49 protein-coding genes are annotated in these 53,768 nt (G+C 73.1%); 33 read left to right on the plus strand and 16 right to left on the minus strand.

Annotated features, from left to right (window positions below; genetic code table 11):
* The first annotated feature begins 85 nt into the window (after window positions 1-85).
* Together ACWGIF_RS21450 and ACWGIF_RS21455 are read left to right on the plus strand one after the other, a co-directional pair.
* Window positions 86-2,926, plus strand: a complete 2,841-nt coding sequence (locus ACWGIF_RS21450) for a DEAD/DEAH box helicase (protein WP_453499638.1) — start codon at window positions 86-88, stop codon at window positions 2,924-2,926.
* Between the two features lie 91 nt (window positions 2,927-3,017).
* Window positions 3,018-3,680 carry a helix-turn-helix domain-containing protein gene (locus ACWGIF_RS21455; protein WP_453499640.1) on the plus strand — a complete coding sequence of 221 codons (663 nt, stop codon included), beginning with the start codon at window positions 3,018-3,020 and terminating at the stop codon, window positions 3,678-3,680.
* Here the strand turns inward: ACWGIF_RS21455 and ACWGIF_RS21460 are convergent.
* From ACWGIF_RS21460 to ACWGIF_RS21475, 4 genes are all read right to left on the minus strand, one after another.
* Window positions 3,677-4,648 carry an RluA family pseudouridine synthase gene (locus ACWGIF_RS21460; RefSeq protein ID WP_453499642.1) on the minus strand — a complete coding sequence of 324 codons (972 nt, stop codon included), beginning with the start codon at window positions 4,646-4,648 and terminating at the stop codon, window positions 3,677-3,679. The genes ACWGIF_RS21455 and ACWGIF_RS21460 overlap by 4 nt on opposite strands.
* Before the next feature lie 19 nt (window positions 4,649-4,667).
* Window positions 4,668-6,239: a serine hydrolase gene (locus tag ACWGIF_RS21465; protein WP_453499644.1), complete on the minus strand. Its 1,572-nt coding sequence runs from the start codon at window positions 6,237-6,239 to the stop codon at window positions 4,668-4,670.
* Between the two features lie 232 nt (window positions 6,240-6,471).
* Entirely contained in the window at window positions 6,472-7,320 is an 849-nt protein-coding gene (locus ACWGIF_RS21470; protein WP_453499646.1) for a siderophore-interacting protein, read from the minus strand.
* Between the two features lie 49 nt (window positions 7,321-7,369).
* The gene (locus ACWGIF_RS21475) at window positions 7,370-8,275 is read right to left on the minus strand and encodes a 5'-3' exonuclease (protein ID WP_453499719.1); all 906 of its coding nucleotides are present in this window, start codon (window positions 8,273-8,275) and stop codon (window positions 7,370-7,372) included.
* 330 nt (window positions 8,276-8,605) lie between these two features.
* On the opposite strand from ACWGIF_RS21475, the gene ACWGIF_RS21480 reads away from it, so the two are divergent.
* The gene (locus ACWGIF_RS21480; RefSeq protein ID WP_453499721.1) at window positions 8,606-9,154 is read left to right on the plus strand and encodes a helix-turn-helix domain-containing protein; all 549 of its coding nucleotides are present in this window, start codon (window positions 8,606-8,608) and stop codon (window positions 9,152-9,154) included.
* 5 nt (window positions 9,155-9,159) lie between these two features.
* Window positions 9,160-9,879 (plus strand): helical backbone metal receptor, encoded by a 720-nt coding sequence (locus ACWGIF_RS21485; protein WP_453499648.1) that lies wholly within the window; start codon window positions 9,160-9,162, stop codon window positions 9,877-9,879.
* 89 nt (window positions 9,880-9,968) lie between these two features.
* Here ACWGIF_RS21485 and ACWGIF_RS21490 read toward each other — a convergent pair whose 3' ends face one another.
* Entirely contained in the window at window positions 9,969-11,087 is a 1,119-nt protein-coding gene (locus ACWGIF_RS21490) for a TDT family transporter (protein WP_453499650.1), read from the minus strand.
* 70 nt (window positions 11,088-11,157) lie between these two features.
* On the opposite strand from ACWGIF_RS21490, the gene ACWGIF_RS21495 reads away from it, so the two are divergent.
* The gene (locus ACWGIF_RS21495; protein ID WP_453499652.1) at window positions 11,158-12,078 is read left to right on the plus strand and encodes a LysR family transcriptional regulator; all 921 of its coding nucleotides are present in this window, start codon (window positions 11,158-11,160) and stop codon (window positions 12,076-12,078) included.
* Window positions 12,079-12,327: 249 nt separating this feature from the next.
* Here the strand turns inward: ACWGIF_RS21495 and ACWGIF_RS21500 are convergent, their stop codons facing one another.
* From ACWGIF_RS21500 to ACWGIF_RS21510, 3 genes are all read right to left on the minus strand, one after another.
* Complete coding sequence (locus tag ACWGIF_RS21500; RefSeq protein ID WP_453499654.1) at window positions 12,328-13,041, minus strand: gamma-glutamyl-gamma-aminobutyrate hydrolase family protein; 714 nt, start codon at window positions 13,039-13,041, stop codon at window positions 12,328-12,330.
* A gap of 46 nt (window positions 13,042-13,087) precedes the next feature.
* A complete protein-coding gene (gene eat, locus ACWGIF_RS21505; protein ID WP_453499656.1) occupies window positions 13,088-14,566 on the minus strand; it encodes an ethanolamine permease in 1,479 nt (492 codons plus the stop codon).
* Window positions 14,567-14,688: 122 nt separating this feature from the next.
* Window positions 14,689-15,435 (minus strand): FadR/GntR family transcriptional regulator, encoded by a 747-nt coding sequence (locus ACWGIF_RS21510; protein ID WP_453499658.1) that lies wholly within the window; start codon window positions 15,433-15,435, stop codon window positions 14,689-14,691.
* Window positions 15,436-15,512: 77 nt separating this feature from the next.
* Between ACWGIF_RS21510 and ACWGIF_RS21515 the strand changes: the two genes are divergently transcribed.
* The 3 genes from ACWGIF_RS21515 to ACWGIF_RS21525 are packed head-to-tail and all read left to right on the plus strand — an operon-like array spanning window position 15,513 to window position 19,079.
* Window positions 15,513-16,877, plus strand: coding sequence for a glutamine synthetase family protein (locus ACWGIF_RS21515; RefSeq protein ID WP_453499660.1), 1,365 nt, complete (start codon window positions 15,513-15,515; stop codon window positions 16,875-16,877).
* 33 nt (window positions 16,878-16,910) lie between these two features.
* Window positions 16,911-18,290: an aldehyde dehydrogenase family protein gene (locus ACWGIF_RS21520; protein ID WP_453499662.1), complete on the plus strand. Its 1,380-nt coding sequence runs from the start codon at window positions 16,911-16,913 to the stop codon at window positions 18,288-18,290.
* Between the two features lie 3 nt (window positions 18,291-18,293).
* Complete coding sequence (locus ACWGIF_RS21525; protein ID WP_453499664.1) at window positions 18,294-19,079, plus strand: 3-oxoacyl-ACP reductase; 786 nt, start codon at window positions 18,294-18,296, stop codon at window positions 19,077-19,079.
* 231 nt (window positions 19,080-19,310) lie between these two features.
* On the opposite strand, the gene ACWGIF_RS21530 is transcribed toward ACWGIF_RS21525, so the two are convergent.
* On the minus strand, window positions 19,311-20,513 hold the full coding sequence (locus tag ACWGIF_RS21530; protein WP_453499666.1) for an amino acid deaminase/aldolase: 1,203 nt from the start codon (window positions 20,511-20,513) through the stop codon (window positions 19,311-19,313).
* A gap of 176 nt (window positions 20,514-20,689) precedes the next feature.
* Here ACWGIF_RS21530 and ACWGIF_RS21535 point away from each other — a divergent pair, with 176 nt between their 5' ends.
* Genes ACWGIF_RS21535 through ACWGIF_RS21545 form a run of 3 tightly spaced genes read left to right on the plus strand, consistent with a single transcriptional unit; the run spans window position 20,690 to window position 23,487 of the window.
* Entirely contained in the window at window positions 20,690-21,490 is an 801-nt protein-coding gene (locus ACWGIF_RS21535; RefSeq protein WP_453499668.1) for a hypothetical protein, read from the plus strand.
* Window positions 21,487-22,725, plus strand: coding sequence for a type VII secretion-associated serine protease mycosin (gene mycP, locus ACWGIF_RS21540; RefSeq protein WP_453499670.1), 1,239 nt, complete (start codon window positions 21,487-21,489; stop codon window positions 22,723-22,725). Before ACWGIF_RS21535 ends, mycP begins: the two co-directional genes overlap by 4 nt.
* A 21-nt stretch (window positions 22,726-22,746) precedes the next feature.
* Window positions 22,747-23,487: an SseB family protein gene (locus ACWGIF_RS21545; RefSeq protein ID WP_453499672.1), complete on the plus strand. Its 741-nt coding sequence runs from the start codon at window positions 22,747-22,749 to the stop codon at window positions 23,485-23,487.
* A gap of 124 nt (window positions 23,488-23,611) precedes the next feature.
* Here ACWGIF_RS21545 and ACWGIF_RS21550 read toward each other — a convergent pair whose 3' ends face one another.
* Window positions 23,612-23,989, minus strand: coding sequence for a DUF1844 domain-containing protein (locus ACWGIF_RS21550; RefSeq protein ID WP_351303530.1), 378 nt, complete (start codon window positions 23,987-23,989; stop codon window positions 23,612-23,614).
* A gap of 325 nt (window positions 23,990-24,314) precedes the next feature.
* On the opposite strand from ACWGIF_RS21550, the gene infC reads away from it, so the two are divergent.
* The 10 genes from infC (at window position 24,315) to ACWGIF_RS21600 (ending at window position 35,724) form a co-directional block, all read left to right on the plus strand.
* Entirely contained in the window at window positions 24,315-25,049 is a 735-nt protein-coding gene (gene infC, locus ACWGIF_RS21555) for a translation initiation factor IF-3 (RefSeq protein WP_453499675.1), read from the plus strand.
* A 104-nt stretch (window positions 25,050-25,153) separates the two neighbouring features.
* Entirely contained in the window at window positions 25,154-25,348 is a 195-nt protein-coding gene (gene rpmI / locus ACWGIF_RS21560) for a 50S ribosomal protein L35 (protein ID WP_030387121.1), read from the plus strand.
* A gap of 101 nt (window positions 25,349-25,449) precedes the next feature.
* A complete protein-coding gene (gene rplT, locus ACWGIF_RS21565) occupies window positions 25,450-25,836 on the plus strand; it encodes a 50S ribosomal protein L20 (protein ID WP_007263143.1) in 387 nt (128 codons plus the stop codon).
* A gap of 238 nt (window positions 25,837-26,074) precedes the next feature.
* Window positions 26,075-26,935: a TrmH family RNA methyltransferase gene (locus tag ACWGIF_RS21570; protein ID WP_453499723.1), complete on the plus strand. Its 861-nt coding sequence runs from the start codon at window positions 26,075-26,077 to the stop codon at window positions 26,933-26,935.
* 55 nt (window positions 26,936-26,990) lie between these two features.
* Window positions 26,991-28,325, plus strand: a complete 1,335-nt coding sequence (locus ACWGIF_RS21575; RefSeq protein ID WP_453499677.1) for a sensor histidine kinase — start codon at window positions 26,991-26,993, stop codon at window positions 28,323-28,325.
* Window positions 28,326-28,476: 151 nt separating this feature from the next.
* Window positions 28,477-29,604, plus strand: a complete 1,128-nt coding sequence (gene pheS / locus ACWGIF_RS21580) for a phenylalanine--tRNA ligase subunit alpha (protein WP_326592039.1) — start codon at window positions 28,477-28,479, stop codon at window positions 29,602-29,604.
* Window positions 29,604-32,132, plus strand: a complete 2,529-nt coding sequence (gene pheT / locus ACWGIF_RS21585) for a phenylalanine--tRNA ligase subunit beta (protein ID WP_453499679.1) — start codon at window positions 29,604-29,606, stop codon at window positions 32,130-32,132. Before pheS ends, pheT begins: the two co-directional genes overlap by 1 nt.
* A 187-nt stretch (window positions 32,133-32,319) precedes the next feature.
* Window positions 32,320-33,456, plus strand: a complete 1,137-nt coding sequence (locus tag ACWGIF_RS21590) for a PP2C family protein-serine/threonine phosphatase (protein ID WP_453499681.1) — start codon at window positions 32,320-32,322, stop codon at window positions 33,454-33,456.
* A 337-nt stretch (window positions 33,457-33,793) separates the two neighbouring features.
* Window positions 33,794-35,134, plus strand: coding sequence for a transcriptional regulator (locus tag ACWGIF_RS21595; protein WP_453499683.1), 1,341 nt, complete (start codon window positions 33,794-33,796; stop codon window positions 35,132-35,134).
* A 53-nt stretch (window positions 35,135-35,187) separates the two neighbouring features.
* On the plus strand, window positions 35,188-35,724 hold the full coding sequence (locus ACWGIF_RS21600) for an NUDIX hydrolase (RefSeq protein ID WP_453499685.1): 537 nt from the start codon (window positions 35,188-35,190) through the stop codon (window positions 35,722-35,724).
* 28 nt (window positions 35,725-35,752) lie between these two features.
* Here the strand turns inward: ACWGIF_RS21600 and ACWGIF_RS21605 are convergent, their stop codons facing one another.
* Entirely contained in the window at window positions 35,753-36,646 is an 894-nt protein-coding gene (locus ACWGIF_RS21605) for a 3-hydroxybutyryl-CoA dehydrogenase (protein ID WP_453499687.1), read from the minus strand.
* A 139-nt stretch (window positions 36,647-36,785) separates the two neighbouring features.
* On the opposite strand from ACWGIF_RS21605, the gene ACWGIF_RS21610 reads away from it, so the two are divergent.
* Window positions 36,786-38,057: a glycoside hydrolase family 10 protein gene (locus tag ACWGIF_RS21610; protein WP_453499689.1), complete on the plus strand. Its 1,272-nt coding sequence runs from the start codon at window positions 36,786-36,788 to the stop codon at window positions 38,055-38,057.
* A gap of 1 nt (window position 38,058) precedes the next feature.
* Here ACWGIF_RS21610 and ACWGIF_RS21615 read toward each other — a convergent pair whose 3' ends face one another.
* Together ACWGIF_RS21615 and ACWGIF_RS21620 are read right to left on the minus strand one after the other, a co-directional pair.
* Window positions 38,059-38,256 carry a DUF1918 domain-containing protein gene (locus ACWGIF_RS21615; RefSeq protein ID WP_319723247.1) on the minus strand — a complete coding sequence of 66 codons (198 nt, stop codon included), beginning with the start codon at window positions 38,254-38,256 and terminating at the stop codon, window positions 38,059-38,061.
* Between the two features lie 56 nt (window positions 38,257-38,312).
* Window positions 38,313-39,233 carry a DMT family transporter gene (locus tag ACWGIF_RS21620; protein ID WP_453499691.1) on the minus strand — a complete coding sequence of 307 codons (921 nt, stop codon included), beginning with the start codon at window positions 39,231-39,233 and terminating at the stop codon, window positions 38,313-38,315.
* On the opposite strand from ACWGIF_RS21620, the gene ACWGIF_RS21625 reads away from it, so the two are divergent.
* The 9 genes from ACWGIF_RS21625 to ACWGIF_RS21665 all read left to right on the plus strand — a co-directional run bounded on the left by ACWGIF_RS21625 (window position 39,232) and on the right by ACWGIF_RS21665 (window position 47,828).
* Entirely contained in the window at window positions 39,232-40,773 is a 1,542-nt protein-coding gene (locus ACWGIF_RS21625; RefSeq protein ID WP_453499693.1) for an aminotransferase-like domain-containing protein, read from the plus strand. The genes ACWGIF_RS21620 and ACWGIF_RS21625 overlap by 2 nt on opposite strands.
* Before the next feature lie 31 nt (window positions 40,774-40,804).
* The gene (locus ACWGIF_RS21630) at window positions 40,805-41,380 is read left to right on the plus strand and encodes a histidine phosphatase family protein (protein ID WP_453499695.1); all 576 of its coding nucleotides are present in this window, start codon (window positions 40,805-40,807) and stop codon (window positions 41,378-41,380) included.
* Window positions 41,381-41,420: 40 nt separating this feature from the next.
* Window positions 41,421-42,179, plus strand: coding sequence for an N-acetyltransferase (locus ACWGIF_RS21635; RefSeq protein ID WP_453499697.1), 759 nt, complete (start codon window positions 41,421-41,423; stop codon window positions 42,177-42,179).
* 192 nt (window positions 42,180-42,371) lie between these two features.
* Window positions 42,372-43,400 (plus strand): N-acetyl-gamma-glutamyl-phosphate reductase, encoded by a 1,029-nt coding sequence (gene argC, locus ACWGIF_RS21640; protein ID WP_453499699.1) that lies wholly within the window; start codon window positions 42,372-42,374, stop codon window positions 43,398-43,400.
* Window positions 43,397-44,569, plus strand: coding sequence for a bifunctional glutamate N-acetyltransferase/amino-acid acetyltransferase ArgJ (gene argJ, locus ACWGIF_RS21645; RefSeq protein WP_453499701.1), 1,173 nt, complete (start codon window positions 43,397-43,399; stop codon window positions 44,567-44,569). The genes argC and argJ overlap by 4 nt, the downstream gene beginning before the upstream one ends.
* The gene (argB, locus tag ACWGIF_RS21650) at window positions 44,566-45,510 is read left to right on the plus strand and encodes an acetylglutamate kinase (RefSeq protein ID WP_453499703.1); all 945 of its coding nucleotides are present in this window, start codon (window positions 44,566-44,568) and stop codon (window positions 45,508-45,510) included. The genes argJ and argB overlap by 4 nt, the downstream gene beginning before the upstream one ends.
* On the plus strand, window positions 45,507-46,712 hold the full coding sequence (locus ACWGIF_RS21655) for an acetylornithine transaminase (protein ID WP_453499705.1): 1,206 nt from the start codon (window positions 45,507-45,509) through the stop codon (window positions 46,710-46,712). The genes argB and ACWGIF_RS21655 overlap by 4 nt, the downstream gene beginning before the upstream one ends.
* Before the next feature lie 7 nt (window positions 46,713-46,719).
* Entirely contained in the window at window positions 46,720-47,256 is a 537-nt protein-coding gene (locus tag ACWGIF_RS21660) for an arginine repressor (RefSeq protein ID WP_453499707.1), read from the plus strand.
* A 305-nt stretch (window positions 47,257-47,561) separates the two neighbouring features.
* Window positions 47,562-47,828: a hypothetical protein gene (locus ACWGIF_RS21665; RefSeq protein WP_453499709.1), complete on the plus strand. Its 267-nt coding sequence runs from the start codon at window positions 47,562-47,564 to the stop codon at window positions 47,826-47,828.
* On the opposite strand, the gene ACWGIF_RS21670 is transcribed toward ACWGIF_RS21665, so the two are convergent.
* Genes ACWGIF_RS21670 through ACWGIF_RS21680 form a run of 3 tightly spaced genes read right to left on the minus strand, consistent with a single transcriptional unit; the run spans window position 47,825 to window position 50,627 of the window.
* On the minus strand, window positions 47,825-48,511 hold the full coding sequence (locus ACWGIF_RS21670; RefSeq protein ID WP_453499725.1) for a L,D-transpeptidase family protein: 687 nt from the start codon (window positions 48,509-48,511) through the stop codon (window positions 47,825-47,827). The two genes, ACWGIF_RS21665 and ACWGIF_RS21670, sit on opposite strands and share 4 nt — an antisense overlap.
* Before the next feature lie 6 nt (window positions 48,512-48,517).
* Window positions 48,518-49,099 carry a pyridoxamine 5'-phosphate oxidase family protein gene (locus ACWGIF_RS21675; protein WP_453499711.1) on the minus strand — a complete coding sequence of 194 codons (582 nt, stop codon included), beginning with the start codon at window positions 49,097-49,099 and terminating at the stop codon, window positions 48,518-48,520.
* A gap of 43 nt (window positions 49,100-49,142) precedes the next feature.
* Complete coding sequence (locus ACWGIF_RS21680) at window positions 49,143-50,627, minus strand: hypothetical protein (protein ID WP_453499713.1); 1,485 nt, start codon at window positions 50,625-50,627, stop codon at window positions 49,143-49,145.
* A gap of 186 nt (window positions 50,628-50,813) precedes the next feature.
* Between ACWGIF_RS21680 and ACWGIF_RS21685 the strand changes: the two genes are divergently transcribed.
* Window positions 50,814-52,007: an argininosuccinate synthase gene (locus ACWGIF_RS21685; protein WP_453499715.1), complete on the plus strand. Its 1,194-nt coding sequence runs from the start codon at window positions 50,814-50,816 to the stop codon at window positions 52,005-52,007.
* Window positions 52,008-52,135: 128 nt separating this feature from the next.
* Window positions 52,136-53,563, plus strand: coding sequence for an argininosuccinate lyase (gene argH, locus ACWGIF_RS21690; protein WP_453499717.1), 1,428 nt, complete (start codon window positions 52,136-52,138; stop codon window positions 53,561-53,563).
* Window positions 53,564-53,768: the final 205 nt, after the last annotated feature.

Consider the following 53,768-nt stretch of genomic DNA (forward strand, 5'->3'; position numbering starts at 1 on the left):
GGCCGCTTCCGCCGTGTGGCGGTCCGGCTGCCCGCTTAAATGATCGGGACTGTTGTCAGGGGTGGCGGGTAGGCTCGACAGCAAGATGACCGAAGAACTCTCCCCCGCCGAGCGCTACGCCGCCGCCCGGCTCCGCGCCGCCGAAGAGGCCACCGCCCTGGCCCCCTTCCGCGAGATGTACGAATTCGATCTGGACCCGTACCAGGTCGACGCCTGCAAGGCACTGGAGGCCGGCAAGGGCGTCCTCGTCGCCGCCCCGACCGGCTCGGGCAAGACCATCGTCGGCGAGTTCGCCGTCCACCTGGCCCTCCAGCAGGGCCGCAAGTGCTTCTACACGACGCCGATCAAGGCGCTGTCGAACCAGAAGTACGCCGACCTCGTCAAGCGCTACGGCGCCGGCAAGGTGGGTCTGCTGACCGGCGACAACAGCGTCAACTCCGAGGCGCCGGTGGTCGTGATGACCACCGAGGTGCTCCGCAACATGCTGTATGCGGGCTCGCAGTCGCTGCTCGGCCTCGGCTACGTCGTGATGGACGAGGTCCACTACCTCTCCGACCGGTTCCGCGGGGCCGTCTGGGAGGAAGTGATCATCCACCTCCCCGAGTCGGTGACCCTGGTGTCCCTGTCGGCCACCGTGTCCAACGCCGAGGAGTTCGGCGACTGGCTGGACACCGTGCGCGGGGACACCGAGGTGATCGTCTCCGAGGAGCGGCCCGTACCGCTGTGGCAGCACGTGATGGCCGGCCGGCGGATCTACGATCTCTTCGAGGAGGAGTCCGACCACGGAGGCCGCGGCTCCGCGCGCCGGGAGGTCAATCCCGACCTGCTGCGCATGGCGCGCGAGGAGAACAGCCGGACCTACAGCCCGAAGGACCGGCGGCGCGGCAAGATGGTCCGCGAGGCCGACCGCGAGCGTGAGCGGCGCTCCCGCGGCCGGATCTGGACCCCCTCACGCCCCGAGGTCATCGCCCGCCTCGACGGTGACGGGCTGCTGCCCGCCATCAACTTCATCTTCAGCCGGGCCGGCTGCGAGGCCGCGGTCCAGCAGTGCCTGTACGCGGGCCTGCGGCTCAACGACGAAGCCGCGCGGCTCAGGGTGCGCGAGCTCGTAGAGGCGCGGACCGCCTCCATCCCCACCGAGGACCTGCACGTCCTGGGGTACTACGAGTGGCTCGAAGGCCTGGAGCGGGGTATCGCCGCGCACCACGCGGGCATGCTGCCCACCTTCAAGGAAGTCGTGGAGGAGCTGTTCGTCCGCGGTCTGGTCAAGGCCGTCTTCGCCACAGAGACCCTGGCACTGGGCATCAACATGCCCGCGCGCACGGTGATCCTGGAGAAGCTGGTCAAGTGGAACGGCGAGCAGCACGCCGACATCACCCCCGGCGAGTACACGCAGCTCACCGGCCGGGCCGGGCGGCGCGGCATCGACGTCGAGGGCCACGCGGTGGTGCTCTGGCAGAGGGGCATGGACCCGGCGGGGCTCGCCGGGCTCGCGGGTACCCGTACGTACCCGCTGCGCTCCAGCTTCAAGCCGTCGTACAACATGGCCGTGAACCTGGTCAGCCAGTTCGGGCGGCACCGCTCGCGCGAACTGCTGGAGACCTCCTTCGCGCAGTTCCAGGCCGACCGCTCGGTCGTCGGGATCTCGCGGCAGGTGCAGCGCAACGAGGAGGGCCTGCAGGGCTACCAGGAGGGCATGACCTGCCACCTGGGGGACTTCGAGGAGTACGCGCAGCTGCGCCGCGACCTCAAGGACCGCGAGACGGAGCTGGCCAAGCAGGGTGCGGCCCAGCGCCGGGTGCAGGCGGTCAGTTCGCTGGAGAAGCTCAAGCCGGGCGACATCATCCACGTGCCGACGGGCAAGTTCGCCGGGCTCGCGCTGGTCCTGGACCCGGGCGTGCCGGCCGGACGGGTCAACGGGCACCGCGGGTACGAGTACGCGGAGGGCCCGCGCCCGCTGGTGCTCACCGCCGAGCGGCAGGTCAAGCGGCTCGCCGCGATCGACTTCCCGGTCCCGGTCGAGGCCCTCGACCGGATGCGGATCCCCAAGACGTTCAACGCGCGCTCGCCGCAGTCCCGCCGGGACCTGGCGTCCCAGATGCGGACCAAGGCCGGGCACATCACGCCGGAGCGGCGGGGGCGCGGCCGCGCCGCGGCCGCCGACGACCGCGAGATCGCCCGGCTGCGCGCCGAGCTGCGGGCGCACCCGTGCCACGGCTGTGACGAGCGCGAGGACCACGCCCGCTGGGCGGAGCGCTACCACCGGCTCAAGCGGGACACCCAGCAGCTGGAGCGGCGGATCGAGGGCCGGACGAACACCATCGCCCGCACCTTCGACCGGATCCACGCGCTCCTCACAGAGCTGGACTACCTGCGCGAGGACGAGGTCACCGTGCACGGCAAGCGGCTCGCCCGGCTGTACGGGGAGCTCGACCTGCTGGCGTCCGAATGCCTGCGGGCCAAGGTCTGGGAGGGTCTGAGCCCGGCGGAACTGGCCGCCTGTGTCTCGGCGCTGGTCTTCGAGGCGCGTCAGTCCGACGACGCGGTCGCGCCGAAGGTGCCCGGTGGCGCGGCGAAGGAGGCGCTGGGCGAGATGGTCCGCATCTGGGGCCGGCTCGACGCGCTGGAGGAGGAGCACCGCATCAACCAGGCGGAGGGCGTGGGCCAGCGCGAGCCGGATCTCGGCTTCGCGTGGGCGGTGTACCAGTGGGCCTCCGACAAGAGCCTGGACGAGGTGCTGCGCGAGGCGGAGATGCCGGCCGGCGACTTCGTGCGCTGGTGCAAGCAGGTCATCGACGTGCTCGGGCAGGTCGCGGCGGCGGCCCCTGCCGCCTCGGGCGAGAGCGGGAGCACGGTGGCGCGAAATGCCCGCAAGGCCGTGGACGCGCTGCTGCGGGGTGTAGTGGCCTACAGCTCGGTCGGCTAGGCCTTTTTGGATCTTCATCCAAGAGGGGGAGTGGCTCGATCTGATCTCTTGCCATGATCGAATCGCTGTGCTGTGTGCGACGATCGGGTCCATGAGCGGGGGAGCAGACGAAGGGCCGAGACGGGTCGGTCGGCCACGCGCCGACCGGCTGAGACCGGACAGCGGCAGGCCGCCGCGTGAGGAACTCCTCTGCGCGGCGGCCGAGTTGTTCACGGTCCGGGGGTACGCGGCGACCACCACGCGGGCGGTCGCCGAACGGGCCGGAATGCGCCAGGCCACGATGTACCACTATTTCGGCGGCAAGGAGGAACTCCTCGCCGAGCTGCTGGAGTCCACGGTCGCACCGTCGCTGGTGCTGGCCCGGCAGTTGCTCGCCGACGGCACGCGGCCCGCTGCGCGGCGGCTGTGGCAGCTGTGCCGTTCCGACGTGCTGCTGTTGTGCGGGGGCCCGTACAACCTGGGGGCGCTCTACCTGCTGCCCGAGGTGGGCGGGGCGCGCTTCGCGCAGTTCCGCCGGATGCGCGGGGAACTCAAGGACGCCTACCGGCTGCTGCTCGCCGGGACCTGCGTCGGCGCCGAACTGGCCGGGGACACCGCCGGCCTGGCGCTGCGCAACGACCTCGTCTTCGGGCTCATCGAGGGCGTCATGCTGATCCACCGCTCCGACCCGGCGCGCCCGGTGGCGGTCTTCGCGCAGGCCACCGCCGACGCGGCGCTGCGGATCGCGGGCGTCAGCCTTCCTCCCGAGGACTAGGGCGTCTCTGCGCCGGTACCGGATTCCCAGCCGGCGCGGTCGTGCCAGGCCTGCAGGGTGCGGCCGCTCTCGAAGCGGTGGACGGCTCCGGTGACCGGGTCGGTGAACTCCAGTACCCGGGCCAGGAGCTGGAGGGGCCGGCGGTAGTCGTCCGGCGCGGGATCGGTGACCTGCGGGTACACCGGGTCGCCGAGGATGGGCAGGCCCAGGCCGTTCATGTGCACCCGCAGCTGGTGGGTGCGGCCGGTGTGCGGGGTCAGCCGGTAGCGCCCCAGGTCACCCCGCGTGGCGACGCGTTCGATCCGGGTCTCGGCGTTGGGATCGCCGGGCACCTCGGCCGCGGCGATGACCCCGCGGGTCTTCTCGATCCGGCTGCGGACCGTGCGGGGGAGGGGGAGCGCAGGGTCGACGGCCGCAAGGGCCTCGTACTCCTTGTGCACCTCGCGCCGCTGGAAGAGGAGCTGGTACGCGCCCCGGTCCTCGGGCCGGACGCTGAACATCACCAGCCCCGCCGTCAGCCGGTCCAGGCGGTGCGCCGGGCTGAGCTCGGGCAGGTCCAGCTCCTCGCGCAGCCGGGCCAGGGCGGTCTCCGTGACATGGCTGCCGCGTGGCGTGGTCGCCAGGAAGTGCGGCTTGTCCACCACCAGCAGGTGCGGGTCCCGGTGGACGACGCGGACCTGGAACGGCACGCGCGGTTCGGGGTCCATGTCCCGGTGGAACCACAGGTAGGCGCCCGGCTCGTACGGGTCTCGCGCGTGCAGCACCCGTCCGCCGGGGCCCAGCACCCGGCCGGCCGCCAGCAGCTGGGCGACGGACTCGGCGCCGCGGGTGCCGGCGTAGCGCGCGGCGAGGTAGCCGCCCAGGTCCGGCCACTGCCCGTCGGGGTCGGGCGGCAGCCGCAGCCGGACCGGGTCGATGCCGGCGCGCTGGGGGAGGGGTGAGGGGGGTGGCTGGGCTCTGCGTCTCATCGGGGGACAGGCTATGCGCCTACCGCTGGGTGAAGGTGCCCAGGTGGTCGGCGTCGAGGTATTCGACGCGCAGTGTGCCGTCGGCGAAGGTCACCCCGGTGCGGCCGACCGCGTTCTCGCCCGTGGTCTCGAAGCTGAAGGTGTCGCCGTCGTAGTGGGCGAGCGGGAAGCGCAGCGGCTTCGGGCCGAGGGAGAGGGTGAGCGCGCCGTCGTCGGCCGCGGTGACGGTCGCCTTGCCGTAGTAGGGGTTGTCGTAGGTGCCGGTGTACGCGGCGCTGTCCTGGGCGGGCTTCGCGCCGGCCGGCGGCCGGGCGTAGTCGGTGGGGGAGCGGGCCTCTTCGTCCATCTGGGCGTAAAGCGCGCCGGTCAGCCCCAGCCAGTCGGCGGTGGTCTTGCCGTGCTCGGCGAAGTCGAGGAAGTCGAGGGCGACGGCGTCGGCCAGGCCGACGGGGGCGCCGTTGGTGAGGACGACGATGCCGAGCTTCTCCAGCGGGAGCATGGTGACGTTGGTGTTCGCGCCGAGGCCGAAGGCGCCGGAGTGGCTCAGGCGCAGGCGGCCGGCGTCGTCGTACGAGACGTTCCAGCCGAGGCCGTAGAAGCCGGTGCGGGCCGTGGGGGTCGCGGGCGGCTGCGAGACGATCTCGGGCACGTGCGTGCGGGCGAGGGTGTCGGCCGGGATGATCCGCTTCCCGTCGAGGGTGCCGCCGGCGAGCTGGAGCCGCAGCCAGCGGGACATGTCGCGGGCGGTGGAACTGACGCCGCCGGCCGGGGCCTGGGCGTCGGGGTCGCGGACGTAGCGCGGACTCCAGGTGCCGTCCGGGTTCTTGACGTGGGTGGCGGCGTGGTCCGGAGAATCGGCGAAGGCGGAGAAGCGGGTGCTCGTGCGGGTCATGCCGGCGGGCTTGAAGAGGGTGTCCTCGCTGAGCTTCTGCCAGCTGGTGCCCTTGGCCCGGGCGACGGCCTCGGCGGCCGCGGTGAACCCGAAGTTGGTGTAGGCGTAGCTCGCGCGGAACGGGGTGAGGGGTTCGAGCCGCATGTGGTCGAGGATGTACGACTGGTCGTAGCCGAGGTCTTCGAGGAGGTCGCCGGCGTGGTCGGGCAGGCCGCTGCGGTGGGAGAACAGGTCGGCGGTCGTGACGTGGCCGGTGACCCAGGGATCCTTGAGGGAGAACCCGGGGAGGGCGGTGTGGCGGTCCCATCCGTCGGGGCCGGTGAGGGTGCCGGCCACGACCGTGGAGGAGACCGGCTTGGAGAGGGAGGCGATCTGGAAGACGGTGTCGGGGTCGACGGCCGCACTCTGGCCGGTGCGGCGGACGCCGAAGCCCTTCAGGTGGACGACCTCGTCGTCGTGGACCACGGCCACGGAGACGCCGGGGACGCCGGTGCGGCGCATCATGTCCGCGACGGTCCGGTCGAGGCGGGCGACGGCCTGGTCGACTTCGTCGTCGCTGATCGAGGGCTGGGGTGGGGGCGGGGGGCTGGGTGCGGCCGTGGCTGCCGTGGCTGCCGTGGGCGCGGTGGCCGTCGTGGCCGCCGTCGCGGTCAGGAGGGCCGCGGCGCCGGCCGCCCCCAGTGCGCGGAGCGTACGCATGGGGTCATTGTCCCGCCGGACGGGTGGGGGCGCGCGGGCTGGCTCCGCGGGGGCCGCCGGCCGGGTGCGGCGCGCCGCTGCCGGGGGCCATGCCCCCGGACCCCCGCGCCTCAAACGCCGGCGGGGCTGGTTTGTGGGGGCTGGGGCGCCGCCCGGACCGGGCGGGCCTGGTTTGTGGAGGCTGGGGCGCCGCCCGGACCCCTGCCTCGGGTGGGGACTTCCCGGGGTGGGGTTACGCCGCCGCCGCGTGGTCCGTGCGGTCCTGTTCGGCTTCGATCGTCGCGTTCCAGTCGCGCTTGATCGCGCGCCAGCCCTCGTCCGTCTCGCCCAGGCGCCAGTAACCCGAGATCGACAGGCGTTCGCGCGGGATGCCGCGCTCCAGGCGCAGGTGGCGGCGCAGGTCCTTGACGAAGCCGGCCTCGCCGTGGACGAAGGCGTGGACGTCCGTGGAGGGGAACGTCAGGGAGGTGACCGCCTCCACGAGGGCCTCGCCCGTCGGGCGGCCCGCGCGGTGGAGCCAGACCGGAACGACGCCGTCCGGGGTGGCGACCTTCAGCTCGTCCTCCGGGCCCTCGACCTCCACGAAGGCGTGGACCTGCGCGCCCGACGGCATCCGCTCCATCGCCGCTGCGATCGCCGGCAGCGCGCTCTCGTCGCCCACCAGGAGGTGCCAGCCGGCCGTCGGATCCGGCGCGTAGGCGCCGCCCGGGCCGAGGAAACGGACGAGCTCGCCCGGCTGGACCCGCGCCGCCCAGGGGCCGGCCACTCCCTCGTCGCCGTGGACGACGAAGTCGAGGGTCAGCTCCAGGTGCGCCTGGTCCCAGCTCCGCACGGTGTACGCGCGCTGGCGCGGCCACTGCGCCCGCGGGAAGTCGGCGCGGATCCGGTCCAGGTCCCACGGCGCGGGATAGGTGATGCCTTCCGGGGGAAACAGGATCTTGACGTAATGGTCGGTGAACTCGCCCGCGCCGAACTCCGCCAGGCCCTCACCGCCCAGCACGAGTCGCACCATGTGCGGCGAGAGCCGCTCGGTGCGTACGACGACGGCGGTGCCGACGGTGCGGGCGCGTCCTTCTGCCACGGTGTCTCCCCTGACTCCCCTGAAACTTAGCCTTACCTAAGTTAGCACCTCACGCGTGCAGGGCGCCGCTCAGACGGGAGACCGCTCCACCCAGACCCCACCGATGGACTAGTGCGTCCACCAGTTCAGGCTGCGCCGGGGCCTTCGGCAGGGCCGGATCGAACGGCGGCAGCGGGACGTCCGAGGCCACCTGGACCACCTTCGGGGCCACCGCCAGATACGGGCGGGACTCGTCGAGCCGCTTGCGCTGGGTGAGGGTCAGCTTCGACTTCGGGTCGTCGATCGCCGCGATGATCCCGGCCAGGCTGCCGTAGGCGTCGAGCAGCTTGGCCGCCGTCTTCTCGCCGATGCCGGGGACGCCCGGCAGGCCGTCGCTCGGGTCGCCGCGCAACAGCGCCAGGTCCGCGTATCCGGGGCCGTCCACCCCGTACTTCTCACGGAGCCAGGCCTCGTCCGTCACCTGCAGGGAGCCCACGCCTTTGAGCGGATACAGCACCCGGCGCCGCCGGGCGTCGTCCACCAGCTGGTACAGGTCCCGGTCGCCGGTGACGATGTCGACCGGGCCGGTCGCGCGGGCGGTCAGGGTGCCGATCACGTCGTCCGCCTCGTATCCGGCGACGCCCACCCGGGCGATGCCGAAGGCGTCCAGCGCCGCCTCGATGATGGGCACCTGCGGGGCGAGGGTGTCGGGGGTCTCCTCCACGTCGGGTCCGGTCTCGCTCTCCTGGGCGACCCGGTGGGCCTTGTAGGAGGGGATCAGCTCCACCCTCCAGTGCGGCCGCCAGTCGGCGTCCATGCACGCCACCAGTTCGTCCGGGCGGTGGTCCTGGACGAGCCGGCCGATGAAGTCGAGCAGCCCGCGCACGGCGTTGACCGGGGTGCCGTCGGGGGCCTTCACGGAGTCCGGTACGCCGAAGTAGGCGCGGTAGTAGAGGGAGGCGGTGTCCAGAAGCATCAGGCGTCGTGTCGTCACGCTGTCGATGATGCCGCACCGCCGATCGGCGGTGCCGTGCCCGCCGCAGCACGCGCGGTGACCCTCCCGTCGCGCGCGGATGCCTGCTTTACCACGGACCGTGAGCGGACGGGTACGGGAAGGCCGGTGCACGCGAAACCGGAGGCGGTTGCTGCGTAAGGTGCTTACAGCACACCGATGTGCCACGGACATGGGGAGGGCAGCCCCGATATGAACGACAGGGACGGCACGGACGCCACGAACGGTCTGAGCGGCAAGCTGAACGACAGGGACGACAAGAGCAAGGACAAGGACGGCAAGGAGCCGCTGCGGGTGGGTGTGGCCGTGCGCAAGCGGCGCCGCGCGCTCCACCTCACGCTGGCCGCCGTGTCGGCGCGCAGCGGCCTGTCGGTGCCCTTCCTGAGTCAGATAGAGAACGAGCGGGCCCGGCCCAGCATGCGGTCCCTCGAGCGGGTCGCGGACGCGCTGGAGACCACGGCCGTCGAGCTGCTGGCCGCCTCCGACACCGCGCGCACGGTGGATCTCGTACGGGCCGGTGACGCATCCGGGCTCACCCCGGTCCCCGGCGTACGGCCCCTCGTGCGCGGGCACCACCAGCTGCACGCGCTGGAGTTCACCGGGGACCAGGACGCCGGCCGGGAGTACCAGCACCGCAACGACGAGCTGATGTACGTGGTCGAGGGCGCCTGCCAGGTGGAGGCGGAGGGACGGGCGTACCGGCTGGAGAGCGGGGACGCGCTCTTCCTGTCCGGCGGCGTGCGCCACCGCTGGCGCGCCGTGACCGAGGACACCCGGATCCTGGTGGTCGCGGTCGGCGAGCACATCCACGCGACGTCCGAGCCCCCGTCGCCGGAGCACTGAGCGGCGTGCGGCGGGTCGTCTCGCTGGTGCCGTCGCTGACCGAGGCGGTGGCCGTGAGCGCGCCGGGGCTGCTGGCCGGGGTCACGGACTGGTGCACGCACCCCGGGGATCTCCCGGGTGCGGTGCGGATCGGGGGGACGAAGAACCCCGATGTGCGGAGGATCGCGGAGCTCCGGCCGGACCTGGTGATCGCCAATGAGGAGGAGAACCGGGCCCCGGACCTGGCGGCACTGCGCGCGGCCGGGGTGGAGGTGCTGGTCACCGAGGTCCGCGACCTGCCGCAGGCACTGCGGGAGTTGGACCGGGTGCTGGTGGGGGCGCTGGGGCTGACGAGGCCCGGGTGGCTGGCGGACGCGGAGCGTGCGTGGGCCCGGGTGGAGCCGGTCGGCGAGCTGACCGCCTTCGTGCCGATCTGGCGGCGGCCGTGGATGGTCCTGGGCCGGGACACCTTCGCGGGGGATCTGCTGGCGCGGCTCGGGGTACGCAACGTGTACGCCGGGCACCCCGAGCGGTACCCCCGGGTGCCGGTGGAGGAACTCGCGGCCCGCGGCTGCGATCTGGTGGTGCTCCCGGACGAGCCGTACCGCTTCACGGCCGAGGACGGCCCGGAGGCCTTCCCCGGCCTGCCGGCCGCCCTCGTCGACGGCCGGCACCTGACCTGGTACGGACCCTCGCTGGCCACGGCGCCGACGGTACTGGCACAGGCCCTGCGCGCGGCGCGCTGAGACGGCGTACCCGCCGGGGAACTGTCGTGCTCGGCCGGGTCGAGGCGAAGGCGGAGCGCATCGAGCCCCCACCTACGAGCTCCTGTCGGCTAGCCGGCGAGCAGGCGGCCGGTGAACAGGCCGCGCAGGGTGTGGGCGGCGGCCAGGAGCCAGGCGGTGACCAGGGCGAGGAACAGCGCGGTCGCGAGCCAGGCGTAGGCGGTCAGGCCGGTGTGGTGGGCCAGGCCCGTGGCGCCGGTGACGCAGGTGCCCACGGGGAAGGTCAGGGCCCACCAGGTCATGGCGAACCCCATGCCGTTGCGGGCCGCCCGGACCAGCATGGCCGAGGCGAGGGCCAGCCACAGCAGCGCGAATCCCATCACGGGAACCCCGTAGACGACGGCGAACGCGCCGAGCGCTCCGGCGTAGGGGGCGCCGATCGACTGGTGGGCGACATCGGCGAGCTGGTTCACCGCGGTGGTGGACTGGCCGAGGGGGCCGAGGACCAGGAACAGGGTGGGGGTCAGGGCCAGGGGGAGGGGGCCGCCCACGATCAGCCGGCCGAAGATCAGGGGGAGCATCAGCAGGGTGGCGAGCAGGCTGATGCCGAACATCGCGTAGCAGGCGAGCAGCAGGGTCTCGCGGGGCTGCCCGGCGGGCAGGTGGGGTATCAGCAGCGGCCCGAGGGCGGCGGAGACCATGGGGGCGACCAGGGGGAGGAGCCAGACAGGGCCGGCCTGCCGGGGGTCGACCTTGTGGCGCACCACCATCAGGTAGGGCACGACCACGGCCATGACCAGGCCGATCGCGGTGCCGGCGGTGAAGAGGACGGCGTCCACGGCGACGGCGGCGCCGGTTCCGATCAGGTCCTTGCCGACGATGAGGGTGCCACCGCCGACGGCCAGCAGCGCCATGGACAGGCAGCCGTAGAAGGGGGCGACCGCGGGGTCGAGGAGGTGGGCGCGGGCCTGGTCGCGGTGGTGGAGCCAGTGGCCGGCGCGGGCGGTGAGCAGGAGGGCGAGGACCGCGGCGGACAGCGCCCAGACGAGCTGGCAGGCCACGCGCTGGCCGGGGACCTGGTAGGGGAGGGTCGCGCCGGCGTTGGCGACGATCGCGGTGCCCATGACGGAGGCGTACCAGTTGGGGCCGAGGTGCCGGAGTGCGGGGGCCTTGTGGGCTCGGGGCAGCCGGGAGGTGATGGTGCGGGGTTGCACGAGGGTGGTGGCCATGGACCCAGCGTCGCGCCGGGGCGGCCGGGGCGGCAGAGGTCATCTCCCTATGAGGCCATAAACTGATGTTATGGGTAATGAGGAGTGGGTTCCGCTGGCGCACCGGGTGCCGGACCTGGGCGCGCTGGAACTGCTGCTCGCGGTCGCGCGGGTCGGCAGCCTGAGTGGCGCGGCCCGGCGGCTGGGCATCACCCAGCCTGCGGCGAGCAGCCGCATCCGGGCGATGGAGACGCGGCTCGGGGTGGCGCTGGTGGACCGGTCGCCGCGGGGGTCGACGCTGACGGCCGAAGGGGCGCTCGTCACGGACTGGGCCCGGCGGGTCGTGGAGGCGGCGGAGGCCTTCGACGCGGGGGCGCAGGCGCTGCGCGGGCGGCGGGACTCGCGGCTGCGGGTGGCCGCCAGCATGACCATCGCGGAGTACCTGCTGCCGGGGTGGCTGATCGCCCTGCGCGGGCAGCGGCCGGACACGGCGGTGTCGCTGCACGCGGGGAACTCGGCCGTGGTCGCCGAGCGGGTGCTCACGCACGAAGCGGACCTCGGCTTCGTGGAGGGGCTGACGGTGCCCGAGGGACTGGACTCGGCGGTGATCGCGCAGGACCGCCTGGTGGTGGCGGTGGCGCCGGGGCACGCGTGGGCGCGGCGGACGCGGGGGGTGGAGGCGGCGGAACTGGCGTCGACGCCGTTGATCCTGCGGGAGCGGGGGTCGGGGACGCGGCAGGTGCTGGACGCGGCGCTCGCGGGGTGCGGGGGGCTGGCGGCGCCGCTGCTGGAACTGGCGTCGACCACCGCGGTGAAGGCGGCGGCGCTGAGCGGCGCCGGGCCGTGCGTGCTGTCGGAGCTGGCGGTGGGGGACGAGCTGGCGGGGCGGCGGCTGGTGGAGGTGCCGGTGTCGGGGGCGGGGCTCGGACGGGCCCTGAGGGCGGTGTGGCCGACGGGCTCCCGGCCCGCCGGGCCCGCGCGCGACCTCCTGTCGCTGACCCGTCGGTCCTAGACGGGGCCGTCGGGCGCGGCGCCGCCGCCGGGGCGCCGCCTCCGGAACCCCGCGCCTCGAACGACGGCAGGCTGAAGGAGCGTCCCGAACGGCGGCGGGGCTGAAGGGTCGTCTGTAGCGCCGACGGGCTGGGGGAGCGCCTCGAAACGTCGGCGGGGCTGGGGGAGCGCCTCGAACGACGGCGGGGCCGGGAGGTCAGCCACGCCGGCGTTCGAGGCGGACTTCCGAGAGGCCGGTCCGGCGCAGCGGCTACGGGACCGGGACCGGAACCGGCGTGCGGGCCATGGCCGCTTCGATCAGGGACGCCATCACCCGCGTGTCCTTGTCGCGTTCCGGGTGCCACTGGACGCCCAGGACCCAACGGTCCGGGTCGGGCAGTTCGATCGCCTCCACCGTGCCGTCGAGCGCGTGGGCCGAGACGACCAGGCCGCGGCCCAGGCGGTCGACGGCCTGGTGGTGGTAGGTCGGGACGTCCGCCTGCTCCGGGACCAGCGCCGCGTACCGGGTCCCCGGGACCGGGCGGACCGGGTGCCACGACGTGGCGCCCGGGGTGTCGAGGTGGCCGTCGATGTGCTGGATCAGCGTGCCGCCGAGGGCCACGTTGAGCGCCTGCATGCCCCGGCAGATGCCGAGCACGGGCACGTCCTCTTCCAGCGCCGCCGCGATCAGGGCCAGTTCCCAGTGGTCGCGGACGGTCGCGGGTGCGCCTGTACGGGGGTCGCGCACGGCCCCGTAGTGGGCCGGGTCCACGTCGGGTCCGCCCGCCACGACCAGGCCGTCCACACGGCTCAGCACCTCCGCCGCCGACCCGGGTTCGTCCGGCGGGAGCAGCACGGCCGCGCCGCCCGCCGCCTGGACGAGTTCGCAGTACCCGGTCGGTACGAGGGACGTCGGGAGGTCCCACACCCCGTAGCGGGTGGATTCCTCCACATAGGTGGTGATGCCGATGAGCGGCCTGGGCACGTTCTCTACCTCCAGGGTGGGACGAGGGGGGCGCGGCAACAGGGTTTCAGTCGCGGGACAGTTCCGCCTCGGCTTTGGCGAGCGCCGCGAACTCCTCCTCGGGGGCCGAGGCCACGAGGTGGTGCCGACTGTAGATCGCGAAGTAGGCCAGGGCGACGGCGTACACGGCCAGCGCGATGAATGCGGCGTCCCTGTCCACAAGGAAGGTGGCGACCAGGGCCGACAGGGCGAGTGCGAAGGCGACCGAGGAGGTCAGGATCCCGCCCGGGGTGCGGTATGGGCGATCCAGGTCCGGCTCCCGGCGGCGCAGCACGATGTGCGAGAGGGCCATCAGGGCGTAGGAGATGGTCGCGCCGAACACCGCGATGTTGAGCATGCGGGCGCCGTCGCCGGTGGCCGCGGCGAGGGTGAAACCGATCGCGCCGGGGATGACCAGGCCCAGGTACGGGGCCTTGCGCTGCGAGGTGAGCGAGAGGAAGCGGGGCAGGTAGCCCGCCCGCGAGAGGGCGAAGAGCTGGCGCGAGCCGGCGTAGATGAGCGAGAAGAAGGAGGCCACCAGGCCGGCCAGGCCCGCGTAGTTCACGAAGCGGCTCAGCGCGGTCGGGCCGCCGTCCCCCTCCAGGGCCACGACCAGCGGGTTGCCGGCCGACTTGACGGCGTCGGCGCCCTGGGCGCCCGTCGCGGCGAAGAAGGTGATCAGCGCCAGCAGGGCGAGGATGCCCATGGAGATGGAGAGCGCCTTCGGCATGGAGCGGACCGGGTCCTTGGCCTCCTCGGCCGCCAGCGGCACGCCTTCCACTCCGAGGAAGAACCACATGCCGAAGGGGAACGCTGCCCAGATGCCCAGCAGCCCCATCGGCAGCCAGGAGTTCGAACCGAAGGCGCTCGCGTCCACCGGGATGTCGTTCAGGCCGTCGGCGTCGAACTCGGTGAAGGCCCCCACCGCGAAGATGAGCAGGGCGGCGACGGCGATGGCGGTCACGACGAGACTGAAGCGGAGCGCTTCGCCGACGCCCCAGAGGTGGACGCCGATGAAGATCACGAAACAGCCGAGGTAGACCGGCCAGCTGGAGGTGAGGCCGAAGAGGCCGAGGGATTCGACGTAGTCGCCGATGAAGATGACGATCGCGGCCGGGGCCAGGATGTACTCGATGAGAATGGCGGTACCGGTGAGGAAGCCGCCCCAGGGGCCCAGCGCGCGGCGGGCGAACCCGTAGCCGCCGCCCGCCGTCGGCAGAATGGTGGACAGCTCCGCGAGGGAGAAGACCAGACAGGCGTACATCGCGCCCATGAGGACGGTGGCGATGGCCAGGCCGCCGAAGCCGCCCTTGTCGAGGCCGACGTTCCAGCCGGAGAAGTCGCCGGAGACGACGTATGCGACGCCGAGGCCGGTGAGGAGCAGCCAGCCGGCGCTGCCGCGGCGCAGCGTGCGGCGCTTCAGGTAGTCGTCGGAACCGTCGCCGCCCTCGGGTGACGTGGTGGGTGCGGGTACGGCGCTCAGCCGTGCCTCGATGTCGTCGGCCATCGTGCGCTCCTGCCTCAGGGCAATGGTTGTGGGGCGTACCTTTGCCGCAAGGGAGCGGAGAGCGCAAGACCTCTGCGTTAAACAGAAGTTACGAAAACCTCCCCGGCCCGCTCCAGAGCCGCTCAGGCCAGGAAGCCCCGCAGGAGCGCGGCCGTGCCGCAGCAGTGCTCGCGCATCGTCTCGCGCGCCCCGGCCGGGTCCCGCTCCAGCACCGATTCCACCAGTGCGGTGTGCTGCTGCTGGGAGTGTTCGAGGTTGCGAACGAGCAGGGGGATGCAGTCCAGCAGGTCGTTGACGGTGGCCCTGACGGCCGCGTACTGGGCCGTCAGGGTGGCGGATCCCGCCAGCTCGCACAAGGTGAGGTGGAAGAGCGTGTCCTGGCGGCGGTAGTCGGCGAGCGGGGCGTCGTGGGTGGCCCCCAGGGCGGCGAGCAGCCGTTCGGTGCCCTCCTCGGTCAGGCCCTGCGAGGCGCACAGTCCGGCCGCCCCCACCTCCAGGACCTCGCGGAACCGCAGGGCGTCCTCGATGTCCACGCCCGCGACGCGCCGGCGCAGCTCCTCCTCGGCGCCGCCGGCCGGGGTGTCGGGGCGCGGCAGCACAAACGTTCCGCCGTACCGTCCGCGCCGGGCCTCCACCAGGCCCTGGTCCTGCAGCACCTTGAGCACCTCGCGCAGGGTGACCCGGCTGATCCCCATCCGCTCCGCCAGCTCCCGTTCGGGTGGAAGGCGTTCGCCGCCCGGCACCAGGCCCAGCCGCACGACCTGGAGGATCTGCTCCAGCGCCTCCTCGAAACCGTTGCCCGCCCGCACCTGCCGCAGTACGGGATTCAGTCGTGCGACGGCGTCGCCTTCGCTCGCCGTATCGGTCATCTCGGCTCCTCCCCTTCCCAACCAATGGTTCTATTCAATACCTTAGGCGTTCTCGGCTCACCGAAGGAGAGATTCCCGTGGTAGACCGCAAGCCGCCGCTGGCCCCCGAGGAGCTCCGTGCCCTCGTCGCCAGCGGTGAGATCGACACAGTCGTCCTGGCCTTCCCCGACATGCAGGGACGCCTCCAGGGCAAGCGGTTCGCCGCACAGTTCTTCCTCGACGAGGTACTCGAGCACGGCACCGAGGGCTGCAACTACCTCCTGGCCGTCGACACCGACATGAACACCGTCGACGGATACGAGATGTCCTCCTGGGACCGGGGATACGGCGACTTCGCCATGCACCCCGACCTCGCCACCCTGCGCCGGATCCCCTGGAACCCCGGCAGCGCCTTCCTCGTCGCCGACCTCGCCTGGAGCGACGGATCGCCCGTCGTCGCCGCACCCCGGCAGATCCTGCGCCGCCAGCTGGAGCGCCTGGCCGAGCACGGGTACACCGCGATGGTCGGTACCGAGCTGGAGTTCATGGTCTTCCAGGACACCTACGAGCAGGCCTGGAACGCGGGCTACCGCGACCTGACCCCCGCCAACCAGTACAACATCGACTACTCCGTCCTCGGGACCGGCCGCATCGAACCCCTGCTGCGCCGGATCCGCAAGGAGATGCAGGCCGCTGGCCTGACCGTCGAGTCGGCCAAGGGGGAGTGCAATCTCGGCCAGCACGAGATCGTGTTCCGCTACGACGAGGCGCTGACCACCTGCGACCAGCACTCCGTCTACAAGACCGGGGCCAAGGAGATCGCCGCCCAGGAGGGTGTCTCGCTCACCTTCATGGCCAAGTTCGACGAGCGCGAGGGCAACTCCTGTCACATCCACCTCTCGCTCACCGACGCCGACGGACGCAACGCGATGGCCGGCGACGGGCCAGGCGGAATGTCACCGGTGATGGGGCACTTCCTGGCCGGCCAGCTGGCCGCGCTGCGCGACTTCTCCCTTCTCTACGCCCCCAACATCAACTCGTACAAGCGTTTCCGGCCGGGATCCTTCGCACCCACCGCCGTCGCCTGGGGCGTGGACAACCGGACCTGCGCGCTCCGAGTCGTCGGCCACGGCCGCTCCATGCGCTTCGAGAACCGCCTCCCGGGCGGGGACGTCAACCCCTACCTCGCCGTCGCCGGCCTGGTCGCGGCCGGGCTCTACGGCATCGAGAACCGCCTGGAGCTGCCCGAGGCCTGCGGCGGAAACGCGTACACCGCCGACTACGCGCACGTCCCCGCGACCCTGCGCGAGGCCGCCGAGCTGTGGGAGAACAGCGAGATCGCCAAGGCCGCCTTCGGGCCCGAAGTGGTCGCCCACTACCGGAACATGGCCCGCGTGGAACTCGACGCGTACGACTCCGCGGTCACCGACTGGGAGCTGCGCCGCTCCTTCGAACGTCTGTAATCCTCCCCACTGCGAACGTCTGTGAGGCACCACGTGTCCGATGTGCTGGCCCCTCCCCATCTGAAGGTCCTCAATCCGGCCACCGAGGAAACCGTCGCCATCGTCCCGGCCGCCACACGGGACGATGTCGACGCCGCCGTCGCCCGGGCCGCCGCGGCCCAGCGCGCCTGGGCGGCGGCCGCCCCCGCAGACCGGGCCCGGCTCCTGCGCCGCTTCGCCGCGGTCGTCGACGGGCACATCGAGGAACTGGCCCGGCTGGAGGTCCGCGAGGCCGGCCACACCATCGGCAACGCCCGCTGGGAAGCCGGCAACGTACGCGACCTCCTCGACTTCGCCGCCGGGGGAGTGGAACGGCTCTGCGGCCGCCAGATCCCCGTCGCCGGCGGCATCGACGTCACCTTCCTCGAACCCCTCGGCGTCATCGGCGTGATCGCCCCCTGGAACTTCCCCATGCCGATCGCCGCCTGGGGCCTGGCCCCGGCCCTCGCCGCCGGCAACGCGGTCATCCTCAAGCCCGCCGAGACCACCCCGCTGACCGCCCTGCGCCTCGCCGAACTCGCCCTCGAAGCCGGGATCCCCGAGCACCTCTTCCAGGTGCTCCCCGGCCGCGGGGCGGTCGCGGGCGACGCGCTCGTCGAACACCCCGGCGTGGCGAAGATCGTCTTCACCGGCTCCACCCGGGTCGGCAAGCAGATCATGGCCAAGTGCGCCGACCGGGTGAAGCGCGTCACCCTCGAACTCGGCGGCAAGAGCCCCAACATCGTCTTCGCGGACGCCGACCTCGAAGCTGCCGCGGCCGCCGCCCCCATGGCCTTCCTCGACAACACCGGCCAGGACTGCTGCGCCCGCACCCGGATCCTCGTCCAGCGCTCCGCCTACGACCGCTTCCTGGAGCTCGTCGCCCCCGGCATCGCCGCCGTGGCCGTGGGCGACCCGCTCGACGAGAAGACCCAGATGGGGCCGCTGATCTCGCGCACCCAGCTGGAGCGCGTACGGTCCTTCGTCACCGACGACCTCACCGCGATCCGTGGCACCGCCCCCGAGGGCCCCGGCTTCTGGTACCCGCCGACGCTCGTCACGGACGTCGACCCCACGGCGCCCGTGGCCGCCGAGGAGGTCTTCGGCCCGGTCGCCGTCGTCCTGCCCTTCGAGGACGAGGAGGACGCCGTACGCCTGGCCAACGCGACCGAGTACGGCCTCTCCGGCTCCCTCTGGACCCGCGACATCGGCCGCGCGCTGCGCGTCTCGCGCGCCGTCGCCGCGGGCAACCTGTCCGTCAATTCCCACAGCAGCGTCCGCTACTGGACCCCCTTCGGCGGCTACAAGCAGTCCGGACTCGGCCGCGAGCTCGGACCCGACGCCCTCACCGCATTCACCGAGACCAAGAACGTCTTCATCAGCACGGAGGCCTGAACCATGAGCACTGAAGAGATCATCTGCCGCCGCCTGGTCGGCCGAACCGCCGTCATCACCGGGGCCGGCAGCGGCATCGGCCTCGCCACGGCCCGCCGCCTCGCGTCCGAGGGCGCCCACGTCGTCTGCGGAGACATCGACGAGACGGCCGGCAAGGCCGCGGCCGAAGAGGTCGGCGGCACCTTCGTGAAGGTCGACGTCACCAGCCCCGAGGAGGTCGAGGCCCTCTTCAAGACGGCCTTCGACACCTACGGCTCCGTCGACATCGCCTTCAACAACGCGGGCATCTCGCCCCCGGACGACGACTCGATCCTCACCACCGGCCTGGAGGCCTGGAAGCGCGTCCAGGACGTCAACCTCACCTCTGTCTACCTCTGCTGCAAGGCGGCCCTGCCCTACATGCAGCGCCAGGGCCGCGGCTCCATCATCAACACCGCCTCCTTCGTGGCCGTCATGGGCGCAGCCACCTCCCAGATCTCCTACACGGCCTCCAAGGGCGGCGTCCTGGCCATGTCCCGCGAGCTCGGCGTCCAGTTCGCCCGCGAGGGCATCCGCGTCAACGCCCTGTGCCCCGGCCCGGTGAACACCCCGCTGCTGCAGGAGCTGTTCGCCAAGGACCCCGAGCGCGCGGCCCGCCGCCTCGTGCACATCCCGCTGGGCCGGTTCGCCGAGCCCACCGAGATCGCCGCCGCCGTCGCCTTCCTCGCCAGCGACGACTCCTCCTTCATCAACGCCACCGACTTCCTCGTCGACGGCGGTATCTCCGGCGCGTACGTGACCCCCCTGTAGACCCTTGTGGACCCTGTACGCACGCGATCGGCAGGGCACGCCGGCCGGGCGCCGCACGGGGCCCGGCTGTTCCTCTCCGGAACATGTTCATCAAGCCGAAGCAGCGGAACCCCGGCCCCTCCCCGGGCGCGACGACCGGCTACGCCGGCCACGACGGCACCGGGGGCCGGTCTGCGGGGCGACGGGAGCGTCGTCCCCGACCAGACCGACTCCGTCTTCTGACCCGCCGGACTACAGGAACGTGCGGCCCTCGCCTCGGTACGTCGGGGCGGTGGCCGTCACCCGGTCGCCCTCCACCAGGTGCAGCGTGTCGAAGCGCTCGCACAGCTCGCCCGCCTTCGCGTGGCGAAACCACACCCGGTCACCGATCAGAAGATCGTCGGCAGGGGCTCCCAGCAGCGGAGTCTGCACCTCCCCGGCGCCCTCCTGGGGGTCGTACCCCAGCCCCTGCGGCAGGTACGGCACCGGCAGCCGGTCGGCCCCCGCCGCGCCGGAGGCCGGGTAGCCGCCCCCGAGCACGGTCACCACACCCACCCCCGGCCTGCGCACCACCGGCTGGGCGAACAGGGCCGCCGGACGCCCGCTGAACGAGGTGTAGTTGTCGAAGAGCCGCGGCACGTACAGCCCCGACCCAGCCGCGATCTCGGTCACCGCGTCCTCGGCGGCGGTGTGCTGCACGCTGCCGGTCCCGCCGCCGTTGACGAACTCCAGGTCCGGTACGACGGCCCGCACGGCCCGCACCACCTCGGCCCGCCGCGCCGCCAGCTCCCTGCGGGCCGCGCCCTGCATCAGCCGGATGGCGCGGGAGCGCAGCGGGCGACGGGCCAGGGCGTCCCCGACCCCGGCGACGTGCCCCTCGTACGCCATCAGCCCCACCACCCGGAACCCCGGCCGGGAGGCGACCGTACGGGCCAGGCCGGCCAGCTGCGCGGGCTCGCGCAGCGGCGAGCGGCGCGCCCCGACCCGTACCCGGCCGCCGAACAGGTGCAGGGCGGTGTCCAGCTCCAGGCAGACCCGGATCTCCTCGGCGCCCCCGTCGCGTGCCCGGTCGATCAGCTCCAGCTGCGCGGGATCGTCCACCATCACCGTGACGGCGCCGGCCAGCTTGGCGTCGTTCGCCAGCTCACCGAACCCGGCCCGGTCGGCGGAGGGATAGGCGAGGAGCACATCCTCGAAACCGGACCGGGCCAGCCAGAGCGACTCGGCGAGCGTGTACGACATGATCCCTGCGAATCCGGGCCGGGCCAGGACCCGTTCGAGCAGCGCCCGGCACCGGACCGACTTGCTGGCGACGCGGACCGGCTTCCCGCCGGCCCGGCGCACCAGGTCGTCGGCGTTGGCGTCGAAGGCGTCGAGATCCACGATGGCCAGCGGCGCGTCCAGGTGCGCGGTCGCCCGGTCGTACCGGGCGCGGTCGGCGGCGGGGGAGTTCATGGGCGGCAGCTTGCCAGAGGTCTCTACCGGTGGGTAGGGGGTTCGCCGGGGCCGCCGCGCACCGGCGACGGCGCCGGCGGCCGTCCGCGACCGGCGCCCCGGCCCCGCCGGCTCCCGCCGGGGACCCCGTAGAGTACGGGCAGGCAGCCGTACGGAACGGGGGGCGGAGCCGCCGGATGACCACGACGACACCGCGGACCACGATCCCTGGCGAGCCCGATCCGTGGTCCCAGCCGCCCCAGTCCTCGCACGCGCCGCCGCGCCGCCACCCCGGACGCGTCGCCGCCGCCGTGCTCTGCGGCCTCCTCGGGGGCGGCCTCGTCGGCACAGCCGCCGTCACCACCTGGGCCGAACACCGCGCCGTCCACCGCCCGCTGCCCGCCGACGCCGCCTACCGCAAGGCCGAGTCGCTGTGGCGGGCCGCCCGCGTGGACAGCCTCCTGCCGCCCGTGCTGACCGGCCCTTCGGCCGGGCCCGGCGGCGCCGACCGGACCTGGACCCGCATCGCACTCGCACCCGACGCCGACTGTCCGGCCGCCCTCGCCGCCGACTGGCGGGACCTGCTGGCCGAGGCCGGCTGCACCCGCGTGCTCCGCGCCACCTACACCGACGCCACCCGCAGCTCCCTGATCACCGTGGGCCTGGTCTTCACCCCCGCCGACGCCCCCACGATGACCGCCCTCACCGGCCGGCTCACCGCCCCGCCCGGGTACGGATTCGCCGACGCCCAGCGCGCCGCCTGGGCGACCTCCGTGGTCGACGAGGCCCCCGTCGTCGTCTACACCGTCTCCGCCTTCGCCGACGGCCGCCCCCTGGACGCGCCCCGGCCCGCCGAGGATCTGATGAAGAAGGACGCCACGGGAGCCGTCGCCCAGGCGGGCCTCGGCCACGAGGCCAGGGCGCTCGCCGACCGCATCGGGGACGGCGTGGCCTTCCTCGCCGCCCCGCCCACCCCCGCCCCGGAGGGCACGCGATGAACCTCCGCCCGCCGCGCCCCCGCCGACGGGTCGGGCAGGTCGCCGCCGTCCTGACGGCCGCCGCCCTGCTCGCGACCGCCACGGCGTCCCCGGCCGCCGCCGACACCGTCCGGGACCGCCAGTGGGGCCTGCTGGCACTGCGCGCCGAAGAGGCCTGGGGCACCACCCGGGGCGACGGGGTGACCGTGGCCGTCCTCGACACCGGGGTCGACGCCTCCCACCCCGACCTCGCGGGACAGGTCCTCGACGGCACCGACCTCATCGGCATGGGCGCCGGCCGCGGCGACCGCGCCTGGGCCCGCCACGGCACCGCCATGGCCGGCATCATCGCCGGGCACGGCCATGGCCCCAGCCGCGGCCAGGGCGTCCTCGGCGTCGCCCCGCAGGCGCGGATCCTGCCGGTCCGGGTGATCCTCGAGGAGGGCGACCCGGGCCGCGCCCAGGCCCGCGACAGCAAGGGCGGCGCCCTCGCCGAGGGCATCCGATGGGCCGCGGACCACGGCGCCGACGTGATCAACCTGTCCCTCGGCGACGACAGCGACTCCGCCCACCACGAGGCGGGCGAGGACGAGGCCGTCCAGTACGCCCTCGGCAAGGGCGTGGTCGTCGTCGCCTCCGCGGGCAACGGCGGCGAGACGGGCGACCGCGTCTCCTACCCGGCTGCCTATCCGGGGGTCATCGCGGTGACCGCCGTCGACCGCCGCGGCAAGAAGGCCAAGTTCTCCACCCGCAACTGGTACGCCACCGTCAGCGCCCCGGGCGTCGACGTCGTCATCGCCGACCCCGACCGCTCGTACTACGAGGGCTGGGGCACGAGCGCCGCGGCGGCCTTCGTCTCCGGCGCCGTGGCCCTCGTCAAGGCCGAGCACCCGGACCTGTCCCCGGCCCAGATCAAGAAACTGCTGGAGGACACCGCCTCCGACGCCCCGGCCGGCGGCCGCGACGACGCCCGCGGCCACGGGACGGTGGACCCGGCCGCCGCCCTCCAGGTCGCGGAGGCGATGCAGCCGGAGGCGGCGGTACCCGCCCCCGCCGCGGCCGAACGTCCGTACTTCGGCCCCGGCCCCGAGCCGGTCCGCCCGCCCGAGCGCGGCGCCCGGCCGGCCGCCGCGGCGGCCGCGGCGGCCGGGGCCGTGCTGCTCGTGGTGGCCGCCGTACTGGCCCGGCGGTCGCGGCGCGGCACCCGGGGCCGGGACCGCGCACCCCTGACGGCGCCGCCGGGCCCGGCACAGTAGGGTCGGGTAACTGTGGCGAACATGGCGAACAAGAACATTCCCGACCCCGGCTTCTCCGACGACGACGGCTCCGCCGATCCGCGGCTGACCGCGGCCCTGGCCGCCTGGGCCGAGGACCGGACGAAGGAGCCGCAGGTGTTGGCGGCGCTCAAGGACGCCCGGCTGCTGGTCCCGGTCGTCGCCGTCCTCGGCGAGGTGGAGACCGACCCTGAGACGGGCCTCAAGCGCGAGAAGACCAGCGACATGGCCGTTCCCACCCTGCGGGCGGGCGACCGCAGGGCCCTGCCCGCCTTCACCTCGATCGCCTCGCTCGCACTCTGGGACCCCGCGGCCCGGCCGGTGGCGGTCCCGCTGCACCAGGCCCTGGCGGCCGCCGCGCACGAGAAGGCCGACACCGTGGTCCTGGACCTGGCCGGCCCCGTCGCCTACCAGCTGACCGGCTCCGCGCTCCTCGCGCTCGCCGAGGGCCGTACGGACGCGGACCCGCTGGCCGATCCCGCCGTACGGGAGGCCGTACGGGCCGCCGTGTCCGCGGAGCCGGCCGTGATCCGCGCCCACCTCGGGCCCGGCGGCGCGGGCGCCGACGGCACCCTCGCGATCGTGCTGGCCGCCGGCGTCCAGGCTCCCGCGGCGGCCCGCCGCGTCGCCGAGGCCCTGGCGGCGGACACCACCCTGCGGGGCCGGCTGGTGCGCGGCCTGGACCTGGCGCTGCTGCCGCCGGACGCGCCCGCTCCGCCCGGTGAGCCGCTCTTCGCCCGCTGAACGACAGCGAAGGGGAGAGGCGGATCAGCCGGAACGTTCCGGCGTGATCCGCCTCTCCCCTTCGTGCTGCGGTGCAGCTGCGCTGCTATGCCGCTGTGCCGCTGTGCTCGTGCGGTGCCTGGACTCAGGCGAAGACGGGGCCCGTGAACTTCTCGCCCGGCCCCTGGCCCGGCTCGTCCGGGACGATCGAGGCCTCGCGGAAGGCCAGCTGCAGGGACTTCAGGCCGTCCCGCAGCGGGGCGGCGTGGAAGGAGCTGATCTCGGTGGCGCTCGCGGTGACCAGGCCGGCGAGGGCCGTGATCAGCTTGCGGGCCTCGTCGAGGTCCTTGTGCTCGGAGTCCGGCTTGTCCAGGCCCAGGTTGACCGCCGCGGCGCTCAGCAGGTGCACGGCCACCGTGGTGATCACCTCGACGGCGGGCACGTCCGCGATGTCGCGGGTCATGGCGTCGTAGTCGGGGGCGCCGTCGGCAGCGGGGTCGGTGGAGGGGGTCGCGTCAGTCATGCGCACCACGATAGGCCGTGCGGCGGGCTTGCAACGCGGGTGCTAGTATGTACATCGACCGGCCGGACACTGTGGTGCCCGGCCCACAAGTGGAGGCTCCGTTCTCCCACCCGACCACCCTCCGGGGCGGCGGGTCATCCGGTCAGGTGGCATCCATCGTTCCGTACGGACGATGGAAAGCTGCCCGAGTCTGCGCCCCGCGGTTCGCACGCGGCGGTGCTCCGGTTGTTTTGGAGCCCCTGCCTGTGCCCGGCGGGGCTTTTTTCATTCTCCCGCTGTGGTGGTCTGACGGAAATACACGTCAGCGGCTGTCTGCCAGGCAGCCGTGTGGTGCTACCGAGGAGGATCCATCAGCACCGAGCCCCGCATCAACGACCGGATTCGCGTTCCCGAGGTACGGCTTGTCGGTCCCAGCGGCGAGCAGGTCGGCATCGTGCCGCTTGCCAAGGCGCTCGAGCTCGCGCAGGAGTACGACCTCGACCTGGTCGAGGTCGCGGCGTCCGCACGCCCGCCGGTCTGCAAGCTCATGGACTACGGCAAGTTCAAGTACGAGTCGGCCATGAAGGCACGTGAGGCGCGCAAGAACCAGGCGCACACGGTCATCAAGGAAATGAAGCTCCGGCCGAAGATCGACCCGCACGACTATGACACCAAGAAGGGTCACGTCGTTCGGTTCCTCAAGCAGGGCGACAAGGTCAAGATCACGATCATGTTCCGTGGTCGCGAGCAGTCCCGGCCGGAACTCGGCTACCGACTGCTGCAGCGTCTCGCTTCGGACGTCGAGGACCTCGGGTTCATCGAGTCGAACCCGAAGCAGGACGGCCGAAACATGATCATGGTCCTCGGTCCGCACAAGAAGAAGACCGAGGCCATGGCCGAAGCCCGCGAGGCGCAGGCCGCCCGCAAGGCGGAGCGCCAGGGTGTCGCCCAGACCGACGACGAGGCTCCTTCGCAGGAGGCCGCCGCCGAGGTCGATGACACCACCGAGGTCGCCTCTGCCGAGGTCACCGAGGCCGCCGCCGACGAGGCGAAGGCCGACGAGACGGACGCCGAGGCCTGATCCCGAGGCAGCCCGTCTCGGATCACCGACACAACATGACGCTCCCGTAAGCCGGTCCCGTTCCGGACCGGTGGGAGCGCCACCGACGAGGAGATAACGGCGCTATGCCGAAGAACAAGACGCACAGCGGTTCCAAGAAGCGCTTCAAGATCACCGGCTCCGGCAAGGTGCTCCGTGAGCGCGCCGGCAAGCGCCACCTGCTCGAGCACAAGTCGTCCCGTGTCACCCGCCGCCTGACCGGCACCGCGGAGATGGCCCCCGGCGACGCCGCGAAGATCAAGAAGCTTCTCGGCAAGTGACGTCCTCCGCTCTCCTTCCGGGAGCGGGACGTCAAGACCGGGACCCCATCGAATTCGGGCCGTGTGAAGACACCCACGGCCCCGCTACAAGGAGTTAAAAAGTGGCACGCGTCAAGCGGGCAGTAAACGCCCACAAGAAGCGCCGGGCGATCCTCGAGGCGGCCTCCGGCTACCGCGGTCAGCGTTCGCGCCTGTACCGCAAGGCCAAGGAGCAGGTCACCCACTCGCTGGTCTACAACTTCAACGACCGCAAGAAGCGCAAGGGCGACTTCCGTCAGCTGTGGATCCAGCGCATCAACGCCGCTGCCCGCCAGAACGGCATGACGTACAACCGCCTCATCCAGGGTCTGAAGGCCGCCAACATCGAGGTGGACCGCAAGATCCTCGCGGAGCTGGCCGTCAACGACGCCAACGCGTTCGCCGCGCTCGTCGAGGTTGCGCAGAAGGCGCTTCCGGCCGACGTCAACGCCCCCAAGGCCGCTGCGTAAGGCCTGGCCGGCCGCGTAAGCGATCGGCACCCTCGGACCCGCAGGCGATGCGCCTGCGGGTCCGAGTGCTTTCCCCGCACCGCAGCGGCGCGCGCCGCCCGTACACCGTCCGCGCCCGCACCCTGCGCGCCCGCACCGCCGCGCCCAGGCGTCCGCACCGCCCGCGCCCCGCGCGCTCCGCACCGTCGCGCCCTGGGCGCCCGTACTCCGAGAGAGAACCGCAGAGACCATGGCTGACCTGGGTCACCCCGCCGAGCTGATCTCCCCCCGATCCCCGCGGGTGGCCGCCGCCAGGCGACTGGCGCGGCGCAACTTCCGTACCAAGGAGCGCCGGTTCATCGCCGAGGGCCCGCAGGCGGTGCGCGAGGCCGTGGAGCACCGCGGCGCCACGGGAGAGTCGACCCTGATCGAGCTGTTCGCCACCGTCGAGGCGGCCGAGCGCTACGCCGAGATCATCGACGCCGCCCTGATCGCGGGCGTCCGGGTGCACTACGCCTCCGACGAAGTACTCGCGGAGGTCTCCCAGACCGTCACCCCGCAGGGCATCGTCGGCGTCTGCCACTTCCTGGACTCCCCGTTCGAGGACATCCTCAAGGCCGCGCCCAAGCTCGTCGCCGTCCTCGCGCACGTCCGCGACCCCGGCAACGCCGGTACGGTCCTGCGCTGCGCGGACGCCGCCGGCGCCGACGCCGTGGTGCTGACCGACGCCTCCGTGGACCTCTACAATCCCAAGTCCGTACGGGCCTCCGTCGGCTCCCTCTTCCACCTCCCGGTCGCGGTCGGCGTACCGGTGGAGCAGGCCGTCCAGGGGCTCCGAGCGGCCGGCGTACGGATCCTGGCCGCCGACGGGGCGGGCGAGGACGACCTCGACGCCGAGTTGGACGCGGGCACCATGGGCGGTCCCTCCGCCTGGGTGTTCGGCAACGAGGCCTGGGGCCTGCCGGAGGAGACCAGGGCCCTGGCGGACGCCGTGGTGCGGGTCCCGATCCACGGGAAGGCGGAGAGCCTGAACCTCGCGACGGCCGCCGCCGTGTGCCTCTATGCCTCCGCGCGTGCACAGCGGGCGCCCGGAGGGTGCCGCTCTGTGACCCCCAGCTAGTAATGTGGCGGCCCGGGGGCCCACTGCGCTACTCGGAGATGTGGGGTACGGGGACATGACCGTCGGTACGAACAGCTCACCGGGGGCCGGTGCGGCGGCCGGTTCACCGGTGCCGTGTGGCACCGGTGTCCGCGCGGCCCGTCAGGCGGGCGACGAGCTCGCCGGCGTCCCGTCGCAGGCTCCGCCCCCGTCCGGCGCCCGGACGGGCCGGCCCGTCGGTGCCCGCGCCGACGCCGTACCCCCCGTACCCGCGTCCGGAACGTACCGCCCCGTACCGCCGCAGGCCGGGGCCCCGCTGTCCGGGGCCCGCGTGGCGGTGACGGGCGGCGGCGCCCCCGAGGAGGGCGCCGGCTTCGGGATCGACCCCGACAGCCTGCCCGACGGACTCGTCGTCGCCGACGACACCGGCCGGGTGATCTGCTTCAACGCCGCCGCCGCACGGATCACCGCCCTGGCGCCGGAGAAGGCGCTCGGCAACCGCATCGACCGGGCCCTCCCGCTGGAGGACCTCGAAGGCCGCCGCTGGTGGGCGTTGACGGACCCGTACGGGGGCCTCGCCACCCGCCGCGGGCAGCCCGAGCGGAACCTGCTGCTCCCGGGCGGCCGCGAGGTGCTGGTCTCCGCCAGCTACGTGCGCACCCACCCCACCGGCCCGGTGCGCCGCCTCGTGGTCACCCTGCGCGGCACGGAGGCCCGCCGCCGCACCGAGCGCAGCCACGCCGAGCTGATCGCCACCGTGGCGCACGAGCTGCGCTCCCCGCTGACCTCCGTCAAGGGGTTCACCGCCACCCTGCTCGCCAAGTGGGAGCGGTTCACCGACGACCAGAAGCGGCTGATGCTGGAGACCGTCGACGCCGACGCCAACCGCGTCACCCGCCTGATCGCCGAACTCCTCGACATCTCCCGCATCGACTCCGGACGCCTGGAGGTGCGCCGCCAGCCGGTCGACATCGCCACCGCCGTCGGCCGCCACGTGCAGGCGCTCACCGCGAACGGCCAGGCCCCCGAGCGGTTCCTCGTGAGCGTCAGCCGGCCGCTGCCCGACCTGTGGGCAGATCCGGACAAGATCGACCAGATCCTCGGCAACCTCCTCGAAAATGCGGTGCGTCACGGGGACGGAACGGTCACCATCGCAGTAACGCCGCACGAGAAAGGAACCGCCGTCACCGTGACCGACGAAGGCCCCGGGATCCCCGAGGAGTCGATGGGCCGCGTCTTCACCCGCTTCTGGCGGGGGAGCAAGCGCGGCGGCACCGGCCTGGGCCTGTACATCGTCAAGGGCATCGTGGAGGCCCACGGCGGCACCATCACGGTCGGCCGCGGCCCCGGCGGCGGCGCCGAGTTCCGATTTATCCTGCCCGTGAGCGCCCCGGCGTATCTCACGCAGTAGCCCTGCGGAGCGTCTCGCCAGGCGGCCCACGGGCTCCTTCACCCCCGGCGACCTTTAGACTCGTCCTTTGGCACCTTTGTGTCTCTGTGTCGATCGGTCTGATCGTGCCGTACGGGGACCCACCAGCCAGCCATCGGAAGTACGGGAAGAGATGTCGGCACCGAACAAGTCGTACGACCCTGTCGAGGTCGAGGCACTGAAACCGGAAGAGATCGAGCGCATGCGGGACGAGGCGCTCGCCGCCTTCGCGTCCGCCGGCGACCTCGACGCGCTGCGTGAGGCGAAGACCGCGCACATGGGCGACCGCTCGCCCCTGGCGCTCGCCAACCGCGAGATCGGCGCGCTGCCCCCGCAGGCCAAGGCCGAGGCGGGCAAGCGCGTGGGCCAGGCCCGCGGCGCCGTGAACAAGGCCTTCGGGGCCCGCACGGTCGAGCTCGAGGCGGAGCGCGACGAGCGGGTGCTCGTCGAGGAGGCGGTGGACGTCACGCTGCCCTACGACCGCGTCCCCGCCGGCGCCCGGCACCCCCTGACCACGCTGATGGACCGCATCGCGGACATCTTCACGGCCATGGGGTACGAGGTCGCCGAAGGGCCCGAGGTCGAGGCGGAGTGGTTCAACTTCGACGCCCTCAACTTCACGCCCGACCACCCGGCGCGCCAGATGCAGGACACTTTCTTCGTCCGGGGGCCCGAGGGCACCGAGGGCGACGAGTCGGGCGTCGTGCTGCGCACCCACACCTCCCCGGTGCAGGCGCGCTCGCTGCTGGAGCGCAAGCCCCCCGTCTACATCGTCTGCCCGGGCCGGGTGTACCGCACCGACGAGCTCGACGCGACGCACACCCCGGTCTTCCACCAGGTCGAGCTGCTGGCCGTGGACGAGGGTCTGACCATGGCGGACCTGCGGGGCACCATCGACCACATGGTCAAGGAGCTCTTCGGGGAGGAGACCACCACCCGGCTGCGCCCGCACTTCTTCCCGTTCACCGAGCCGTCCGCCGAGATGGACATGCAGTGCTACGTGTGCCGCGGCGAGTCGGTGGGCAACCCCGACCGCCCGTGCCGTACCTGCTCCAGCGAGGGCTGGATCGAGCTCGGCGGCTGCGGCATGGTCAACCCCAAGGTGCTCGTCGCCTGCGGTGTGGACCCCGAGAAGTACAGCGGGTTCGCCTTCGGCTTCGGCATCGAGCGGATGCTGATGTTCCGTCACAACGTTGAAGACATGCGAGACATGGTCGAGGGTGACGTCCGTTTCACCCGGCCGTTCGGGAGTGAGATCTGATGCGCGTCCCGCTTTCCTGGCTGCGGGAGTACGTCGACCTCCCCGCGGGTGCGACCGGCCGCGACGTGGCCGCCAAGCTGGTCGACGCCGGCCTCGAGGTCGAGACCGTCGAGCAGCTCGGCGGCGGGCTCAAGGGCCCGCTCGTCGTCGGCCGGGTGCTGACCATCGAGGAGCTCGAGGGCTTCCGCAAGCCGATCCGGTTCTGCACGGTCGACGTCGGCCGGGCCAACGGCACCGGCGAGCCGCAGGAGATCGTCTGCGGCGCCCGGAACTTCGCCGTCGGCGACAAGGTCGTCGTGGTCCTGCCCGGCGCGGTCCTGCCCGGCGACTTCGCGATCGCCGCGCGCAAGACGTACGGCAAGACCTCCCACGGCATGATCTGCTCCGGCGAGGAGCTGGGCATGGGCGACGACGGCACGCACGGCATCATCGTGCTGCCGCACGAGCACGAGGTCGGCACCGACGCGATCGAGCTCCTCGAGCTCGTCGACGAGGTGCTGCACATCGACGTCACCCCGGACCGCGGCTACTGCATGTCCCTGCGCGGCATCGCCCGCGAGGTGGCCACCGCCTACGGTCTGCCGCTGCGCGACCCGGCGCTGCTCGACGTCCCCGGGCCGAACTCGTACGGCTACCCGGTCAAGATCGACGACCAGGCCGGCTGCGACCGCTTCACCGCCCGCACGGTGACCGGTCTCGACCCCGACGCACGTTCCCCGATCTGGCTGACCCGCCGCCTGCAGAAGGCGGGCATGCGCCCGATCTCGCTCGCCGTCGACATCACCAACTACGTGATGCTGGAGCTCGGCCAGCCGCTGCACGCCTACGACCGCTCGCGGATCGAAGGCACCATCGGCGTCCGCCGCGCCGAGCAGGGCGAGAAGTTCACCACCCTCGACGGGGTCAAGCGCACGCTCGACGCCGAGGACCTGGTGATCACCGACAACAGCGGGCCGATCGGGCTCGCCGGTGTCATGGGCGGCGCCAACACCGAGATCGCCGACTCCGTCACCGACCCCGAGACGGGCCAGGTCACGGGGACCACGGACGTCGTCATCGAGGCCGCGCACTTCGACTCCGTGTCGATCTCGCGCACCGCCCGCCGCATGAAGCTCTCCTCCGAGGCCTCCAAGCGCTTCGAGCGGGGCGTCGACCCGCAGGCCGCCGCCGCGGCCGCGCAGCGGACCGTCGACCTGCTCGTGCTCCTCGCCGGCGGCACCGCCGAGGCCGGGGTCACCGAGGTCGTCGCCCCGGGCGCGCCGCGCACCATGGCCATGGCCGCGGACCACCCGGACCGCGTCGCGGGCATGGAGTACGGCCGCGAGACCGTCGTCCGCCGCCTCCAGGAGATCGGCTGCGACGTCTACGGCCAGGACGAGCTCGTCGTCACCCTCCCCTCGTGGCGGCCCGACCTCGCCGCGCCCAACGACCTCGCCGAAGAGGTCATCCGGCTGGAGGGCTACGGGAACCTCCCGTCGACCCTTCCGCAGGCGCCCTCCGGCCGCGGTCTCACCGCCCGGCAGCAGCTGCACCGCCGGGTCGGCCGCGCACTGGCCGGCGCGGGCTACGTGGAGGCGCTCAACTACCCGTTCATCGGCGTGGGCGTCTTCGACCAGCTCCAGCTGCCGGCGCACGACGCGACCCGCCAGGTCGTCACGCTGGTCAACCCGCTCTCCGACGAGGAGCCGGCGCTGCGCACCACGCTGCTGCCGGGTCTGCTCGGCGCGCTGCGCCGCAACGACAGCCGGGGCAGCCACGACCTCGCGCTCTTCGAGACGGGTTCGGTCTTCCGGGCCGCCGCACAGCCGGGTGTCGCCGTACGGCTGCCCGTCGACCGGCGTCCCACGGACGAGGAGATCGCGACCCTGGACGCGGCCCTGCCCGCGCAGCCGCGGTACGCCGCGGTCGTGCTGGCCGGTGCCCGCGAGCAGGCCGGCTGGTGGGGCGGGGGCCGCCCGGCCGACTGGGCGGACGCGGTCCAGGCCGCCCGCTCGCTCGCCGTCGAGGCCGGTACCGAGCTCGTCGTCCGCCAGGGCCAGTACGGCCCCTGGCACCCGGGCCGCTGCGCCGAACTGGTCGTCACCGTCGACGGTGTCGAGCAGGTCATCGGCCACGCCGGTGAGCTGCACCCGCGCGTGGTCAAGGCGATGGGCCTGCCGGCCCGCACCAGCGCGATGGAGATCGACCTGGACCGCCTCGCGGCGGCCGGTGGCGAGGCCCTCCAGGCGCCCCGGATCTCCACCTTCCCGGTGGCGACCCAGGACGTGGCGCTGATCGTGGACGCGTCGGTTCCGGCGTCCTCGGTGGAGGCCGCCCTGCGCAAGGGCGCGGGCGAACTCCTGGAGTCGCTGCGGCTGTTCGACGTGTTCACCGGTGAGCAGGTCGGCGAGGGCAAGAAGTCCCTGGCGTACGCGCTGCGCTTCCGCGCGGCCGACCGGACGCTGACCGCCGAGGAGTCGACGGCCGCGCGCGACGCGGCGGTGGCGCTGGCGGGCGAGCGGACCGGGGCGGTGCTCCGGGGCGCGTAGCCGCCGGGTCCTCGGACCCGTTCGAGGCCTGCGGAGGGGGCGTATCCGGATCACCGGATGCGCCCCCTCCGCCATGGCGGGCGTGGGGGGATCCGCTGCTCACTCATTCGGGTGAGAACGCCGGTGGGCCGTGTCCCGGGCACCGGTCGGTCGACACAATCGATCCGGCCGGAGGGGAGTCCTACGGATGATCACGCGCGGGGAGATGCCCCAGGTGCGCCGGGTGTGCGTTGTGGCCTGGGGCGGCGCCGCCGTGTCCTGGGAGCTCGCCACCCCGGGGCGGCTGGTGCCGAGCCTGGCCACGTGCGCGGCCTTCCTGTTGCTGGCCACCGGGTGCGCCCTGCACATCCGGCGCGGGCTGCTGGGTGAGCTGCGCCGCTCGCAGGAGATCGCGGGCGCCGCGCAACGGGCGCTGCTGCGACCGCTGCCGGGGCGGATCGACGGTCTGACACTGGCTGCGGCGCAGCTCTCGGCGAGCCGGGGCGCCGCGGTGGGCGGGGACCTGTACGAGGCCGTGCCGACGGTGCACGGCGTGCGGGTGGTGATCGGGGACGTACGGGGGCACGGGCTGCCGGCGCTGGGGGCGGCCGCGGCGGTCCTCGGAGCCTTCCGCGAGGCGGCGTACGACGAGGTGTCGCTGGGCGGTGTCCTGCGGCGGATGGAACGGGCGCTGGGCCGCCACGTACGCGACCGCGCCCGTGCGGAGCACCCGTCGGCCTGCACGGCCGAGCCGGAGTCGCCCGCGGCGGAGGAGTTCGTGACGGTGCTGCTGCTCCAGATCGCCGGGGACGGTGCTCTGCTGGCCCTCAACTGCGGCCACCCGTGGCCCTATCTACTGCGCCCGGCGGTCCTGGAGCACTGCGCTCCGCGCAGCCGGGGCTCCGCCCCGGATCCCGCGCCTCAGTCGTCGGCGGGGCTGGTTCTTCCAGCCCGCCCGGAGTGGGAGGACCGGGTCCTGGCAGCGCCCGGTTCCGGGAAGGGGCGGGTTGGGGGAAGTCCCGCGCAGCGGCCCGTGCAGGTACGGCCGCCGGCCGGTGGCGAGACCCTGCCGCCGCTCGGGGTGGTGCCCGTGCCGCTGGACCTGCTGCCACAGCCGTGCGGGGAACTGCGGCCCGGGGAGACGCTGTTCCTGCACACCGACGGGGCCGAGGACGCCCGCGACCGGGCCGGGCGGTTCTTCGACCTGCCCGGCGTCCTCGCGGCCGGGCCGGCGGCCACGCCCGCGCGGCTGGTCGCGGGCGTGCACGCCGCTCTGCTCCGGCACACCGGCGGGCGGCTCTCCGACGACGTCGCCCTGCTGGTCCTCCGCAACGACCGGCTCTGACCACTCGCGCCGGACCCGGTGGATGGGTCCGGCGCGCGCTCTGCCCGGCCCCCTGCCGGGGCCCGGCGACCAACCGGGCGCCGGCGGGGCCGGAGCGCGCCGCCCGCCTGCCGTGGAGTGTCGGGCAGACAGCAGAACGGGCGGCGCGGTGACGGGTCGTCGCACTGTACGAGGGGGAGCCGACGACCCGGGCTGCCTCTTGGCGAGGCCCTTAAGTGAAGCGCCCGCCGGGGCCCGAGCGGCAGAGTGCGCATCGCATTTATGCGCGTACACGGTTCACACCCCGTGTGAACCGCGCACCCACTAGCCTGAGAACGACGAGCCCCGGGAGCGGCCCATGCAGCCCAATGTCCTGCTCGACGCCCTCCTCGCCGAGGCGGGCATGTCCCATGCCGGACTCGCCGCCTACGTGAACCAGGCGGGCCGCACCCGCGGACTCGCCCTGCGCTACGAACACACCGCGGTGGCCCGGTGGTTGAAGGGCCAGCGGCCCCGGGGGCAGGTTCCCGACCTGATCTGCGAGGTGCTCGGCGGACGGCTGCGCCGGCCCGTCGGCCTGGACGACATCGGGCTCGGCGTGCCGGACCACCCGGTCTCCCTGCACGCCTCCCCGCTCAGCGGGTTCGTGGACCGGGCCGCCGCGCTGTGGCGTTCCGACGGCCAGGTCCGGCCCCAACTGCTCACCGCCGAGGCGGTCACCGGGACGCCGGCCGTCATCCCGGTGTGGGAATGGGAGAACCCGCCGGAGGACGCCGACGTCTCGCGCGAGGGCCCGAACCGGATCGGTCCCGAGCACATCGAGATCCTCAAGGCCGCCCGCGCCCACTACGAGCTGATGTACCGCCGGGCCGGCGGCGTCGCCACCCGGGACCGGATCGTCCGCTTCCTGGGCAGCGAGACCGCGCCCATGCTGCGCGGAAGCTATCCCGACGGCCTCGGCCGCCGGCTGCACCGGGCCACCGGCTCCCTCGTGGCGGTGGCGGGGATCTGCGCGTACGACTCGGACGCCCACGGGCTCGCCCAGCGCTACTTCCACCAGGCCCTGCGCCTGGCCAAGGCGAGCGGAGACCGGGGCCTGGGGGCCTACGTGATCGCGCTGATCGTCAATCAGTCGCTGCACCTGCGGGAGTACCGGCAGGCCGTGGCCTTCGCCGAGGCCGCGCTGCGCGCCGCCGGCCGGCACACCACCCCGGCGCTCGCCGCCGACCTCTACGCGATGCAGGCCAAGGCGTACGCCCAACTCGGCGACACCCACGCCGCGCTGGCCTGCATCCGCAAGGCCGAGGCGGCCGCCGAGCGGATCCGCCCGGGCACCGAACCGGACGAGACCGGCTACGTGCAGCCGGGGCTCGTCAACGTGCAGGTCGCCGAGGCGCTGCTCAGTCTGGGCGATCTGGAGGCCGCGCACGTCCAGGCGACCGCCGCCGTCGGCACCCCCGCGCACGACCGCGGCCGGGTGCACCGGCTGGCGATGCTGTGCGAGATCCAGCTGCGCCAGGGAGAGGCGGACCGGGCCGCGGCGGCTGCGGCCGAAATGGCCGAGCGGGCCAAGGGGATGGAGTCGCTGCGGCTGCGCGACCGGCTGCGGGCGGTCCGCGAACAGCTGCTGACCAGCGGTTGTTCGGGCGCGGAGGAGACTGCGCGGCTCATCGACGGGGCGCTGCGCGTTCCGCTGTGACCGGTCAGCTGCTGCCATGTTTGCCACCTACTCGAACGGAAGGTGGCACAGCCGTGCAGTGGACGAACCTGAGTGAGCAGACTGTGTACAAGAACCGATGGTTCGACGTGAACCTCGCCGATGTGGAACTCCCCGACGGCCGGCACCTGGACCACTTCGTGATCCGGCTGCGTCCGGTCGCCGTCGCCACGGCCGTCAACGAGGCCAACGAGGTGCTGCTGCTGTGGCGGCACCGCTTCATCACCGACAGCTGGGGCTGGGAACTGCCCGCCGGGGTCGTCGAGGACGGCGAGGACATCGCGGCCGCGGCGGCCCGGGAGATGGAGGAGGAGTCGGGCTGGCGGCCCGGCCCGCTCCACCACCTGATGACCGTCGAGCCCTCCAACGGGCTGACCGACGCCCGCCACCACCTCTACTGGGCGGACGGCGCCACGTACACGGGCCATCCCGAGGACGATTTCGAGTCCTCCCGCCGGGAATGGGTCCCGCTCGAACTCGTGCCGGACATGATCGCCCGTGGGGAGATCCCGGCCGCCAACATGGCGGCCGGGCTGCTCCTGCTGCATCACCTGCGGCTCGGCCGGCCGTAGTGATCAGCCGTACGGATCACCCGTACGGTCAGCCGTAAGGGTAGAAGCCCGCGCCCGTCTTGCGGCCCAGGCGGCCCGCGTCGACCATCCGCTGGAGCAGCGGGGGAGCGGCGTACAGCGGCTCCTTGTACTCGGCGTACATCGAGTCGGCGATCGAGGCGATGGTGTCCAGACCGATCAGGTCGGACAGCTTCAGCGGACCCATCGGGTGGGCGCAGCCCAGCTCCATGCCGTTGTCGATGTCCTCGCGGCTCGCGATGCCCGACTCGAACATCCGGATCGCGGACAGCAGGTAGGGGACGAGGAGGGCGTTGACGACGAAGCCGGAACGGTCCTGGGCGCGGACCGCGTGCTTGCCCAGCACGTCCCGCACCAGGGCCTCCGCACGCTTGACCGTCTCCTCACCCGTGGTCAGCGCCGGGATCAGCTCGACGAGCTTCTGCACCGGGGCCGGGTTGAAGAAGTGGATGCCGATGACCTGGTCGGGCCGCGAGGTCGCGACGGCCAGCTTGACCAGCGGGATCGAGGAGGTGTTGGAGGCCAGGATGGCGTCCGGACGGGTGATCACCTGGTCGAGGACCTGGAAGATCTCCGTCTTGACCTGCTCGTTCTCGACGACCGCCTCGATGACGAGGTCGCGGTCGGCGAACTCGCCGAGGTCGGTGGTGAAGGTGAGCCGGGCCAGGGTGGCGTCCCGCTCCTCATCGCTGATCTTGCCGCGTTCGGCGGCCTTGGTCAGGGAGTTGTGCAGCCGGGTACGGCCGATCTCCAGGGCTTCGCCGGTGGTCTCGGCGACCTTGACCTCAAGGCCACTACGGGCGCACACCTCGGCGATACCCGCGCCCATCTGGCCACAGCCCACTACGCCGACTCGTGTGATGTCGGAAGGGAGGTCAGTCACTTCGTGCCTTTCGCAGCTCATCCGTCGGCGGGTCCCCCGTACGATTCCGGCGCCCGCCACGCCCCCCGACGTTACTCCCGACCTTGCGCCGGGCGGCGGGCCGGGGCGGGCATGCTGGGCGGACACCATCCAATGTCACTCAGCGAAACGGAGACATCACATGGCGTACATCGGTCGACGGGCCCTGCTGGCCGGAGCCGTGGGGGTGATCGCTTCCGCCGCGGCCGGCCCGGCCGCGGCCGCGGCGTCCCGCGGGTCCGCCGGGATCCCCACCCGGACCCCCGCCGCCGGGACGGTGCCCGGCCGGGCCGCCACCGCCGCGTTCCGGGGGATGTGGATCGCCTCCGTGGCGAACGTGGACTGGCCCTCCGAGAGCGGGCTGTCCGCCGCGCAGCAGCGCGCGGAACTCCTGGCGTTCCTCGACACGGCGGTCGAGCGCCGGCTCAACGCGGTGGTCCTCCAGGTCCGGCCGGCCGCCGACGCGTTCTGGCCCTCGGAGCTGGAGCCCTGGTCGCAGTGGCTGACCGGCACGCAGGGGTCCGACCCCGGCTGGGACCCGCTGGGTACGGCCGTCACCGAGGCGCATGCCCGCGGGCTGGAGCTGCACGCCTGGTTCAACCCGTACCGCGTGGCCAACCACACCGACGTCGACCGGCTGGTGCCCGAGCATCCGGCCCGCAACGCGGGCTGGACGGTCGAGTACGGCGGCAGGCTCTACTACAACCCCGGTGTGCCCGAGGTGCGGCTCTTCGTCCAGGACGCCATGCTCGACGCCGTCGCCCGCTACCCGGTGGACGCGGTGCACTGGGACGACTACTTCTACCCGTACCCGGTGGACGGGGAGTACTTTGACGACGACGACGCCTACGAGCGGTACGGGGGCTCCTTCGGCTCCCGCGCGGCCTGGCGCCGCGACAACATCGACACCCTGGTCCGCGAGATGTCGGCGCGGCTGCGGACGGTCCGGCCCGCGGCGCGGTTCGGCATCAGCCCGTTCGGGATCTGGCGCAACGCCGACCGGGACCCGCTCGGCTCGCCGACGCAGGGACTTGGGACGTACGACGACCTGTACGCGGACAGCCGCAAGTGGGTCAAGGAGGGGTGGATCGACTACGTCGTCCCGCAGGCGTACTGGCACATCGGACACCCGACCGCCGACTACACCGATCTCGTCCCCTGGTGGGCGCGGACCGTCGCGGGGACGGATGTGGACCTGTACGTCGGGGAGGCGCTGTACCGCTGCGACGCGGACAGCCCCACCGCGGCCTGGCGCGACCCGGGTGAGCTGTCGAAGCACCTGCGCTTCGCCCGCGGATATCCGGAGGTCCGCGGCCACGTGTACTTCTCGGCGAAGCATGTGGCCGCGGACCCCAACGGAGCCATGGCCCGGGTGGTCGCCGACCACTACGGCTCGGCGGTGCCCCCGCGCTGACTCAGTGCTCGGGCTCGGACGGGTGGCGGACCGTGCAGTCGGGTCCGGGCGCCATCAGAGCCTCGTGTCCGTCCTGGAACCGGACCCGGTACGGGGGGGTTCCGTTTTCGCCCAGGACCTGGGTGATCTCGCCCACCTTGTCGTGCTGTCCAACGATCCTGCCGTGCTGCACCAGCTGGTCGCCCTCGGTCGCGCGCATACTGACCTCCTCGGTGGCGGTCCGATCCGGTGCTAGCAGTTTAGGTCGTACCGGGGCTATTTGACCCGTTGGGTCACCGCGATGCAGACCAGTACGGCGCAGGCGGCGGCCGGTGCGGCGGGGGAGAGGTGCTCGCCCAGCAGGCCCACCGACCACACCAGGGTCAGCAGCGGCTGGGCGAGCTGGAGCTGGCTGGCCCGCGGTGCGCCGATCTCCGCCATGCCCCGGTACCAGACGTACAGGCCGAGGAAGGTGGAGCCGGCCGCCGCCCAGAGCAGGCCGGCCAGCCCGTGGCCGGTGAGGTGCACCGGCTCGTACGCGAGCCCGAGCGCGGAGCCGGCCAGGCTGAGCGGCAGGCACAGGACCAGCGCCCAGCCGATCACCTGCCAGCCGGGCAGCGTCCGGGCGAGGCGCCCGCCCTCGGTGTAGCCGGCGGCGCACACCAGCAGGGCGGCGAACAGGTAGGCGTCCCCCGCCGAGAGGAGGCCGCCGCTCTGCGCGGGCGTACGGCTGAAGACGACGAATCCGAGCACGACGGCGGCCCCGGCGACGGCTGCGGCCCAGAAGGCGCGCGAGGGCCGGACTCCGGTACGCAGCGCGGACAGTGCGGCGGTCGTCAGCGGCAGCAGGCCGACCACGACGGCGGCGTGCGAGGTAGTGGAGGTCGTCAGAGCGAGGGTGGTGAACAGGGGGAAGCCGACGACCACCCCGGCGGCGACGACGCCGAGGCCCGCCCAGTGCGCGCGGGCGGGCAGCGGGACGCGCCGGGCCAGCAGAAAGGCGCCCGCGATGACGGCGGCGAGGACGCTGCGCAGGGCGACGAGAGACCACGGGCCGAAGCTCTCCAGTCCCCAAGCCGTGGCGGGGAAGGTCAGCGAGAAGGCGAGGACGCCGAGCGAGGCGAGGACGGTGCCCCGGCCCACCGGGCTCTTGACCGCTATCGGCTTCGAGAGAGTAGCGCTATTCTGTGCTGTCATGTATGAGCGTAGCAGTGTGGCGGAACTGGCGGATTCCCTGCGGTCCGAGCTCAACCGCTACTTGATAGGTGGAAAGCTCCCGTCGAGCAGGGCCCTGGTCGAGCGCTACCGGGTCAGCCCCGTCACCGTCTCGCGGGCCCTCGCGCAGCTCGCCGCGGAGGGCCTCGTCGTCACCCGGCCCGGAGCCGGGGTCTTCCGCGCCTCCCCGCGTACGGCGCCCCCCGCGCCCGGCGACACCTCCTGGCAGGAGGTCGCCCTGAGCGCCGAGGCCCCCGGGGAGATCGTGCCGCGCTCGGTGGACGCCTCCGGGGTGATGGCCTGTCTCGCCGCACCGCCACCCGGGGTGATCGGGCTCAACAGCGGCTACCTGCACGCCTCCATCCAGCCCGAGCGGGCCATGGCCGCCGCGCTCGCCCGGGCCGGGCGGCGCCCCGGGGCCTGGGACCGGCCGCCCATGGAGGGTCTGCCCGAGCTCCGCGACTGGTTCGCCCGCGAGATCGGCGGGGCCGTCGCGGCCGCCGACGTGCTGGTCACCGCGGGCGGGCAGAGCGCCCTGACCACCGCCCTGCGGGCACTGGCCCCGCCCGGGGCGCCGATCCTGGTGGAATCCCCGACCTATCCCGGACTTCTGGCCATCGCCCGCGCCTCCGGATGCCGGCCGGTGCCCGTCCCGGTGGACGCCGAAGGGGTCAGGCCGGAACTGCTGGCCGCCGCCTTCGAGGCGACGGGGGCGCGGGTGTTCGTATGCCAGCCGCTGTTCCAGAACCCGACCGGTGCGGTGCTGGCTCCCGCGCGGCGGGCGGAGGTGCTGCGGATCGCGCGGGCCGCCGGCGCCTTCGTGGTGGAGGACGACTATGCCCGCGCCCTGGGCCACGACGACTCCGGTCCGCTGCCCGCGACGCTGGCCGCCGAGGACCACGACGGGGTGGTCGTGCACGTCCGGTCCCTGACCAAGGCCACCTCGCCGAGCCTGCGGGTGGGCGCGCTCGCCGCCCGCGGCCCGGTGGTGGACCGGCTGCGCGCCATCCAGGTCGTGGACAGCTTCTTCGTTCCCCGGCCGCTGCAGGAGGCCGCCCTCGAACTCGTCGGCGCGCCCGCCTGGCCGCGCCACCTGCGCACCGTCGCCGCCGAGCTGCGCCACCGGCGGGACGTGCTCGCGGGGGCCCTGCGGCGGGAGCTGCCGGGCCTGACCCTGCCCCATCTGCCCTCCGGCGGATACCAGTTGTGGGCCAGGATGGCCGAGGGCGGCGACGACACCGCCTTCGCGGCGGCGGCCCTGCGCGCCGGGGTGGCGGTGGCGCCCGGCCGTCCGTACTTCTGCGCGGAGCCCCCGGGTCCGCACGTCCGGCTGAGCTTCGCCGGGGTGTCGGGCCCCGCGGAACTGGTGGAGGCGGTCCAGCGACTGCGCGCGGGCCTCGGGGACGCCCTGCCGGGCGGTCCGCCGGAAGGTCCGTTCGGTGATCCGTTCGGTGATCCGTCCGGCGGTCCGTCCCGCGGCGCGGCCGACGGCCCGGTCGGCGCCCCCGGTCGGGACGCTTGACCGCTCGCCGCGCGCGGCCCACCATCACCGCATGCATGTTCGGGTTTCGCTCGTCGCCGCAGCCCGCAGTTCCTCGCTGCTCGCCGAGCGCTTCGACGACGACCGCCCGCTGGACGGAACCGGCTGGCGGTCGGTGGAGTGCGCCGCCCAAGGGCTGGTCCCCCTGGGTTCGGCCGAGCTGCGCTACTGCTCGCCGACCCCGCGCAGCCGGGCCACGGGCGAGGCCCTCGGGTACGCCCCCCTCGCCCAGCCCGCGCTCCGCGAGTGCGACATGGGCCGCTGGCGCGGGCTGACCCTGGCCGAGGTGACCGCACGGGAGCCCGGCGCGGTGGACCTGTGGCTGAGCGACCCGCGCGCCGCCCCGCACGGCGGCGAGTCCCTGCTCGCCTTCATCTCCCGGATCGGCGGCTGGCTCGACACCCGGCCCGCCGACGACGGGGGCGCGATCGTGGCGGTGGCGGAGCCCTCGGTGGTGCGGGCGGCCCTGGTCTACGCGCTGAAGGCGCCTCCGCTCACCTACTGGAACGTGGACGTCCGGCCGCTGTCCACGATGACGCTGACGGGCTGGTCCGGACGCTGGCACCTCTGCCTGCAGCCCCCGGTGTAAACCGGTTGAGGCCTCGCGGGAGCGTTCGTAGCCTGCGGGGATGACCGGGATACACATCACCACCCTCGCCGAGCGGCCCGAACTGGCCGACCGGCTCTGGGACATGAAGGACTCGTGGCCCCGGTTCGCCCAGCACGACCCGCTGGCATGGCTGCTGTATCCGCGGATGGTCGCCGAGCTGCCGCAGTACGTCCTGATCGCCACCGACGGCGACACGGTGGTGGCCCGGGGGTTCAGCGTGCCCTTCTCGCTGCACGCGGCGGGCCGCGACGGGGTGCTGCCTGCGCAGGGCTGGGACCGGATCCTCATGTGGGCCTTCTCCGACCTGCGCCGCGGGGTGTGCCCCGACACCGTGAGCGCGATCGAGATCACCGTGGCCACCGGCCGGCAGGGCGAGGGCCTGTCCGGGCTGATGCTGGCCGCGATGCGGGAGAACGCCCGCGCCCGCGGCTTCGCCGAGGTGGTGGCCCCGGTCCGGCCCAGCGCGAAGTCCGCCGAGCCGGACACCCCGGTCCAGGAGTACGCGTACCGGACCCGCGAGGACGGCCTGCCGTACGACCCGTGGCTGCGCGTGCACGTCCGCGCGGGCGGGGTCGTCGACTCGGTCGCCCCGCTGTCGATGACGATCACGGGCTCGCTCGCCCAGTGGCGCGAATGGACCGGGCTGCCCTTCGACACCGCCGGTCCCGTGCACGTACCCGGAGCTTTGACCCCGGTCCGGTGCGAACCCGGGCAGGGGTACGCGGTCTACGTGGAGCCGAACGTCTGGGTCCGCCACCGTCTCGCCGACGGGACGTGACAGGACCGCCCTGGGCGCGCGCGGCCGACGTGACCGGCGGAATCGCCGTCGGAGCGGGGTCTTTCCTGCTAGACATCTTCCCGGGGGCGCCACACGCGCCGGATCCTCCGGTGAATCCTGCCCGCAGTGATCCAGACCGTTGCATAAACGTGCGGAAGTACGTATAGTCATGCCATCGATGAGGAGGGTCCGATGGTGGTACGTGTAGCGGTGGCCGGAGCGAGCGGGTACGCGGGCGGGGAAGTCCTGCGTCTGCTGCTCTCGCACCCCGAGGTGGAGATCGGCGCGCTGACCGGCAATTCCAACGCCGGCCAGCTCCTCGGCTCCCTGCAGCCGCACCTCGTGCCGCTCGCCGGGCGGACCCTGGAGGTGACCACGCCCGAGGTCCTCGCCGGCCACGACGTCGTCTTCCTCGCCCTCCCGCACGGCCAGTCCGCCGCCGTCGCCGCCCAGCTCGGCGAGGACGTCCTCGTCGTCGACATGGGCGCCGACCACCGGCTCAAGGACTCCGCCGACTGGGACAGGTTCTACGGCGCCCCGCACGCCGGGACCTGGCCCTACGGGCTCCCCGAACTGCCGGGCGGCCGCGCCGCACTGGAGGGGGCCAAGCGCATCGCGGTCCCCGGCTGCTTCCCCACCGCCGTCTCCCTCGCGCTCTTCCCCGCGTACCAGGCACAGCTCGCCGAGGCGGAGGCCGTGATCGTCGCCGCCACCGGAACCTCCGGCGCGGGCAAGGCCCTCAAGACGCACCTGCTCGGCGCCGAGGTGATGGGCTCGGTGACCCCCTACGGCGTCGGCGGCGGCCACCGGCACACGCCCGAGATGGTGCAGAACCTGAGCCCGCTCGCAGGCCGGCGGGTCTCGGTCTCCTTCACCCCCACCCTCGTGCCCATGGCGCGCGGCATCCTCGCCACGTGCTCGGCCAAGGCGCTCCCCGGCACCACGGCCGAGTCGCTTCGCGCCGCCTACGAGAAGGCGTACGCCGACGAGCCCTTCGTGCACCTGCTGCCCGAGGGCCAGATGCCGTCCACCAAGTCCGTCCACGGTTCCAACGCCGTCCACGTCCAGGTCGCCTACGACGAGTCCGCACAGCGGATCATCGCCGTCAGCGCCATCGACAACCTGACCAAGGGCACCGCCGGCGGCGCGGTGCAGAGCATGAACATCGCCCTGGGGCTCCCCGAGAGCCTGGGTCTTTCGACGATCGGAGTCGCACCGTGAGCGTCACGGCAGCACAGGGATTCACGGCAGCCGGCATCGCTGCCGGGATCAAGGCCAACGGCAACCCGGACCTGGCCCTCGTGGTCAACCACGGGCCGCGTCTGGCCGCCGCGGGCGTCTTCACCTCCAACCGCGTCAAGGCCGCACCCGTGCACTGGACCGAACAGGTCCTGCGGGGAGCCGCCGTCAGCGCGGTCGTCCTGAACTCCGGCGGCGCCAACGCCTGCACCGGCCCCAAGGGCTTCCAGGACACCCACGCCACCGCCGAGAAGGTGGCCGACGTCCTGAACCGGCAGAGCCCGGGCGGGGCGTTCAACGCAGGGGAGATCGCGGTCGCGTCCACCGGCCTGATCGGCGTCCTGCTCCCCATGGACAAGCTGCTCCCCGGCATCGAGACGGCGGCCGCGGCCCTGTCCGAGGACGGCGGCGAGGACGCCGCCATCGCCATCAAGACCACCGACACCGTGCACAAGACGGCCACCGTCTCCCAGGCAGGCTGGACCGTCGGCGGCATGGCCAAGGGCGCGGGCATGCTCGCCCCGGGCCTGGCCACCATGCTCGTCGTCCTCACCACCGACGCCGACCTGGACAGCGCCACCCTCGACAAGGCGCTGCGCGCCGCCACCCGCACCACCTTCGACCGGGTCGACTCGGACGGCTGCATGTCCACCAACGACACGGTGCTGCTGCTCGCCTCCGGGGCCTCCGGCCAGGTGCCGGTCTACGAGGAGTTCGCCGATGCCGTGCACAGGGTCTGTGACGACCTGGCCCGCCAGCTGATCGGCGACGCCGAGGGCGCCAGCAAGGACATCCGCATCGAGGTCGTCGGCGCGGCCGACGAGGACGACGCGGTCGAGGTCGGCCGGTCCATCGCCCGCAACAACCTGCTCAAGTGCGCCATCCACGGCGAGGACCCGAACTGGGGCCGGGTGCTCTCCGCCATCGGCACCACCAAGGCCGCCTTCGACCCGGACCGGCTGAACGTCGCCATCAACGGCGTCTGGGTCTGCCGGAACGGCTCGGTCGGCGAGGACCGTGACCTGGTCTCGATGAAGGACCGCGAGGTCCGCATCACCGCCGACCTGTCCAACGGCACCGAGTCGGCCGTGATCTGGGCCAACGACCTGACCGCCGAATACGTCCACGAGAACAGCGCGTACTCCTCATGAGCGACGAGAAGGCCGGGCAGCCCGGCACCTCCGGCGGCACCGCCCGCAAGCACACCGCCCTGCCCAAGGCGGAGATCCTCATCGAGGCCCTGCCCTGGCTCCGGCGCCACAACGGCAAGATCGTCGTCATCAAGTTCGGCGGCAACGCCATGATCGACGAGGAGCTCAAGGCCGCCTTCGCCCAGGACGTGGTCTTCCTGCGCCAGGCCGGCCTGAAGCCGGTCGTCGTGCACGGCGGCGGCCCGCAGATCAACGCCCAGCTCGACAAGCAGGGCCTGGTCAGCGAGTTCAAGGCGGGCCTGCGCGTCACGACCCCCGAGGCCATGGACGTCGTACGGATGGTCCTCGCGGGCCAGGTCCAGCGCGAGCTGGTGGGGCTGCTCAACCAGCACGGCCCGCTCGCCGTCGGCATGACCGGCGAGGACGCGCGCACCATCACCGCGACCAAGCACAGCCCGGAGATCGACGGCGAGGTCATCGACATCGGGCGGGTCGGCGAGATCACCGCCATCGACACCGGCGCGATCGAGGCGCTGCTGGCGGACGGCCGGATCCCGGTGATCTCCTCCATCGCGCGCAGCGCCGACGACCACCACGTCTACAACGTCAACGCCGACACGGCGGCCGCGGCGCTCGCCGCCTCGCTCGGCGCCGAGACGCTGATGGTCCTCACCGACGTCGAGGGCCTCTACGCCGATTGGCCCCACAGCGACGAGGTCATCAGCCGGCTCACGGTCAGCGAGCTCGAGAAGCTGCTGCCCGACCTCTCCAGCGGCATGGTGCCCAAGATGGAGGGCTGCCTGCACGCCGTGCGCGGCGGCGTCAGCACCGCCCGCGTACTCGACGGGCGGGTCCAGCACTCGATCCTGCTGGAGATCTTCACCGACTCCGGAATCGGCACGATGGTCGTGCCCGACCACCAGCCAGGGGGAACAGCATGACGAAGGGCACTGGCAACCAGGAGTACGGGGCGCGCTGGCAGGGTGCCCTGACCAACAACTACGGCACCCCCGCCGTCGCCCTCGTACGCGGCGAGGGCGCCCAGGTGTGGGACGCCGACGGTACGCAGTACACCGACTTCGTCGGCGGCATCGCGGTCAACGCCCTCGGCCACGCACACCCGGCGATCATCGAGGCGGTGACCGGCCAGATCTCCACGCTGGGCCACGTCTCCAACCTCTTCGCCTCCGAGCCGGTCGTCGCGCTCGGCGAGCGGCTGCTCCAGCTCTTCGGCCGCCCCGGCAAGGTCTTCTTCTGCAACTCCGGCGCCGAGGCCGTCGAAGCCGCCTTCAAGATCGGCCGGCTGACCGGGCGGACCCACATGGTCGCCACCGACGGCGGCTTCCACGGCCGGACCATGGGGGCCCTCGCGCTCACCGGACAGCCGAAGAAGCAGGCCCCCTTCCTGCCCCTGCCGGGTGACGTCACGCACGTCCCGTTCGGCGACGTCGAGGCCCTGCGGGCCGCCGTCACGGAGGAGACCGCGCTCGTCGTCATCGAGCCGATCCAGGGAGAGAACGGCGTCGTCGTGCCCCCCGCCGGATATCTGACGGCCGCCCGCGAGATCACCCGGGCCACCGGCACCCTGCTCGTCCTCGACGAGGTACAGACCGGCGTCGGGCGGTGCGGCCAGTGGTTCGAGCATCAGGCCCACGAGGGCGTCGACCCCGACCTCGTCACCCTCGCGAAGGGGCTGGGCGGCGGTCTGCCGATCGGCGCGGTCGCCGTCTTCGGCGCCGCGGCCGACCTGCTCCAGCCCGGCCAGCACGGCACCACCTTCGGCGGGAACCCGGTCGCCTGCGCCGCCGGTCTCGCCGTCATCGACACCATCGCCGGCGAAGGCCTGCTCGACCAGGTCAAGGCGCGGGGGGAGCGGCTGCGCTCCGGGATCGAGTCCTCGGGCCATGCCCTGGTCTCCCACGTCCGGGGCGCCGGACTACTGCTGGGTATCGTGCTGACCGAGCCGCTCGCCGCCCAGGTGCAGCAGGCGGCTCAGGACGCCGGCTTCCTGGTCAACGCGCCCGCCCCCGACGTCGTACGGCTGATGCCACCGTACGTACTCACCGAGGCCGAGGCGGACGCGTTCCTCCGGGCCCTGCCCGGCATCCTCGACGCAGCCAACGGGGACGGATCCGGAGAATGAGACGACGATGAGCCAGTCGCAGGACAACGAGCAAGGCGGACAGGCCGTCCCGCAGACCCGCACCGCGCGGCACCGCCGGATCGTGGACATCCTCAACCGGCAGCCGGTCCGCTCCCAGAGCCAGCTGGCCAAGCTGCTCGCCGACGACGGGCTGAGCGTCACCCAGGCGACGCTCTCGCGCGACCTCGACGAGCTGGGCGCGGTGAAGATCCGCAACACCGGCGGCGAGCTGATCTACGCGGTTCCCAGCGAGGGCGGCTTCCGCACCCCGCAGGCCCCGCTCGGCGAGTCCGCGAAGGAGGAGCGCATGCGGCGCCTCTCCGGTGAGCTGCTGATCTCGGCGGAGGCCTCGGCGAACCTCGTGGTCCTGCGCACCCCGCCGGGTGCGGCGCAGTTCCTCGCCTCGGCGATCGACCAGGCCGAACTCCGCGAGATCCTCGGCACGATCGCGGGCGACGACACCCTGATGCTGATCAGCCGGGACCCGGCGGGCGGCCAGGCCCTCGCCGACCACCTCCTGCGCCTGGCGCAGAAGGAGGGCTGAGCGGGGAGGGCCCGGGGCGCCGGAAGTCCCTGTGCCGGACCGGCGCCCGCCCACATGGCCTCGGGGCGTGCTTCGACTCGTCCTCGCCCTATGGGCGTCCGTCATGACCGCGGCCGTGTACGGGCCCATCGGCCTGCGGTGGCGGCGCCGGGCCCGGATCCGGCGCGAGATCCTCCGGCTCGTCGCCGCCGTCGAACCGGAGCCGTACCACGCCGCCCTGCTGGAGGCCGTGCGCCGGCACGATCCCGAGCCCGTGTCGATCGGCTGGATCGACTGGTGCGACGAGGAGTACGTGCAGCGGCGCAGTGCGAGTCCGGGAGCGGACGGAGTGCGGCGACCCGCTGGGCGACCTGGTCCGCGCCGAGCCGCACCCGGCCTTCGAGGCGCTGGACGAACAGCAACGGTTCCACGTCCTGCGGAGCATCGGCGACCGCAGCAGGTGGCGCTGCGCCGACGAGGACGCCGAGGACGACGACGCGTGGCTGGACGACAAGGTCCATGGGGAGGACGCGTACGACTACCGGGCCACCGGCGAGGACGAGCCCGAGGCCACCCCGCCTGAGACGGCCTAGTACCGGGTGACGGCGAGCGGGCCCTCCTGCGTGCCGATCGCGATGTGCGGGCGGCGGCGCGGGTCTGCCCAGCGCAGGATCGCCCGCATGGCCCGCTCGGGTACGGACACGCAACCGGCCGTCGCACCCTTGCCGTTGACGTGCAGGAAGATCCCGGCGCCCCGTCCGCGCACGGGACGGTCGTAGTTGAAGGCGATGAGCAGCGCGTGCGCGTACTGCTTCTCGTACTTCACCAGGTGCTCGGCCTCGCCCGGCGCGCAGTCCGGGGGCAGCGGCTCCACCCAGCGGTTGTAGTCGGCGGACGCGTTGTCCTGGCACCACCAGGAGTCGCCCGTCACCCGGCGGTAGCCGTACTCCGTCCCGGCCGGCGCCCGCCGGATACCGAAGGCGTACGGGAGTGCGTACAGACCCGTCGGCGTGGTGCTGGTGCCCTGCTTCCGGGACGCGCCGTCGGTGAGGCCGTTCGCCCCGAACCGGGCGGGCGCGCTGCCGGCCTCGTGCCAGCCCCCCGCCCAACGGTCCCACCAGGTCACCCGGCCGGTCGTGGAGCCGGGCGCGGGCGCGACGGCGGTGATCAGCTGACTGCCGCCGCCGGTGTCGGCGAGACGCGCGGGCAGAGGCGAAGCGCTCTGCGGGAAGAGAGCGGTGACGATCAGTGAGCCGGTGACGAGAGCGGTACGCAGCACATGTCAGACGGTACGGGGCGGAAGGGGCAGGGGCAGCGCAGGCAGGCCGTCGACGCTCGTCCCGATGAAATCCTTCTTCTCGCAGTACGCGGCGAACTCCTCGTCCGTCTTGCGGCCGAAGTACTCCGCGTGGAGGGTGCGTTCGCCCTGGTACTCCATGAGCGGGACGGCGTACCCGCACACGTCGGCGATCCGGCGCGCGTGGACGAGGATGATCGCCCGCGCGGAGGGTCCGTCGGCCTCGCCGAACAAGGTGATCAGATCGGCCCAGCGCGGGTCGTCGCGGAAGACCGCTTCGCCGTCGCCGTGGATGCGCACGATGTTGGGCGGCCCGCTGAAGGCGCACCACATGAGGGTGATCCGGCCGTTCTCGCGGACGTGGGCGATGGTCTCGGCGCCGCTTCCTCCGAAGTCCAGGTAGGCGAGGCGCTCCTCGTCGATGACGACGAGGGTCCCGGCGCGGCCCTTGGGGGACAGGTTGACGTGACCGTCACCCGCGAGCGGGGCGGTCGCGGTGAAGAAGACCGGCTGCTCCTCGATGAACGTGCGCAGTCGGCCGTCTATGCGGTCGTGAAGTTTTCCCATGATCCGATTATCGGCACAGAGGTGCGGGGTGGGTGGGCGACTTTCAGGTCGTGAGACCCAGACGGGCCCGCCGCAGGGCCAGTTCGTGGTCGTCGAACAGCTTCGCGGAGCGCTTGAGGAGCCTGGCCAGTTCCGCCCTGTCCGCCTGCCGGGTGAAGCACGTCAGGAGCCAGTGCCAGCCGCGCACCGTCGCCCGCGCCGTCGCCCGTGTCTTGGGGTCCCAGTCGTCGATCAGCGCGACGCTGGCCCGCAGCGCGTGGATCCCGCCCTGTGCGCGCAGCAGGCGGAAGGCGGCCCGCCGGGTGTGCAAGGGCCCGCGCAGGGCCACTCGCTCGGCGAGGTGCGCGGAGTCCAGCCGGTCGGCCGCGGGCAGCAGGCTCAGGGCGGCCTCGCGGGCCACGGACGCCGCCGGGTCGTCCAGCAGGGCGAGCAGGACGGAGTCCTCGATCGTGGCGTCCCGTCGGCGCAGCCCGGCCAGCGCGGCGGCCCGGACCCGGCCGACGGGGTGCGCCAGCAGCTCCCGCAGCAGGGCCGTGTCCGCGCGGCTGCCGCATTCGGCGAGTCCGGTCACCGCGTACGGGGACGGCCCGGCGGGGTCGGCGATCAGCCAGCGGTACTGCTCGCGAGGGTCGCCGCCGTCCTGGCCGACCAGCCACCGGGCGCACGCGCGGACGAGCCCGGAGCTGTCGGCGAGGTAGCGCGCGCCCTCGGCGGCCCGGCCGGCCCGGCGCAGGGCGGTGACCCCGGCGGCGCGGACGGCCGGGAGCCGGCCGCCGGTCAGGGCGTCGGTCACGGCGTCCGTCACGGCGGCGGCCCGTCCGCCGCCCGGCCCGTCGGCTTCCGGTGCGGCCAGTGCGGCCAGTGCGGCGTCCGCCCAGAGCCCGGCCGTCGCCGGGTCGAGTTCGGCGGCGGCCCGCCGGGCGCACTCCAGGGCGTCGACGGGATCCGGGCCGGTGAGGGCCAGCCGGGTGGCGAACCGCCGGGCCTGCGAGTCGGGGCCGGCCAGGAGCTCGGAGAGGACGTCGGCCGCGCCGGCCCGCACCGTACGGGGCCGGCCCGGGTGCCGCCAGGGGGCGAGCGCTGCGGCCCGCCCGCGCAGCGCGCCCTCGAACCGGCCCAGGATCCACCCGCCGTGCTCACGCCGGCCGAGCCGCAGCGCGAGCGGGGTCAGGGCGAGCAGGGTGTCCTCCGGGTGGGCGGACAGGGCGCGCTCCAGGGCCGCGCGGGCCCGGTCGCGTACGGGCGCCACCGTGTCGGTGGTGCGGATCGCGACCAGTTCCGGCGGGGCGTGCGGATCGTCGAGCGCCGCCTCGCGCGTCCACCCCCGCGCGTGGCAGAGCAGCAGCTCAAGAGGGGCCCCGAGCGGGGGCGGCCCGTAAGCGACCGCGTGGCGGACGTGCTGGTCGAAGGCGAGCCAGACCACCGGTCCGGACCCAGGCGGGGGCCCCGCGGCCGCGCGGCCGCCCACCAGCTCCTGCGCCAGGGCGCGCCCCTTTGCGGCGTCCCCGCTGCGTCCCGCGCCGTCCATCGGCCGTGCACCCCTCTCGCGAAGATGTTCCGGGCCCGATCGTAGGCGCCGGCCGGGGGGTCGGGCTCGGAATATCCGGCCTGGTCACAGGCGTGCCGAGGGGTCGATTGACGAAACATACGGAGTAGTGCATAGTTATGCCTGTCGTTGGATGCACTGTGTGGGACGCACTGTAAGGAGAAGCCCGTGACCGAGCGCGTCGTACTCGCCTATTCGGGCGGACTGGACACCTCAGTCGCCATCGGCTGGATCGCCGAGGAGACGGGCGCCGAGGTCATCGCCGTGGCCGTGGACGTCGGCCAGGGTGGCGAGGACCTGGACGTCATCCGCAAGCGGGCCCTCGCGTGCGGCGCGGTCGAGGCCGAAGTCGCGGACGCCAAGGACGAGTTCGCCGACGAGTACTGCCTGCCGGCGATCAAGGCGAACGCCCTCTACATGGACCGGTACCCGCTGGTCTCGGCGCTCTCCCGGCCGGCGATCGTCAAGCACCTCGTCGCCGCCGCCAGGAAGCACGGCGCCTCGGTCGTCGCGCACGGCTGCACCGGCAAGGGCAACGACCAGGTCCGCTTCGAAGCCGGCATCGCCGCGCTCGGCCCCGACCTCACGTGCATCGCCCCGGTCCGCGACTACGCGATGACCCGCGACAAGGCGATCGCCTTCGCCGAGAAGGCCGGCCTCCCGATCGCCACCACCAAGAAGTCCCCGTACTCCATCGACCAGAACGTCTTCGGACGCGCCGTCGAGACGGGCTTCCTGGAGGACATCTGGAACGCGCCGATCGAGGACGTCTACGAGTACACCTCCAGCCCGGCCCTCCCACGCGAGGCCGACGAGGTCGTCATCTCCTTCAAGGCCGGCGTCCCGGTCGCCGTCGACGGGACGCCCGTCACCGTGCTCCAGGCCGTCCAGCAGCTCAACGAGCGCGCCGGAGCCCAGGGCGTCGGCCGGATCGACATCGTCGAGGACCGGCTCGTGGGCATCAAGTCCCGCGAGGTGTACGAGGCACCGGGCGCGATCGCGCTGATCACAGCGCACCAGGAGCTGGAGAACGTCACCGTCGAGCGCGAGCTGGCACGCTACAAGCGGCAGGTCGAGCAGCGCTGGGGCGAGCTGGTCTACGACGGCCTGTGGTTCTCCCCGCTCAAGCGGGCGCTGGACGGATTCATCGACGAGGCCAACCAGCACGTCACCGGTGACATCCGGATGACCCTGCACGGCGGCCGCGCCGTCGTCACCGGCCGGAGGTCGCAGGAGTCGCTGTACGACTACCACCTCGCGACCTACGACTCGGGCGACACCTTCGACCAGTCCAAGGCCCAGGGCTTCATCGAGATCTTCGGTCTCTCCTCGAAGATCGCGGCCCGCCGCGACCTCGCCTGATCCGCACCGCCGTACGGACCATCTCCCCGTGACCTCCGCGGCGGGGAGGCGGTTGCACACCCGAAGCCTGCCGGGCGCTCGACGCCCGTCAGGCAGTCAACGCCATGCAGTCTTGAGGAGCAGTAGCTGTGAGCAGCAACAACGGTGACGTCCGGCTCTGGGGCGGCCGGTTCGCCGACGGCCCCGCCGAAGCCCTCGCGAAGCTGTCCGCGTCGGTCCACTTCGACTGGCGCCTCGCCCCGTACGACATCGCGGGCTCCCGCGCCCACGCACGCGTGCTCCACAAGGCGGGCCTGCTCACGGCCGACGAGCTCGACCGCATGATCGCCGGCCTCGACCAGCTCGAAGCCGACGTGGCCGACGGCTCCTTCACCGGCACCATCGCCGACGAGGACGTGCACACCGCGCTGGAGCGCGGTCTGCTGGAGCGGCTCGGCGCCGACCTCGGCGGCAAGCTGCGGGCCGGCCGGTCCCGCAACGACCAGGTGGCCACCCTCTTCCGGATGTACCTGCGCGACCACGGCCGGATCATCGGCGGGCTGATCGCGGACCTCCAGGACGCGCTGGTCGGCCTCGCCGAGACGCACGCGGACGTGGCGATGCCGGGGCGGACCCACCTCCAGCACGCGCAGCCGGTGCTCTTCGCCCACCACGTACTGGCCCACGTGCAGTCTCTGTCCCGGGACGCGGAGCGGCTGCGGCAGTGGGACACCCGGACCGCGGTCTCGCCGTACGGGTCGGGCGCACTCGCCGGCTCCTCGCTGGGTCTGGACCCGGAGGCGGTCGCCGCGGACCTGGGCTTCGAGCGGGGCTCGGTCGGCAACTCGATCGACGGCACGGCCTCGCGCGACTTCGTCGCCGAGTTCGCCTTCATCACCGCGATGATCGGGATCAACCTGTCCCGGATCGCGGAGGAGATCATCATCTGGAACACGAAGGAGTTCTCCTTCGTGACGCTGCACGACGCCTTCTCGACCGGGTCGTCGATCATGCCGCAGAAGAAGAACCCGGACATCGCGGAGCTGGCGCGCGGCAAGTCGGGCCGCCTCATCGGCAACCTGACGGGCCTGCTCGCCACGCTCAAGGCGCTGCCGCTGGCGTACAACCGGGACCTCCAGGAGGACAAGGAGCCGGTCTTCGACTCCTGCGACACCCTCGAAGTCCTGCTGCCGGCCTTCACCGGCATGATGGCCACCCTCACCGTCAACCGCGAGCGGATGGAGGAGCTGGCCCCGGCGGGCTTCTCCCTGGCCACCGACATCGCGGAGTGGCTGGTCAAGCAGGGTGTGCCGTTCCGGGTGGCGCACGAGGTGGCCGGCGAGTGCGTCAAGGTCTGCGAGGGCGAGGGCATCGAGCTCGACCAGCTGACGGACGAGCAGTTCGTGAAGATCTCGGAGCACCTGACCCCCGAGGTCCGGACCGTCCTCAACGTCAAGGGCGCCCTCGCCTCCCGCGACGGCCGCGGCGGCACCGCCCCGTCGGCCGTCGCCGTCCAGCTCACCGAGCTGAAGGCCGACCTGGTCATCCAGCACGCCTGGGCCGCGCACAAGCAGTAGCCGCGCCCCGGCGCCCCCGAATCCCCGCCGCCCTGCGGCCCGCACGCCCGCCCGGCCCCAGGCCCGGGCCTGTACGTCCGCACGCAGCGGGATACCCGGAGGGGGCCGGCGGGGGGGGGGGGGGCAGCCCCCCCACCCCGCCGCGGGGAGGGCCCGACGCCCCCCGGGGGGGGGCGGCGGGGTAGTTGGTGTAGGGCAATAATAG

The organism is Streptomyces sp. NPDC054849, from assembly GCF_053610945.1.

What these genes read in the sequence shown, in the direction of transcription:
- ACWGIF_RS21450 (WP_453499638.1), top strand. Translation starts at nt 86, where the DNA reads ATGACCGAAGAACTCTCCCCCGCCGAGCGCTACGCCGCCGCCCGGCTC.
- ACWGIF_RS21455 (WP_453499640.1), top strand. Translation starts at nt 3,018, where the DNA reads ATGAGCGGGGGAGCAGACGAAGGGCCGAGACGGGTCGGTCGGCCACGC.
- ACWGIF_RS21460 (WP_453499642.1), bottom strand. Translation starts at nt 4,648, where the DNA reads ATGAGACGCAGAGCCCAGCCACCCCCCTCACCCCTCCCCCAGCGCGCC.
- ACWGIF_RS21465 (WP_453499644.1), bottom strand. Translation starts at nt 6,239, where the DNA reads ATGCGTACGCTCCGCGCACTGGGGGCGGCCGGCGCCGCGGCCCTCCTG.
- ACWGIF_RS21475 (WP_453499719.1), bottom strand. Translation starts at nt 8,275, where the DNA reads ATGCTTCTGGACACCGCCTCCCTCTACTACCGCGCCTACTTCGGCGTA.
- ACWGIF_RS21490 (WP_453499650.1), bottom strand. Translation starts at nt 11,087, where the DNA reads ATGGCCACCACCCTCGTGCAACCCCGCACCATCACCTCCCGGCTGCCC.
- ACWGIF_RS21495 (WP_453499652.1), top strand. Translation starts at nt 11,158, where the DNA reads ATGGGTAATGAGGAGTGGGTTCCGCTGGCGCACCGGGTGCCGGACCTG.
- eat (WP_453499656.1), bottom strand. Translation starts at nt 14,566, where the DNA reads ATGGCCGACGACATCGAGGCACGGCTGAGCGCCGTACCCGCACCCACC.
- ACWGIF_RS21510 (WP_453499658.1), bottom strand. Translation starts at nt 15,435, where the DNA reads ATGACCGATACGGCGAGCGAAGGCGACGCCGTCGCACGACTGAATCCC.
- ACWGIF_RS21525 (WP_453499664.1), top strand. Translation starts at nt 18,294, where the DNA reads ATGAGCACTGAAGAGATCATCTGCCGCCGCCTGGTCGGCCGAACCGCC.
- ACWGIF_RS21530 (WP_453499666.1), bottom strand. Translation starts at nt 20,513, where the DNA reads ATGAACTCCCCCGCCGCCGACCGCGCCCGGTACGACCGGGCGACCGCG.
- ACWGIF_RS21535 (WP_453499668.1), top strand. Translation starts at nt 20,690, where the DNA reads ATGACCACGACGACACCGCGGACCACGATCCCTGGCGAGCCCGATCCG.
- mycP (WP_453499670.1), top strand. Translation starts at nt 21,487, where the DNA reads ATGAACCTCCGCCCGCCGCGCCCCCGCCGACGGGTCGGGCAGGTCGCC.
- ACWGIF_RS21545 (WP_453499672.1), top strand. Translation starts at nt 22,747, where the DNA reads ATGGCGAACAAGAACATTCCCGACCCCGGCTTCTCCGACGACGACGGC.
- ACWGIF_RS21550 (WP_351303530.1), bottom strand. Translation starts at nt 23,989, where the DNA reads ATGACTGACGCGACCCCCTCCACCGACCCCGCTGCCGACGGCGCCCCC.
- rpmI (WP_030387121.1), top strand. Translation starts at nt 25,154, where the DNA reads ATGCCGAAGAACAAGACGCACAGCGGTTCCAAGAAGCGCTTCAAGATC.
- ACWGIF_RS21575 (WP_453499677.1), top strand. Translation starts at nt 26,991, where the DNA reads ATGACCGTCGGTACGAACAGCTCACCGGGGGCCGGTGCGGCGGCCGGT.
- pheS (WP_326592039.1), top strand. Translation starts at nt 28,477, where the DNA reads ATGTCGGCACCGAACAAGTCGTACGACCCTGTCGAGGTCGAGGCACTG.
- pheT (WP_453499679.1), top strand. Translation starts at nt 29,604, where the DNA reads ATGCGCGTCCCGCTTTCCTGGCTGCGGGAGTACGTCGACCTCCCCGCG.
- ACWGIF_RS21590 (WP_453499681.1), top strand. Translation starts at nt 32,320, where the DNA reads ATGATCACGCGCGGGGAGATGCCCCAGGTGCGCCGGGTGTGCGTTGTG.
- ACWGIF_RS21595 (WP_453499683.1), top strand. Translation starts at nt 33,794, where the DNA reads ATGCAGCCCAATGTCCTGCTCGACGCCCTCCTCGCCGAGGCGGGCATG.
- ACWGIF_RS21605 (WP_453499687.1), bottom strand. Translation starts at nt 36,646, where the DNA reads ATGAGCTGCGAAAGGCACGAAGTGACTGACCTCCCTTCCGACATCACA.
- ACWGIF_RS21610 (WP_453499689.1), top strand. Translation starts at nt 36,786, where the DNA reads ATGGCGTACATCGGTCGACGGGCCCTGCTGGCCGGAGCCGTGGGGGTG.
- ACWGIF_RS21615 (WP_319723247.1), bottom strand. Translation starts at nt 38,256, where the DNA reads ATGCGCGCGACCGAGGGCGACCAGCTGGTGCAGCACGGCAGGATCGTT.
- ACWGIF_RS21625 (WP_453499693.1), top strand. Translation starts at nt 39,232, where the DNA reads ATGTATGAGCGTAGCAGTGTGGCGGAACTGGCGGATTCCCTGCGGTCC.
- ACWGIF_RS21620 (WP_453499691.1), bottom strand. Translation starts at nt 39,233, where the DNA reads ATGACAGCACAGAATAGCGCTACTCTCTCGAAGCCGATAGCGGTCAAG.
- ACWGIF_RS21630 (WP_453499695.1), top strand. Translation starts at nt 40,805, where the DNA reads ATGCATGTTCGGGTTTCGCTCGTCGCCGCAGCCCGCAGTTCCTCGCTG.
- ACWGIF_RS21635 (WP_453499697.1), top strand. Translation starts at nt 41,421, where the DNA reads ATGACCGGGATACACATCACCACCCTCGCCGAGCGGCCCGAACTGGCC.
- argC (WP_453499699.1), top strand. Translation starts at nt 42,372, where the DNA reads ATGGTGGTACGTGTAGCGGTGGCCGGAGCGAGCGGGTACGCGGGCGGG.
- argB (WP_453499703.1), top strand. Translation starts at nt 44,566, where the DNA reads ATGAGCGACGAGAAGGCCGGGCAGCCCGGCACCTCCGGCGGCACCGCC.
- ACWGIF_RS21655 (WP_453499705.1), top strand. Translation starts at nt 45,507, where the DNA reads ATGACGAAGGGCACTGGCAACCAGGAGTACGGGGCGCGCTGGCAGGGT.
- ACWGIF_RS21660 (WP_453499707.1), top strand. Translation starts at nt 46,720, where the DNA reads ATGAGCCAGTCGCAGGACAACGAGCAAGGCGGACAGGCCGTCCCGCAG.
- ACWGIF_RS21675 (WP_453499711.1), bottom strand. Translation starts at nt 49,099, where the DNA reads ATGGGAAAACTTCACGACCGCATAGACGGCCGACTGCGCACGTTCATC.
- ACWGIF_RS21680 (WP_453499713.1), bottom strand. Translation starts at nt 50,627, where the DNA reads ATGGACGGCGCGGGACGCAGCGGGGACGCCGCAAAGGGGCGCGCCCTG.